This is a genomic window from Aeromonas sp. EERV15 (genome assembly GCF_900079845.1).
Lineage (GTDB): Bacteria > Pseudomonadota > Gammaproteobacteria > Enterobacterales > Aeromonadaceae > Aeromonas > Aeromonas sobria.
Window position 1 is genome coordinate 56,000 of record NZ_FKKY02000020.1, and the last position, 48,640, is coordinate 104,639.

Genomic DNA, 48,640 nt, shown 5'->3' on the forward strand with positions numbered 1-48,640 from the left:
AGTGGATCGCTGCCGCCTCCTGTTCGAAATAACGCACCGCCCTGAATGGCAGATCCCTGAAGAGGTTATCTGCCAGATAGCGTTTGAAACCACCCTCTAGCACCACCGCCAGAAACCGGCAGCCACTGCTGGCGCACCAGCCAAACTGGCGGCGAAAACGGGCTAGCACCTCGGGCCCGGCGGCTTCAAACTCGGTCGCGACCTCCACAATCCCCCAAGGCAGGCCGACCAGCTCGACCAATTCCTCGCGAAAGTCAGCCTCATAGGCCATGGCGCCCGCCAGATTAAAGGCGCCATTTGGCCGACAGATCAGCATCTGACCCCGGCGCACCATCTCGAATTGCCCATGTGGCTGCATCCTTGCTCCCTTGCGCTGCAACTGCCTGCAAATTGTTATCATAAGGTAATAATTTATAAAGAAAAGTCCAGCAAAAACCTTTCCTTATGAAGACCAGACGCCTCATCTGGCTAGCCAGAAAAACCTTCTCATACCTCACACTGTCACCATCACGCACCGGATCAGTCGCAACGAAATGTGTGATTGCAGTTAATAAAAAGTTACTGCTATTATCCGCGCCGCCACCAACATTCCACCAACCGAAAGGTTTGGCAACCCAACAAGGATGCGCAATGAAAAACAGGGACTCGAGTCATTACCAACGGATCTGGCGCTGGCACTTCTACGCCGGTCTCTTTGTCGCCCCTTTCCTGATCCTGCTGTCACTGACCGGGATCGTCTATCTGTTCAAACCCCAGCTCGACAACCTGATGTACCCCGAGCTGATGAAGGTCGCCCCCGCCAGCCAGACCCTGAGTGCCGACCAGCTGCTGGCCAAGGCGATGATGACCATGCCCGATGCCAGCCTGCGTAAATACCTGCCCCCTGCTGCTCCCGATCAGAGCGCCCAGTTCATCGTCAATCGGGGCGAACAGGAGCTGACCCTGTTTATGGATCCCGCCAGCGGCGCCCTGCTTGGCACCATGGATAACAAGTGGAATCTGCAAGCGGTGGCCCGCTCCCTGCACGCCGACCTGCTGCTCGGCACCACGGGGGATCGGCTGATCGAACTGGCGGCCGGCTGGGGTCTGGTACTGCTGTTAAGCGGCCTCTACCTCTGGTGGCCACGCAAGGGGCCCGGGGTAGGCGGCATCCTCTGGCCCAGAATCAGCCAGCGCGGACGCCTCTGGTGGCGCGATCTGCACGCCGTAGTCGGCTTCTGGGGAGCCGGTTTCCTGCTGCTGTTGCTGCTGAGCGGCATGACCTGGACCGGCTTCTGGGGCGATCAGTTTGCCGCGGTCTGGAACCGCTTCCCCGCCGCCATGTGGAACGAGGTGCCCAAATCTGCGCCGCTGGCCCGTAGCTTGAATCAGGCCCACGAGCAGACCGTTCCCTGGGCGGTGGAGAACACCCCCATGCCCAGCTCGCAGCCGGTCGATGAAGCGCACGATCACGGCGCCATGAACCACGGCGAGCATGAGGGAATGGTAATGGCGAGCCAGCGCATTGCACTGCAACAGGTGGTCGAGACCGCCAGTGAACGGGGAGTCAAACCGGGTTACAGCATCACTCCGCCGGTCGGTGACACCGGCGTCTACACCATAGCCCTGTTTGCCGACGATCCGCGCAACGACGCCACCCTGCATATCGATCAATACAGCGGCAAGGTGCTGGCCGATGTGCGCTGGCAGGATTATGGCCTGGTCGCCAAGACGGTGGAGAGCGGCGTCATGCTGCACATGGGCAAGCTCTACGGCTGGCCCCATCAGCTGGCCATGCTGATCATCTGCCTGATGGTGCTGGCCAGCGCCGTGAGCGGCCTGTGGATCTGGTGGTGCCGCCGTCCGCAGGGTCGTCTCGCCGCGCCGCCGCTGCCCGCCAAACTCCCGCCGATGCGTGGTGCTATCGCCCTGCTGATCCTGCTGGGGATCGCCTTCCCGCTGGTGGGGGCCTCCATGGTTGCCATCTGGCTGCTGGATACCCTGCTCTTCTCCCGCCGCCCCCTCAAGGTGGCGCGCGCCAGCTAGTCGATAGCATCATCCACCAACAGAGAGGGCTCCCGCTTGGGAGCCCTCTCTGTTTCATTGTGTTTCATTGCAACCGGCTTTCACTCCTGCTCGACCAGCAGGAGAATTTTCTTGGCCTTCTCGAAGTGATCGAGCTTGTGGGTCTGGATCCACCAGGTCGCTGCCTCCATCAGCAAATCGGGATCGTCATTGCGATTGGCAAAGAAGGCATAAAAGGAGAGCCCGACCATCTCCCCCTTCTGGGCGATTTTTTGCTGGCATACCTGAATGATTTTCTGTTTGAGTGATGCACGCATGGTGGTGTTCCTGTCTGGCCTATCCAGTGCCAACACGTCTCGTCGGCACACAAAAAGGGCTCCCACCTCGGGAGCCCGTTTCACATAACAACAAGCTGGTCGCTCATCAGGAGAGCGCCAACCCGATGGAGAGCAGCAGGCTGAACAGAAACGCGCTGATGGCGGTTTTCTTGAGCGCGCCAGTCAACACCTCGCCATCAAAGCTCTCGCGCAGGGTCTTGGCCGCATCGCTGAGGGGCTTCATGGCAGGCAGGAAGATCCACGGCCAGAAGCTGGCGGGCTGGGTCAGGATAAAGGCGATGGTGGTTAACAGCGCCGCCCCCAGCAGTACCCAGTGATAGGCGATGGCGCGGTTGCGGCCAAGGCGCACCGCCAGGGTGATCTTGCCGCTGGCGGCGTCGGTCTCGATATCGCGCACATTGTTGATATTGAGCACGGCGGTGGCCAGCAGGCCACAGGCGGTGGCAGGCAACAGCAGATCCCACTCCAGCGTCTTGGTGAAGAGGTAGTAGGAGCCGAGCACCCCCAGCAGACCGAAGAACAGGAACACCGAGATATCGCCGAACCCGCGATAGCCGTAAGGGGTCTTGCCCACGGTATAGGTCACCGCCGCGACGATGGCCGCGCCACCCAACACCACAAATGCCAGGATCTGCAGCCACTGGCCACCGAAGGCACAGCCCAGCAACAGCAGGCCACTGGCCACCGCCGCCAGCGCGGTGAGCGCCATCGCTACCCGCATCTGCTTTTGGGTAATAAGGCCGGAGACCACGGCGCGCTGCGGGCCGATCCGCTCGCCATTGTCGGCGCCGGAGACCGCATCGCCGTAATCGTTGGCCAGATTGGAGAGGATCTGCAGCAGAATGGCGGTCAGCAGCGAGAGCACCATGATGGTGCCATCGAAGGCATCACGGTTAGCAGCCAGTCCCGCGCCCAGCAGGATGGAAGAGCAGGCCAGTGGCAGTGTTCGCAAACGCGCCGCCAGTAACCAAACAGAGAAGGTATTTGTCATATTGTGATGGCCAAACAATCGGATATTGATCGTGTTAAGGGTTATCGAACCGGATTTGGGTATACTTGGCCCCAGAGAGTGAAACACCCTCGGGCGATTTACATGGACGAATGGACGGATAATATATAGGAAATCCTCGCCCTTTGGCATAAACCCACTGAAACCTACATAAAGATCGGTGCAACCCGGCACCCATCACTGCAGGATCAGTCGTTACTATCCGGCTCAGAAAAGAATCCATGTTGGCTCAGACCCATATCAAGCAACAACTGGACGCCCTGCGTCACAGCAACGTCAGCGGCTTCGTACGGTTGCGAGTGGCGATCGAAATCCGCTCCTTTCTGGGCTGGCTCGCGGCGCAAACCCTCTATCCCCGCATCTACTGGCAGGCCCGTGGCCAGGATCGTCCAGAATATGTCGCGCTGGGCGCCATCCATGAACTGACCGAGCCACACGCCATCAAGCGGGTGTGCGCCAACACGGCCAGCCAGCATCACGACGATAGCCCCCGCTACTATGGCGGACTGGCGTTCGATCCGGCCCAATCCGGCTGGCAAGGGTTTGGCCCCTGCCGTTTCGTGTTGCCCCGCATCGAGCTGGTGCGCCGTGGCGAGTGCGTCAGCCTCTGCCTCAATCTCTGGCTGGCTGACGACAATCTCGAGGCCGAACTGCAAGCAGCCGAAGCAGCCCTCGATGCCCTGCGCCCGGAAGCCCCGCTGCGCGCCCTGCAAAAGCAGCCCTGGCAGCGACAGGATTGCCCCGGCCCCGCCCAGTGGCAGACGCTGGTAGAGCGGGTCACCGCCCCCGATTTTCAGGCCCACACTCCCAAGGTGGTGCTGTCGCGGGAGAGCATATTGACCCGCCAGCACAGCGATGGCTCCGGAGGTGAAGATGTGTGCCCCTGGGCCATGCTCGACCAGTGGGCCCGCCACGCTCAGGACTGCTTCCACTTCGGTTTTCAATTCTCCCCCGAGCAGGCCTTTATCGCCTGCTCCCCCGAGCGGCTCTACCGCCGGGAAGGGAGCCACCTCTTTACCGAGGCGCTGGCGGGCACCATCCGCCGCTCCGGCGACGAAGAGGTGGATGCCCAACTGGCCGCCGAACTGCTGGCCGACAGCAAGAACCGGCTGGAGAACCGACTGGTACACGCCGACATCCTGAGCCGTCTGGCACCACTGACCCACGATGCCACCCTGACCGAGCCGCGTATTCTCAAACTGCGGCTGCTGCAGCATCTCAAGTGCGATATCGAAGCCGAGCTCAAGCCCGGCGTCTGCGACTGGCAGCTGCTCGATGCCCTTCATCCCACTCCGGCAGTGGGCGGCGCCCCGCGCGAAGCGGCGCTGGCCTTCATCCGCGCGTTCGAGCCCTATGATCGGGGCTGGTACGCCGGTGCCTGCGGCATGCTGAGCCGGGAGACCTCGGAGTTCTCGGTCGCCATTCGCAGCGCCCGCATTCAGCCGGGCAGCGTCACCCTGTTTGCCGGTGCCGGCATTGTCGCCGGTTCCGAACCTGTCGCCGAGTGGGCCGAGCTCGACAACAAGATCGCCAATGTGCTCTCCCTGCTGGGATAGCCATGACCCCTTTTCAACCCGCGAGAGCCCCTATGCCCACCCGTAAAGAGCCTGCCAGCGAAGCGTCTGCCTGCACCGAGTTTGCCAACCTGCACGCCACCTTCAACCACGTCTGGTCCTCCCTGTTGCTGGAGGAGCTCTTTCGCCTCGGGGTGCGCGACATCGTGCTGGCCCCCGGCTCCCGCTCCGCGCCGCTGACCATGGCGGCCGCGGCCCATCAGGGCTTTCGCCGTCACCTGCACTTTGACGAGCGCGGCCTCGGCTTTATGGCGCTGGGGCTGGCCAAGGGGAGCAACCGGCCGGTGGCGGTGATCATGACCTCCGGCACCGCAGTGGCCAACCTCTGGCCCGCGGTGGCAGAGGCCCAGCTCACCGGCGTGCCGCTGATTATTCTCTCCGCCGATCGCCCTCACGAGCTTATCGATAACGGTGCCAATCAGGCGATCGACCAGCAGGGGATCTTCGGCCGCTACCCCGTCTATCAGCAGAACCTGCCAAGCCCCACCCCGACCATTCCCGCCGCCTTCGTGCTGAGCTCGGTGGATCAGGCGCTGGCCAAACAAGCGCTCACTCCCGGGGTGGTGCACTTCAACTGCATGTACCCAGAGCCCCTCTACCCGGGCGAGCACTATCAGGATTTCTCCGACTATCTGGCCCCCCTCGGCGACTGGCTCGGCTCGCACAGGCCATGGAGCCCGTGGCTCGCGATCGAACCGACCTGCCCGCCGCAACCCGAGTGGCGCGAGTGGCAGCACAAGCGCGGGGTGATTGTGGCTGGCCGGATCACGGATCCCGAACAGGCACAGGCGGTCGCCACGCTGGCGGAGCAACTCGGCTGGCCGCTGCTGGCGGATCTGCAGAGCCAGATCCGCTTCGATAGTCGCAACCTCATCCACATGGATCTGGCGCTCAACGACCCTGAATTCGTCGCCGAGCTGGGCCGCGCCGAGGTGCTGCTGCAATTTGGCGCGCGGCTTATCTCCAAGCGGCTTGGCCAGTTCATCAAACACCATTCATGGCAGGATTACTGGCTGGTGGACCCGCAACCGGCGCGGCTCGATCCCGACTACCGGCTGCGCAACCGGCTGCTCTGCAGCGCCAGCGCCTTTGCTGCGGCCCATCCGGTCACCACCGCTCAAGCCCCCTGGCACCGGCTGGCCGAGCTGCAACACAACGCCAGCCAGCAGATCGCCGCCGCCTGCGAGGGTTTCTCGGAGCTCGGGGTCTGCCATCGACTCAACCGCCTGATCGAAGGGCAACTGTTTGTCGGCAACAGCATGCCGGCCCGACTGATGGATATGCTCGGTGAAACGGGCAAGGGGCCGAGCCGGGTGATGACCAACCGCGGCGCCTCCGGCATCGATGGCCTCATCGCCACCGCCTACGGGTTTGCCCAATCGAGCGACCAGCCAACGACCCTGCTGCTTGGGGATCTCAGCGCCCTGCACGATCTCAACAGCCTCGCCCTGCTTGGCAAGGCGACCCGACCGCTGGTGGTGATCCTGCTCAACAACGATGGCGGCAGCATCTTCCGTATGTTGCCGGTGCCCAGCGAAGGGGAGCTGCTGGAGAGTTACTACCGGCTGCCCCACGGCCTGGCCTTTGAACATGCCGCCGCCATGTTTGGCCTCAGCTATCACGCGCCGACCACCCTGACCGAGTTCGAGCACGATTACCGCACCGCCCTCAAACATGGCGTTACCTTGATCGAGATCCGGGTACCGAGCGAGCAGGTAGCCGATGATCTCAAGGCGCTGGGGGCCGCCATCCGTGAGCGGTAACAACACACCGCTGGTGCTGCTGCACGGCCTGCTGGGGGATAGCAGCGACTGGCAACCGGTGATCGACCGGCTGCCCGCCATCCACTGCATTGCCCTCGATCTGCCGGGTCACGGCCAACATAGCGATCTCAACGTCAGCGACTTTGAACAGAGCCACCAGTGGCTGGTTGCCGAACTGGCCAGCCGCAATATTAAACGCTATCTGCTGGCGGGCTACTCGCTGGGGGGGCGACTGGCCCTCTATCACGCCAGCCGCGAGCCCGCCGGGCTGCAAGGGCTGCTGCTGGAGAACTGCCACCCGGGGCTGCCTGCCATTGAGCGGGCTGCCCGCATCCAGCATGACGAAGGCTGGGCGCAACGCTTCGAGCGCGAACCGCTGGCCGCGGTGCTCGACGACTGGTACCAGCAAGGGGTGTTTGCCGATCTCGATGAGGCCGCCCACGCCCGCCAGATCGCCAGACGCCTTGGCAATGATGGCTGCGCCATCGCCGCCATGCTGCGTGCCACCTCGCTCGGCAAGCAGCCGGATCTAGCCCCCTGGCTCATGGAGTGCCAGCTGCCGGTCACCTATGTGAGTGGCAAGCGGGATCACAAATTCCATCAGCTGGCTTGCCAGCTGGCGAACCAACATCGCAAAATCAACCACTTGATACTGGATGGCGGCCACAACCTGCACGCCAGCCAGCCCGACACCTTTGCCCGACTCCTCGCGGAGTGGGTCAACCAACAAGAAGAGACGAGTCATGATTGAAGCAATGACAGAAGCGGAACTGCACGCACCCGTTCTGCATGCCGGAATTGCTCAACTCTGTGTTCAACTCGGTGCTCAACTGCACTCTCCCAGATCAGAAGGAAAAAACCATGATTGAGGCAATGACGGAAGCTGAACTGTACGCTCCTGTTGAATGGCAGGATTGCTCCGCCGGTTACGAGGACATCCTCTATCACAAGTCCGACGATGGCATTGCCAAGATCACCATCAACCGTCCACAGGTTCGCAACGCCTTCCGTCCCCGCACCGTCAAAGAGATGCTGCAGGCGCTGGCCGATGCCCGTTATGACGACCATATCGGCACCATCATCCTGACCGGTTTTGGCGAGAAAGCCTTCTGCGCCGGCGGCGACCAGAAGATCCGTGGCGACTACGGTGGATACCGTGATGACGAGGGGACTCACCACCTCAACGTGCTCGACTTCCAGCGCGACATCCGCACCTGCCCGAAACCGGTCGTTGCCATGGTGGCCGGTTACGCGGTCGGTGGTGGCCACGTGCTACACATGATGTGTGATCTGACCATCGCCGCCGACAACGCCCAGTTTGGCCAGACCGGTCCGAAAGTTGGCTCCTTCGACGGCGGTTGGGGTGCTTCCTACATGGCCCGCATCGTCGGCCAAAAGAAGGCCCGCGAAATCTGGTTCCTCTGCCGCATGTACGATGCCCAGCAAGCCCTCGACATGGGTCTGGTCAACACCGTAGTGCCGCTGGCCGAACTGGAGCGTGAAACCGTGCGCTGGTGCCGCGAAATGCTGCAAAACAGCCCGATGGCGCTGCGTTGCCTGAAAGCGGCCCTCAACGCTGACTGTGATGGTCAGGCGGGCTTGCAGGAGCTGGCGGGCAATGCCACCATGCTGTTCTACATGACCGAAGAGGGTCAGGAAGGCCGCAATGCCTTTAACGAAAAGCGTCGCCCCGACTTCTCCAAATACAAGCGGAACCCCTGATGACACTAGCCCTGTATCGCTATCAACTGCCTTTTACCCAGCCACTGACCTTTCACGGCAAGGTGGAGGTGGCGCGAGAGGGGCTATTGGTGCGCATCAACGACGGCTGGGGGGAGATTGCCCCCCTGCCCGGCTTCTCAAAAGAGAGCCTGCAACAGGCAGAGGCAGAAGCCCTTGCCACGCTGGCGGCCCTGGCCGCCGGTGAAAGCCCGAACCCCGTGCTGCCGTCGGTGCAATTTGGCCTCGACTGCGCGCGCCGGAGATGGCCCGAGCAGAGCAACCCGCTGCCGGAGCCCTATCCCCTCATTCAAGGCTCCCCCCAGGAGCTGCTGCGTAACTGGAAAGCCTGGCTGCACCGCACCCCCAACAAGGCCAAGCTGAAGGTGGCGCGCTACCCGATGCGTGACGAGCTGGCGCTGATCCGCCTGCTGTGCGATCGCCTCCCTTCCCTCAAGCTGGTGCTGGATGCCAACCAGGGCTGGACCCGCGAGGAGGCGTGGACCTTCTGCGGCCATCTCGACCCGAACCGCATCGAGTATCTGGAAGACCCCTGTGCCGATTTTGCCGACATCGCCTTTGTCGCCAACCGCACCGGCATGCCGGTGGCGCTGGACGAACTGCTTGCGCAAGGCAAGCCGTGGGAGCCGATCCCGCAACTGCGCGCACTGGTGCTCAAACCCACCCTGCTCGGCTCCCTGGCCAACTGCGAAGCGCTGATTGCCCGCGCTCACGAACTGCGGCTCAAGGTGATCATCTCCTCCTGCTTCGAATCGGATCTGGGCCTGAACCAGCTATTTCATCTGGCTGGCGAGTGGGCACCGGAACAGGCGCCGGGGCTGGATACCCGCCGCTGGATGGCTAGCAATATGCTGGGGGAAGATGGCAAACCGGATCTGAGTCGACTGGAGCAACTTTATTACCGTGATTGAACCCTCCCGCTCACCCGAACAGACACCTTGCCCGGTACGCCACCGGGCAATCACCGCCCCCAACCGCATTGCCATCCACGCCGCCGCCCCCCTCAGTTACCGCCAGCTCGATGCCCGCCTCAACAGCCTGTGCCAACAGCTGGAACAGGCCGGAGTGCGCCGTGGCGATCATCTGACGGCTGTGGTGCGCGGTGCGCTGGAAGATGTGCTGCTGGCCTGGGCCTGCGTGCGCAGCGGCGTGGTGTTCTGCCCGCTCAACCCCGCCTTCCCCCTCGAAAAGCAGCGCGAGCTGGCGCTGCAACTCGATGCCAGCGTCTTCTGGTCGGCAGGGGAGATCCCGGCAGGCAACTGGCAACCCTTGCAGATCGACTTCACATGCGAGCGGCCAGCAAGCGAGGAAACGTGGCCGCTGGCATCGACCCAGCTCAACAACATGATCCTCACCTCCGGCTCCAGCGGCACGCCAAAAGCGGTGGTGCATCGACTGAGTAACCACCTTGCCTCGGCGCGCGGCTCTGCCACCCTCATTCCCCTTGATGAGGCCTGCGGCTGGCTGCTCTCCCTGCCGCTATTCCATGTCGGCGGCTACGCCATCCTGTTTCGGGTCTTTCTGGCGGGCGCCACTCTGGTGCTGGATCAGCGTGAACGCCCCCTCAAGGAGCGGCTGGAGTGCCAGCCCATCACTCACCTCTCGTTGGTGCCGACCCAGCTTTGGCGCCTGCTGGCAGAGGGCTTTGACCCATCCCGCACCCGCCTGCGCGAGTTGCTGCTCGGTGGCGCCGCCATCCCGCAACCGCTGGTGAGTCGCCTCTGCGCCATGGGCCTCGCCCCCAAGGTGAGCTATGGCCTCTCCGAGATGGGCAGTCAGGTCTGCACCGCGGTACCCGGCGATGCTGGTGTGGTTGGCAAACCACTGCCAGGACGGGAGGTGTGCATCCGGGAGCAGGAGATCTGCGTGCGTGGCACCACCCTGTTTGCCGGTTACTACCGAGATGGCGAGCTGGATCTGCCCCTCGATGGCGAGGGCTGGTTTCATACCCGCGACAAGGGGCTCTTCACTGCGGCAGGGGAACTGCTGGTGGAGGGGCGGCTCGATAATCTCTTCATCTCGGGCGGGGAGAATATCCAACCCGAGACCATAGAGCAGCGACTGGTGGATCATCCCGCCGTCGCCCAGGCGCTGGTGGTGCCGGTGCCAAGCGACGAGTGGGGACAACGCCCCGCCGCCTTTATCGACTGGCACGGCGAGCCGGTTCCCTACCCCGAACTGGCCGCCTGGATCCGCTGCGCCCTGCCCGGCTTTATGGTGCCCGACCACTGGCACCCTTGGCCCGATCTCGGCGGCAATCTCAAGCCCTCACGACTACAGTTGGGCAAGGTTGCCCGACAGCTGACCACCTTGCCACAACAAGCTGAATGAGATCAGACTCACAATTTCCCGATCTTCTCTGAAAACAGAAAAAGAAACATGTGAGTCCTTGCTACGGCGCTAGCCCACGGTAATTCGATCAGATTAAAAAACATACCACCCTATTGATTTATCTGATTTTTAATTGGCAATTGATATCCCTTTGGAACCAGTTAAATTGCCTTGCGATCACTCGCAAGACAATACACAAACAACAACAAAGGGATAAAAATGAACCGTTCGGGTACCGGGTGGCTGCTGCTGGCAGGCCCCCTGCTTTTGGCTACATCCTCGGCGCAAGCCAACTACTCCCCCAATGACTGGCGACAGTATCAGCTGACTGGCGAATCGAGCCGGCAACTGGCCGCTCGTATCACCGAGATCACCTACGAACTCAAGGCGCGCAGCAGCAACGCACCCTATCAGCAGCTTCGGGTCTACCGTCGCTTCGACTGGCAGAGCAGCGATCTCGCCGCGCTGGCCGAGCAGCAGTGTGGCGAGCCGCAGCTCAAGGTGGATGCGGGCTGGCAGATCCGCTTCGTGCGCTGTGAAGATCGGATACCGGCGGGCAAGCTCATTCCCGCCAGCAGTTATGACTTCGGCTATGGCCTCAAACAGGGGCGCAGGGAGCAGCTGGCGGGCACGCCGACCGCCCAGCGGCAGGATCGCCTGCCGCTGCCGCAAGCCATCATCCTTGGTCAGAGTGAAAGGGAGCTGGATCGCTGCGAACTCAACGCGCAAGGCCGCTGCGCCGAGCCCGAGTGGCACTATCAGCCGCAGGATTGGCAGCAGTTGCAGGTACTTGAAGAGACCCCGAGTGAGCGGGATGGCCGACTGGAGCAGATCTTCTTCCGCCTGCAGCCGGTGGCAGGCAGCCAGGCTGCCGCTCAGGTCAGCGAGCTCCACGTCTGGCGCCGCTATCAGTGGCAGCTGGATCAACTGACCCCACAGCAGGAGTGTGATGAGCCGCAGGAGCGCAAGGAGGGGAGCAACACCATCCGCTATCGCATCTGCCGTCAGGTGATCCCCGCAGGCAGCGAGGTTCAGGTAATGCTGCAAGATAGCGGCTACCAATACCCGGTCGCAGGCGGCGAGTGGCAACCCCTGCCAGAGAGCAAAGAGTGGCAGGAGAGCCGGGTGCTCAATCGCCCCATAGTGCTGGCCAGCAAGGAGGAGCAACTGGAGTGCCGCCGCGCCAACGGTCGCCTCTGCTCCGAGCCCGAGCAGCCCGATGTGGATCTGCTCGATAGCGATGCGGCTAAACTGGTGGCTGACGTGAGCGGCCAGAACAGTCCTGCCTGGCAGGCGGATTACGGCCACGATGACGCCAAGCTGATGGCGGTGGTGCGCGGCATGCGCGCCCTGTTGGCGGCCAACCAGCCGACCCATCCGGCAATGGACAAGCTGCTCTACTATGTGCGCGCCCACAACTACCACGGCGGCGTTGGCAAAGAGAGTGATCAGGTCGCACGGGCACTGGCCGGAGTGATGATTGATCTGCTCAACCACCCCCTGCTGCTGGGAGCCGAACCGCAGGATCAGGCAGGGACAGTGCTGGAAGCCTGGAGCGTAGCGGCGCAGGGACAACTTGGGCAAGCCGCCTTCCGCCAGAGTGCCGCACCCATGCTGGCCCAGCTCAACCAGGCGCTCGGCTATGCGGTGCAACATGCGGCGCAAATCAATGGCCACAAACCCTGGGCTGATGGCCTGTTCGAGCTGCTCAATCTGGTCGATCAGAGCGCCTCTTACGGTCTGCAGGCAGACTTCAGCGCAGCTGTGCTGCAACAGGAGGCGGCATTGCGCCAGAACCTGCTGCAACTGGGCCTGAGCGAACTGGCCCTCTGGAAACAGCGCGACGGCTCACGGGATCTGTTTATCTTCAACAACATCCTCGATGCCCATAGCCGTCTCTACCAGATGATGCGCTCCCTCCATCACACCAGCCCGGATGAGGCGATCGCCTATCGCCAGCAGCTGGATCGCGATGTCATTGCCATCATGCGCCAGCAGGGGCTGGTCCCGGGCGGCCAGCATCCGGCAGCCATGCTGGAAGAGGTCTCCCTGACCCTCTCCAGCTACTACCTCACCTACACGGATCGCACCAGCGAAGCCTGCGTCAGCGGCGAGTTCGCCGGGCTCTGCACCCCGATCCGTATGGAAGATATTCTGTCGTTCGAACACACCTGCTCGCCTACCCTGCGTCTGCGCGCCCAGGATTTGACCCAGGCTCAGGCCGAAGGGATCTGCCGTGAGCTGGGTGACGAGGAGCAGCGCTTCCACCAGCAGATGGAAACTGGCGAGCAACCGGTGGCCGATGATCACAACGAGGCGCTGGAGCTGGTGATCTTCAACTCCTCTGCCGACTGGGGCCGCTACGGCAGCGCGCTGTTTGGCGTCTCCACCGACAATGGCGGCATCTATATCGAGGGGGATCCGGCTCGCCCCGGCAATCAGGCGCGCTTCTTCGCCTATGAGGCGGAGTGGAAGCGCCCTGCCTTCCAGGTGTGGAACCTGCGCCACGAGTACGTTCACTATCTGGATGGCCGCTTCAACCAGTACGGCAGCTTCGGCCACTATCCGCTCAACCGCACTACCTGGTGGTCAGAGGGGATTGCAGAGTACATCGCCCACGGCAAGTGCTTTGCCCGGGGTCTGGATAACGTGGCCAACCGCCCCGCCAACCAGCGCCCGACACTGGCGGCGATCCTCCATCTCGATTACGAGCAGGGAGGGGAGATGGTCTACTCCTGGTCCTATACCGTGCACCGCTTCCTCAACGACACCGGTCGCGGCGCCAGCTGGCTGACGCTGGCACAGGCGCTGCGCAATCCGGATCGCCAGCAGGCGATGAGCGACTTTGAAGGGGAGCTGGACCGGTTGATCGCCAACGACAGCGACGCCTATCAGGCGTGGCTGAGTCGGGATCTGCTGCCATGGTGGCAAGCCAACAAGGAGTCTGACACCTGCAAGGGCAATGATTCGGCCCACTGAACCATCATAACGACGCGAGGGGCAGCCACGGCTGCACCTCTTTTTTCCCAGCGTATTAGCCAGCTCATCTGATGCGGCAACCTCTGCCCGCAAGAGCGGTACCCACTCATCAAGCCTGACGCCAGCGGCCGAGTTGTAATAGAATGGCGATAGCCACTCCTCACCTCAGATCCTGACCGCACCGCGCATGAAGAAGTTTGCCAAAATCCTCCTCGCCTGCCTTGTTTTGCTGCTGGCACTGATTGCTTCGCTGCTGGCCTATAGCGAGTGGATCGTCTCGGATGCCCGTCACTACACCTACGATCAGGTGGAGCAGGTGCCCTACAACCGGGTTGCGGTGGTGCTGGGCACCTCCAAATATCTCTCCGGTGGCGGCCCCAACCACTACTTCAAATACCGTATCAAGGCGGCGGCCGAACTCTACAACGATGCCAAGGTGGACTTCATTATCGTATCCGGTGACAACGCCACCGTGCAGTACAACGAGCCGCGCCAGATGCGGCGAGCCCTGATCAAAGCGGGCATCCCCGCCTCCGCCATCTATATGGATTTCGCCGGATTCCGCACTCTCGACTCTGTGGTGCGAGCCAAAGAAGTATTCGGTCAGGATCGTTTTACCGTGGTATCCCAGGGCTTTCATAACGAACGCGCCATTTTTATCGCCCGTCATTTTGGTATCGATGCGGTCGGCTTCAATGCCGAGGATCCCAGCGCCTATCAGGGGATCCGCACCCGGGTACGGGAAGTCTTTGCCCGCCTGATGGGGCTGCTCGACCTCTATGTTCTGGACAAGGGACCCAAGTTTCTCGGGGAGCCGGTGCCCATCGGTCTGCCGGTGCCTTGTCAATCTCTGAGCACCATAGGCAGCCTGCAACCCTGCCTCAAACAGCCCAAACCTGCCGTGGCTGAGATCAAGCCAACGGCGGTACCCGCAGCAGCAGTCCCTGAACCGGTCACACCGGCTGTATCAGCAACGGCAGCTACTGAGACTGCATCAGCAGCGGCAACGCCTGAAGCAGCGGCAACGCCTGAACCGGTCACGCCCGTCAAACCAGTGGTTGAAGCCGCCGCCAAGCCCCCCGCTGCGACCTTGCCAACATTGCCGGTGGCGCCCTCCGCCGCCAGCGCCAGCGTGCCCGCCCAATAACAAGACAAGCGACCCGCCAGTTGGCGGGTCGTTTGGTATTGCATGCACTGCCGATTGCGGCTGCGGTCTTGTACCGCTCAATACCAGATCTCTATTGCGGCCAGATCAGCCTCGCGCCGCCTGATAGCGACGGGCCACCTCAGCCCAATCTACCACCTGATAGAAAGCCGCGATGTAATCCGGACGCTTGTTCTGGTACTTGAGGTAGTAGGCATGCTCCCACACATCCAGCCCCAGGATCGGGGTATGGCCATGCATCAGGGGGCTATCCTGATTGGCACTGCTCTCCACCTGCAATCGGCCTGCCTTGTCCACCACCAGCCAGGCCCAGCCGCTACCAAAGCGACTCAGGGCCGCCTGAGTGAAGGCCTGCTTGAAGGCATCGAATCCACCCAACTCCCGCTCGATGGCCAGCGCCAGTTCGCCACTCGGCTCACCGCCACCCTGCGGGCTCATTACCAGCCAGAACAGGGAGTGGTTGGCATGGCCGCCGCCGTGGTTACGCACCGCCCCCTGCAGCGTGGCTGGCAGGGTAGCGAGGCGGCGCAGCAGCTCATCAACCGGCAGTTCGGCCAGCTCCGGCGTGCCTTCCAGCGCGGCGTTGAGGTTGTTGACATAGGTCTGGTGGTGGCGGCTGTGGTGGATCTCCATGGTCAGGGCATCGATATGGGGTTCCAGTGCGTCATAGGCATAGTTCAGGGCTGGCAAGGTATGGCTCATGATTACCTCTGGTCGGATTAATGGAGTCGGGATGAAGATTCGCTCTGGCACAGACATTGGCCAAGCGAGCAGATGATCGCGGCATTGCTGCCGTGGCGCTGAACGAACGTCAGCAACTCGGCACGAGTGGTTCGAGTGTGGCGCAAGGCAGCCTCCCGCAAACGGGGTGAGGTCGCGGGAGAGTGACAGGTTGCCAGCAGGCAATCGTGGACATAGCAGAGCTGGTCGGCAGCGCGATCGGGCAAGGTCATGGCTACCAGCAGATCCGCCAGATTGTGATGGGCCACCACCAGTGCCGCTACCGCCTCATCGGCATCGTGCCACCGGGCCAGTTGCTGGCGTGCCAGCCAGAGCGCTTGCTGATAATGGGCCAGCGCCTGATGGTATTCGCCACAGTCAAACAGCCGGTTGCCCTCTCTGGTCTGCTGCTTCCAGTGAGTCATGCTGCTGCCACCTTCGGTCGACCCGACCCACCCTTTCACCCAGGTTGCTGTCATATCCGCCACGCCATCAAATGATAATAGTTATCATTACATGACTTATATCCGGGAAACAAGAGAGAATCACATCACGGTTCGCGGCCAAAACAGAACGGCCACTCCCTGGCAGGGAGTGGCCGTTTGATCCGCCCGATCAGTGAATGGCCAGAATGGCTGGTCAGATATTGTTGGCAGGGGAAGGAGGGGCAATCCCCAGCAGCATATGATCCATCATCCCCACCATGCGGCCAATCTCAGGCTTGGTAATGGTATCGTTGGCACCCAGTTGCAGCGCCTTCTGACGGTTATCATCGCTCATCAGGGAGGAGAACATCACGATAGGCATCTCCTTGTAGGAGGGAGTATCGCGCAGTCTTTTAAGCAGGTGCATGCCATCCATCCGCGGCATCTCCACATCGGTGATCACCGCGTTGACGAAACCAGACACAGGCATCCTCTCCTCCTGCGCCAGACGGTCGAAATCCGTCAGCATCTCCAACCCTTCCCCCCCATCCTTGGCCGTTATCACGTTGAAGCCAGCGGTACGCAGAGTGGTCTCGATCATCTTGCGGATAAAGGCCGAGTCGTCCACCACCAGAATGGTCTTGCCCTGACGCAGTGCCATCATGCGATCGTCGATGAGCACCTTGCGATCCTGGGTAACGTCGTACTTCTCCATGCTGAGCTCGGGATTGATGTCGGCGATGATCTTCTCGAAATCGAGGATCATGATGAGGTTGCCATCGCGCCTGACCACCGCCACCACGCAGTCGTTCTCCCCCGCCTCCAGAAACTGGCTGGGGGACTCCACATCCTCCCAGGAGACCCGGTGAATCCTGCTGACGCTGTCGATCAGAAAGCCGTTGGCCATCTTGTTGAAGTCGGTGACGATCACCACCTTGTGGCTGGGATCTGGGTTGGTCTTTATACCAAGCCAACCCGCCAGATCCACCAGCGGGATCAGGCGCTCCCGCAGGGAGAACACCCCCACCATATGGCGCTGGGCATTGGGGTAATCGGTGGTATCCGGCACCCGGATCACCTCGCGCACCTTGGCGACGTTGATCCCGTAATAGGCGGTCTTTTCACGCCCGTCCGGTAACTGCTTCTTGAGGTGAAACTCGATGATCTCGAGCTCGTTGGTACCGCTCTCGGTCAGGATGGATTTACGCTCTTCCCCGTCTTTGGACATCATGGTGACTCTCATTCTGGTTGCGCGGGCAGCACACCGCTGCGGTTTTCTCTCAGTATAGGAATGGATCCGCCTAGACCGGGGAGATCCGCACAACTTAGCCTTGATAGCTACTTGATCCCGCGAGCAAAAAGGAACGTAACAGCGATGGAGAGTACAAAGATGCGATGGTGAAGGTCACCACCTCAGTCGAAACAGGAGCAGAATATGGCGCAAAGCGTGGTTGTAATTGGAGCTGGGGGTGGCATAGGGCAGGCTCTGGTGACGCAATGGCTGGCCACAGCCAACAAGGTCATTGGCATCAGTCGTCAGCAAGCTCCCGTCGGCTTTGCTGATCCCCGTCTGCATTGGCTCTCTTGTGACTACAGTGACCAGCAGATTAGCCACTGCGTCACTCAAATTGTCGCCCTGGCCCCCAACTTGCGTCATCTGGTGATCTGCAACGGCATCCTGCATCAGGGGGAGATCCAGCCAGAGAAGCGGCTCGAAGCACTCAATCTCGATGCCATGACCCAGCTCTACCAGACCAACGCCTTGTTGCCACTGCGCTGGATCAGCCAGTTGTTACCGCTGTTTGGCCGTGAGCCCTGCACCCTGGCGGTACTCAGTGCTCGGGTCGGCAGCATAGGCGACAACCGCGCTGGCGGCTGGTATGGCTATCGCGCATCCAAGGCAGCCCTCAATATGCTGCTCAAGTGTGCCGCCATCGAGTTGGCCCGGCGTGCGCCCGGGGTCAAATTGCTGGCCTTCCATCCCGGTACCACTGATACCCCGCTCTCCCGCCCGTTTCACGCCAATGTACCGGTGGGAAACGTGCAGAGTCCCGAGCAGGTAGCCAACCATCTGGTTAACCTGATGAACCGGCTGCAACCGGATGGTGAGCTCAGCTTTCTCGACTGGCAGGGCAAACCTATCGAGTGGTAGGGGAACCCAACAGACGTGCCAGCAGCGCCCGCAATCCCTTGATCACGGCGGGCTTGCCCGCCAGCTGCAACCTTGCGGCCAAGACTCCCCAGTCTGCATATTGCCAGATGGTGGCGATCAGCAGTTGGCGCTCGTCAGGGGTGAGCGAAGCCAGCACAGCCAGATGACGCGCCAACCACTGCTGCAAGCTGGATTGGCACAATTCGAAGGGCTTGTGATGCAGGGCGAAGCATTCAATCTCATCGCGCTCAAACTCGCCAAGCTCCGGGGCGGTGACGGTACAACCTTGCAGGCATTGCCATACCAGCTCGGGATCCAACGCGTTCAACTCACCCGCCAGCAGGGTCGGCAGCTGGCGTGCGAATCTCTGCTGCCACTGGGCCAGCTCGGGCGCATGCTCGGATTTAAGCGCCTTTAGCAGCAAGGCAGCATGGCAGCCGCTGGCGGCATCTCGCTGCAAACCGATGCGCAGCACCGCCAGCCCGGCCTTGCGCCAGAAGGGGAGCAGATCGGCGCTGGCCGAAAAGGCAGAACCAAGATAGTCGATGCCTGCCTGGCGATAGTGTTCTTCCAGCCTGCCAAGCAGCAGCGAACCCAACCCGTGGCGATGCAGCTCGGGATGGATGGCGATGCGCATCACCCGGGCATAACTGCGCGCCCCCGCCGTTTTGAAACCGGCGTGGGCCAGCAGCGACTGGGGCAGCAGATGGCCGCGCGGACGGCGGCGCCCGGCCCAGATCGCCTCGGCAAGTTCAGGATCTATCTCCCCTTCCCGCGCCACCAGCGCCACCCCCAGCAGGCTCGCATCCTGCTCCAGCAGATGGATGTCGAGATCCGGGCTCTCCAGCAGGGATCTGAGATCGCTCGGCGTGGTCTGGTAGTGGGCTAGCACCAGCAAGCCAAACAGCTGGTTGAGCAGTGGCTCGTCGCTCGCCAGCGCCTGCTGACTGATCAGACGCCAGCTCGGGCTGGTCGGTGGCAAGGGCGCAGCCACTTCGGCATTGAGGCCGAGCAAACGGAAGATCAGCGGCTCCAGCGGATCGCGCTCACTCCAGCGAATGGGTTCGCCCAGGTGGATCTCCTGCCACTGCGGGGTCTGGCTATCGAGCACCCGCTTGAAGCGCAGGTGAAAACCGCGCCCCGTTCCCTCGTAACCGTGCTCGGTGGTGGCAAACACGATGCGGCTGTGGCGAGCCAGCATGGCTTCAAGCAGCGGGGTCGGAATGGCGGCCGCTTCATCCACCAGCAGCAGGTCAGGTTGCAATGCTTCGTGCACCAGCCGATCTGGCGAGCAGTAGCTCAGCCCCGCCAGCTGTTCCGGCATCTGTTCCGGCATCTGTTCCGGCATCTGTTCCGGCGTAGTATCGAGCCTACGGGCAGCGTGGGCAAACAGGGTTGACACCGTCGCCTGCGAGGGGGCCGTCACCACTATGTTCAGATCGGGCTGCTGACGCAGCAGCTCGGCGGCAGCCAGCCCCAACAGCGCACTCTTGCCACGGCCGCGGTCGGCGCTCAGCACCAGCGGGCGGCGGCGATGGCCGTGCAATACCTTGTGGATGGCGGGTAGCGCCCGGGCCTGATCGCAGCTCAATGCCCGCCCGGGCCCGATGGGTTGCCACGGCTGCGGACAAACCGGCGGAGCCAGGGAAAGGGCGGGATCCCCCTCCAGCAGCCGCACCAACCGGGCGATAAAACCGTGACCTGCCCTGCTCGCCTCCTCCGGCTGAGCCACCAGCCGAATCCGGTCGGGATCCGGCCATGCGGGCCAGCTCTCTCTGGGCGGAGTCAGCAATAGCAGCAAGCCACCGGCGCGCAGGGTGCCCGCCAGCGCACCAAAGGCATCGGGGTGAAAACCGCTGAATGCATTGAATACCAGCGTGTCGCACTCCTGACCGAGCCGCTGCAGCGCCTTGGCGGCGGGTTGCGGGGCATAACACTCGGGCCCTGCGCCCAGCCAGAAGACGGTCTCACCGAGCAGGGATTGGGCGCGGGCAATGCAGTCAGCCTCCTCCCCCTCCAGCCAGATCAGGCGCCGCTCACCGGCGCGGGCCAGCGCCTCGCGCAGGCAGGTGACCTCTTGTGGCGTCATGAAGCTGTGCTGTCAGCCGGTTTGCGGGGTTCGAACATGCGATCCCCCATCTGATCGATAAAGGTGTGGGCCTTCTGCACCATGAAACGCTCTGCATCGGCCGGATTGGCAAACAGATCGGAGCGGATGAAGCGGTGAGTCTGCAGCACGCCGTCCAGCTCTTTGGTGATGCGGCCCGCCAGCCGGTATTGACCCCCTTCCGCCATCGGCTCGGGATAGATGAGATAGCCGGCATAGTCGGTGGGGGTGACTTCCGGTGCCTTGGCCGGCTCGCCCCCGAACAGGGCGCTGAACAGTTTCTTGAGCATGGTGATCTCCTCTGGTTGCCAGCATTGTCCCCAAGGGGTTGCACAGTGGCAAGCAAGGGATCTTATTACCAATGGTTATTTGCATCACGAACCATTCTCATTTAGATTCCACTCAACTCCAGCATGAGGTAAATCCTATGTACGTCTGTTTGTGCCGCGGCATCACAGATACCCAAATCCGCAAGGCGGTGCAGTCAGGTAAAAGCGAATTTCGCCAGCTCAAACAGTCGCTCGAAGTGGGCGCCCAGTGTGGCAAGTGTGTGCGCATGACCATGGAGATCATCGCCACCGAGCTCGACAAGATGGAGCAGGAGCAACCCGTGCTCTACTACGAAGTGGCCTGATCCGGACCGCTCCTGTTCTGACTCGACCCGTAAACAGGGTCACCCTTCCTCTCGGGCGAGCAGGCTCGCCAGACCTATTGTTGTTACTTTTCTCGACTAAGCTCTAACGATCGAAGCCTCAGGCACGAACCAAGGAGCAGAGCCGATGAAAGGAGATCCCAAGATCATTGCCCACCTCAACAAGGTGCTGGCCAATGAGCTGATTGCCATCAACCAATACTTCCTGCACGCCCGCATCTACGATGACTGGGGCCTCAAGGCGCTCGGGCACAAGGAGTATCACGAGTCCATCGATGAGATGAAACACGCCGACGAGCTGGTCAAGCGGGTGCTGTTTCTCGAAGGGCTGCCCAACTTGCAGGATCTGGGCAAGCTGCGCATCGGCGAGACCGTTGAAGAGATGCTGCGCTGCGATCTGTTGCTGGAGATGGACGCCATCCCCGATCTGAAAGTCGCTATCGCCTACGCCGAATCGGTGCAGGACTACATCAGCCGCGACCTGTTTCAGAAGATCCTGGAGGATGAGGAGGAGCACGTGGACTGGCTGGAAACCCAGCTCGACCTTATCGATCGCATCGGGCTGGAGAACTACCAGCAGTCGCAACTGCACCACGGCTCCTGAGCCAGCAGGCCAGCAAGCAGAGAGACCCGCCAGTGCGGGTCTCTTCATTTGGGCCGCCATATTTGGGTCGCCATAGCCCGAAAACTTTTCGACAGGATCACAGTTAATGCGCCAGACACAGCATCTGTCATGGCTTTCGATTAGGATACGGCTCTCTGCCAATAACAATGCTACGGACGATTTCCATGGAACAGATTGCACGCGAGATGGCGCCCCACAAACGGCTGGCACTGGTGGCTCACGACAACATGAAGACCCCGCTGCTGAACTGGGTGATGCGCCGCAAGGAGGAGCTCAAGCTCCACCATCTCTATGCGACCGGCACCACCGGCACCATGCTCGGCAAAAAGGCGCAGCTGCCCATCACCTGCCTCTTCTCCGGCCCGATGGGGGGCGACCAGCAGCTCGGCGCCCTGATCGCCGAGGGGAAGATCGACGTGCTGATCTTCTTCTGGGATCCCCTCAATGCGGTGCCCCACGATCCGGATGTGAAGGCGCTGTTGCGGCTCGCTGCGGTGTGGAACATCCCGGTCGCCACCAATGAAGCGACCGCCGACTTCATCATGGACAGCCCCCACATGCAGCAGGCATTCAGCGTGCAGATCCCGGATTACGCCGGTTATCTCAAGGCACGCACCGAATGATCGGTTAACCCATCATGCAAAAGGGCCGCAACAAGCGGCCCTCTTTATTGGGGAAATGAATCACTCGTGGAAACCAATCGACACCGACTCATAGTGCCCGGGCGAGAATGCGTGCCACCCGATCCGGGTCGATATCCTGCTGCTCACCGAGCGCGGTACGCCCCACCCGCTTGAGGTTGGAGCAGACCGCAGGAATGCAGCTTTCGCTGAGGCCATAGTCGGCCAGTCGGGTGCCCAGCCCCATCTTCTGGAAGAACTGCTCGGTGCGGATGATCGCCTCCTCGATGCGCAGGGCCTTGTCCTCGCGAGTCGAATGCCACACCCGCTCGGCAAACTGGGCCAGCTTGTCCTGCTTCTGGCTCGCCCGCTCACGGAGCAGTGAGGGGAGCACCACCGCCAGACTCTGGCCGTGATCCAGCCCGTAGAGCGCCGTCAGTTGATGGCCGATGGCATGGGAGGCCCAATCCTGCGGCACCCCGCAACCGATAAGGCCATTGAGCGCCAGACTGGCGGCCCACATCAGATTGGCCCGCACCTGATAATTGGCAGGCTCCGCCAGCGCTCTGGGGCCATTCTCCACCAGCACCTGCAGCAAGCCTTCCGCCAACCGGTCCTGCACATCGCCCCCCACCGGAAAGGTGAGGTACTGCTCGGTGATATGGATGAAGGCATCCACCACCCCGTTGCCGGTCTGACGGGGTGGCAGGCTGTAGGTGGTCGCCGGATCGAGCACCGCAAATTGCGGCTGTACCAGCGGACTTCTGAAGGAGATCTTCACATCCCCCCGGCTCACCACCGAGGTGGGATTGTTCTCGGATCCGGTGGCGGGCAGGGTCAGCACGCAGCCCATCGGCAACGCCTGGTGCACGCTCGCCTGTTTGCCGCAGATATCCCAGGGATCGCTCCCCTCATAACAGGCCGCCGCCGCGACAAACTTGGTGCCATCCACCACCGAGCCGCCACCAACCGCCAGCAGAAAGTCGATGCGCTCGCGCTTCACCAGCGCCACCGCCTCCATCAACAGCTCGTATCTGGGGTTGGCGCCGATGCCGGAGAACTCCTGCCACGTCACCCCTGCCAGCGCCCGGGTCAACTGCTCATAAACACCGTTTTGCTTGATGCTGCCGCCACCATAGAGCACCAGCAGGCGGCTGCCGGGCGGGATAAGCGTTGGCAGGCTGCTGATCTGCCCCTCACCAAAACAGATGCGGGTCGGGTTGGCATATTGGAAGTTGTACACGGCGGGATCCTCGACTTGAACAGAGCGGGGACATTGTGCGCCTGCCGCCCCATCAGGTCAAAAACGGGAGCTGGTTATCAGAATGGAGATTGCCGGTCGTTGCAGCGGCATTTTCAGTTATGGCTCTGCTATGGTCTGTCAGGAGGGCGGGTAGCACCATGGCGATCTGGCTCCCCATCACTTTCCCATCCTGCTGCCCCCGTCAGTTTTCATCCAATCCCTCGTCATACAGGAAGGTCTGAAATATGAAACTGAAGCATGCATGGATTGCAGGTCTGTTTACCCTCTCGACCACTCTGGTACAAGCCGCCGAGGTCAACGCAGGAGTCGACGTCGCTCCTGGGCAAGCAAGTCTGGCGCAAGAACTCACGGCGAGTGCCACCGTGACCGCCATCGACCTGGAGACCCGCCAGGTCAGTCTGAAAAACGCAGAGGGTGAAACCTTCGATATCGTCGCTGGCGAGCAGGTTGCCAACCTGCCGAACGTCAAGGTCGGGGACAAAGTCATGCTCAAGTATCTGCAGATACTCGATGTAGAGCTGCTGAAAGGCACCGCAGGCATCAGAAAACGGATCGTGGAAGTGGATGGCGAACGGGCCGGGACAGATGAGAAACCGGGTGGCGGTGTCGGCATGAAGGTGACCATCTATGCCGATGTCATCGGGCTGGACAAACAACAGCAGACGGTCACCGTCAGAGGTGTGGATGAGACCCTGACCATCAAGATCAACAACCCGGAGCAGTTTAACCTGATTGCAGAGGGCGACCAGCTCAAGGCGGTTCAGACCAAAGCCATCGGGATCGGCATCGTTGCTAGCGAATAGTCCCGACCGGGCTACTCAGGCTGCCATGCAAGCGTAATGACGCCCGACTCGTAGCCACATGCGCGGCCACCATATCAAGCGGGAGACAATCTTGTCTCCCACCTTCCTTACCCAGACCGTTCACTCCCCGAGTCACCATTCAGGGCAAGATCTTGCCTCTTCGCCCCGACTGCCGGTCAATCCGGCACATCGCCGCCCCTACTTCTTGCCGGTCAGGCGATCCATCGCCTCTTTGAGCATCGCCTCTCGCTGCTCGTTGAGCGGCTTGCTCTGCTCGGTACGCTCTTCCGGCGTCAGCTTCTTGTTGTCGGCGATCGACTTGAGCTTGTCTTCTATCTCGTTGAACTTCTTGCGATCGAAGCCCAGCGCCTTGTCCATCAACTGCTGCACCACGCCCCCCTTGTCGGAGCTCATATCCAGCGCCGGCGGCAACTTGTTGTTCTTGGCCAGATGTTCGTAGGTCAGTACCTGCTGGGCCTGACCGGTCATACGTTGGGTGGAGAGGCTGACCATCTCCTCCCAGCCACCGCCCTGACCGCCACCGGCACTGTTGAGGGTGGCGAGGGCACGGTTGTTGGATGCGCTCTGGGCAAGCTGCTGGCTGTAGGGTTTGATATCCATGGGGGCTCCAATTCAGTGCTCATCTGCGGCAATGGGCACAGGCTGATCCGGTCACATGGGGCGTCAGGCCCCACCATTATCAATTAAACCAGCAAGTTACAGGCCAACTTGTCAGATGGTGCGGGATCCCGAGATATGGCGGATCTCACCACGCATCCCACGCAAGCTGGCGTCAGAATAATGACTCATCTGCTGCCAGTTCACGCTGCTTTGGCGCATTTCGCAGTCAGCTCGCCACGGCGCCAGAGAAAAGTCAGGAACAGCAGTTCGATCACAAAACAAACAACCACTCAGGAATACAATTTTGGCGCACATCACAACCAGCCAGCCGTGTCATGGATGATCTGTTCGTAAAACCAATAACAGGCAGACCAATCTGCCGCGCTCACTCCGCTGCCAGTTCGGAGTTGCAGCCCCTGACACCTCATCCCCTCGCCTGACTCTCACTCACCGCAACCCTTCGGGTACACCTATGAAAAAACACACCTTGAGTCTCCTCTCCGCCACCCTGCTCACCCTGCTTGGCACCAGTGCCGACGCCTGCACCGGCCTTATCGTCGGCAAGGGGGCCAGCGTCGATGGCAGCGTGATGATCGCCAGAAACGAGGATTTTGGCGTCAACAACTGGAACAAGTACCTGGCCTTCCGGCCCGCACAGCAGAACAAGGGCAAACTCTGGAAACTGGGCAACGGGTTGGAAGTGCCGATGCCCAAAGCGTTTTTCGCCTACTCCGCCATCCACGACTGGGATGCCACCAGCAGCGACCCGGCAGGAAAATTTTTTGAGCAGCGCGGCATCAACGAGTTCAACGTCGCCATCTCGGCCACCACCAGCGCCGAGGTCAACGACAAGGCCCAGAAGGCCGATCCGCTGATCGAGAAGGGGGTGATTGAAGCCATTATCCCCACCCTGATCCTGCCACAGGCCAAGAGCGCCAAAGAGGGGGTCGCGCTGCTCGGCCGCTATGTGGAGCAATATGGCGCCGGTGAGGGGAACAGCCTCTATCTGGCCGATGTGAACGAGGCCTGGCTGATGGAGATCGGCTCCGGCCACCACTGGATCGCGGTGCGGGTGCCGGACGACAGCTACGCCATGGTGGCCAACGGCCTGCGCATCCACGGCGTCAATCTCGACAGCGCCGATGTGCTGCACTCGCCCAAGCTGCTGGAGTTCGTGCAGCAGCACAAACTGCTGGATAACGCCGATCCGAAAGATTTCAACTTCGCCAAGGCGTTCGGGGTGATTGCCGACCCCTATAACGTGGATCGGGAGTGGCTCGGCCAGAAAATGCTGACCGCCTCCCACCCGCAAGCCACCCGGCAGGCGCAATATCCGCTGTTTATGAAGCCGGATGCCCCCATCGCCGTGCCGGACGTGGCCAACGTGCTGAGCGCCACCTATGACGGCACGCCGCTGGCGGGCAAGGCGGAGCGGCCGATCCGCATCGATCGCCAGCTCGAATCCCACGTCATCCAGCTGCGCAAAGAGATGCCCAAAGAGCTGCAGGGATTGATCTGGCAGAGCTACGGCGTGCTGGCCGAATCTGTGATGGTGCCGCTCTACAACACGCTGGAGTCCTATCCCCAGCCCTATCGCACCGGCAGCGACAGCTACTCCGATGATTCCGCCTACTGGCAGTTCCGCAGCCTGACCGCGCTGGCCAACACCAACTCGGATAAATACCTGCCGCTGCTGCGAAACGTCTGGAGCAAGGAGAGCGCCAAGCTCTACAAGGAGGTCGCCGTCCTTGATAACACCCTCAAGCAGACCTACGCCAACGACAAGGCTACCGCCATCGGGCTGGCCGCCGATTACTCCTATGGCCAGCTGGAGCAGACCTATCAGATGGCCAAAGAGCTGCGCTACAAGCTGATGACTGACCTCACCAAGCGCAGCGAGCAGAAGTATTCGGAGGAGGAGTTCCAGAAGATCATGAGCCTCTGACCGGCCCGCCGGATATAGCAGAATGAGAAGAGGCACCCCGGGGTGCCTCTTCTCATTTCATCAAACGGCTCACTCAGCGGCGGCTGATAGTGAGCGGGCCGAAGGTCTGGGCCACCGGCATGATCTCGATGCTGTTGATGTTGACGTGAGCGGGCTGCTGACTGATCCAGAGCACGGTGTTGGCGATATCGTCCGGCTGGATCGCCTCAACCCCCTGATAAACAGTGGCCGCTTTGGCATCGTCGCCGTGGAAGCGCACGTTGGAGAACTCGGTGCCGCCGCACAGGCCCGGCTCCACGTTGGTGACGCGGATGGCGGTACCCGCCAGATCGGCACGCAGGTTGAGGCTGAACTGCTTCACAAACGCCTTGGTGGCACCGTAGACGTTACCGCCCGGATAGGGGTAGGTGCCGGCGATGGAGCCGATATTGATGACGTGACCGCGATTGCGCGCCACCATGCCCGGCAGCAGCAATCGGGTGAGCAGGGCCAGGCCGCTGATGTTGGTGGCAATCATCTGCTCCCAATCCTCGAGATCCGCCTTGTGGGCAGGCTCCAGCCCCAGCGCCAGACCGGCGTTGTTGACCAGCAGATCCACCTCGATCCAGGCGGCTGGCAGACCGGCGATGGCAGCGCGGGTGGCCACCTTGTCCTGCACATCGAACACCAGCGGCAGGAACTGCTCGCCCAGCTCGTCAGCCAGCGCGGCCAGCCGCTCGGCGCGGCGGCCGGTACCGATCACCTTGTAGCCCGCCTGCACCAGCTGGCGGCTGATGGCTTCACCAAAACCGGACGAGGCGCCCGTTACCATTGCAATCATCTGAACCTCCATATCTACACCGATATTGTTATTTATCTGTTTGAATCTATTCAGATTCATTCATCGCTCAATTCACGTCCGGTCGCCTTGCGCCAGACAAATACCACCAGATGGAGCAGCAACAGGCCCGAGCCACCCAGCGCGAACAGCAGGCCGGTGAGGGCGTTGACCGAAGTGTCGGCACCACACCACCACCAGACCAGCCAGCCAATCAGGCCGATGACGAAAGTCTGGCCGGCGCAGACCAGGCAGCGCCCCAGCTTGGCCCTGATGGCGGTGGCAAGGCAGTTGTCGCAGCTCATCCTGCACCTCGATTCTGCTCGTTCAACATAACTAGCGGGCCTGCGAGAGCCGCTTGCGAGCCTGCCGCCGCAGCAGGATCTCCTCATCACTCACCAGCGGCAGCACCAGCCGGTGGGCATGCTGGTCACGGCCATAGTAATTCGCCAGCCGCTGCTGGGGACGAAATCCCAACCCCTGATAGAGGGCCAGCGCCTCTTCATTGGCATCCCCCACTTCGAGGCGAACCGCCCCCCAACCGGCAGCCTTGCCCTCACGGATCACCTGCTCCAGCAGGCGGCGGGCCCAACCCAGACGGCGCACCGTCCAGCGGATCGCCAGCGCCTGAATGACCAGTCGATCCCAGCCTCTGTGTTCCAGCAGGCAGAGGTAACCCATCAACAGATTTTTTTCATCCAGCAGCAGCAGGGTGCGTCCCTTGGCGTGGGTCAGCAGATAGTGCCAGCGGCTGCGGCCAAAGGCGACTTCAGGGGGAAAGCAGTAGCGTTCCAGATTAACGATGGCGCCCAGATCATCGGTTCGGGCCGCTCGTACGGTCAACACAGGGAGTCCTTGTTCGGTTATTTATCTTCAGCACCACAAATGCGACTTGTATCACAAGTGACCAAAGCAGAATATGAGGCACTGTAACCTCTTGTTTCCCCTCGCGCCATTGTCGTGCTTGTCGGTGCATCGAAGCCCACTGGGGATCCTGCCTGTTCAGGCAGTCTGATCTGTGGAGCCGAAAATATGAGTACCTATGTCATCGTCGAAGAGCTGGGCGACTGGCCTTGCCATGCCGATTATCTGCTGACCGCCCGCACTTACCTGCAACATGGGGTACCGACCACCGGCGGCCGCCCCCGCATTATCAACCTCTGCCGCAATCTGGAACACCTGAGCGCGGGCTACTACTGCTCGCTATTGGCCCAGGCCCGGGGCCACCACTGCCTGCCGGGTCTGCAAGCCATCAGCCGACTGCAACCCCAGCAGCCACCGGCCAAGCTATGGCGCAAGGCGCAAGGGTGGCTGGCCCAGCAGAGCGAGGATCGGATCAGGGTGCGCGCCATCTTCGGCCAGTGTGAACAGAGCGAGCTGGCGGGGCTGGCCCGCTACTACTACGGCCTGAGCCAGCTGCCGTTGCAGGAGCTGACCCTGAAACGCGGCCGCCACGGCTGGTCGGTACGCCAGCAGCAGAGCCTGTCGCCGCTGGAGCTGAGCCAAAGCGAACAGGCCCTGATGCTGCACCACGCTCAGGCACTGGTGGGCACAGGTGACGAGGAGCAGGCGGCGCCGCTCTACCAGCTTGCCATTCTGGTAGACCCCGATGACGGTCGCGCCAGCAGCGATGGCTTGGCGCTGGAGCGGTTTATCCGGGCCGCTGCCGCCCAGGGGATCCGGGCCGAGATCCTGCCCCCCTCCGCCATCGAGCGGCTGCCGGAGTTCGACACCCTCTGGCTGCGTGCCGAAACTGCGGTCGGCCACTACACCTTCGAGTTTGCCCGCCGCGCCGAGCAGCTGAAGATGCCGGTGATCGACAGCTCCCGCGCCATCCTCGCCTGCAGCAACAAGCTCTATCTCTACGAGCTGATGGTACGCAGCGGCGTGCCCATGCCGCCGACCATGGTGGTGACCCGTCGCGGCCGCCACCATGTCGATGAACTGGTGCAGCGACTCGGCCTGCCGCTGATGGTGAAAGTGCCCGATGGCGCGCAGGGGCGCGATCTCGCCCTGGCCAGTGACGAGCAGCAGCTGGCCCGGCTGCTGGACGAGGGGCTGGGCCGCTCCGCCCTGCTGCTGGTGCAGAGCCGGATCCCCGCCGAGTTTGACTGGCGCATCGGCTTTCTCGACGGCTCGCCACTGTTTGCCTGTCGCCGCTACCGGCCCGAGCCCGGCAACCGCATTCGCCGCCGCAAGCACCCCCTCGACATGAGCCGCATCGAAGCGTTGCCGCTCAACGAGGTGCCGGAGCGAGTGCTGCAGACCGCCCGCCGCGCCGTCCATCAGCTCGGCAATGGCCTCTACGGGCTCGACTTGCGCCAACAGGGCCGCGACTGCGTGCTGCTGGAGATCGTCGACAACCCCTGGATCCGCGGTGATATCGAAGACAAGGAGGCGCAGGATCTCTACGAACGGCTGGCCCGCGCCTTCCGCCAGCGGCTGGAAAACCGGGGCCAGACCACCGCATAACCTGCCACGACCTTGTCGTCCACAATGACAGAGAGGGCCCCGCGATGGGGCCCTCTCTCATATCACAGCGTGTTGCCGCTGACCTATTGCAGGTGCAGGAAACGCCCGCTCAAAGGAGGGATCGCCACCGTCACGCTGCTGCCGCCGATGGCCAGACTCTCGCCGCTTTGCAGATCCACCAGTGCGCTGCCGCTGCGCAACTTGCCCGCTGGCAGGTTGTAGCTGAGCGCCGTGGTGGAGAGGTTGAGCAGGTAGACGACTTGCTCCCCCGCCGTCTGCTTGATGTCGCCATAGAGGTTGCCATCGGCCACCAGCTTGACTCGTTCCCCCTGATAGAGAGCAGGGTGAGCAGCGCGCATTGCCAGCAGCTGGGCGAGCCATTCTTTCAGCTCGGCCTGTTCGCTGCCCGGCACAAAGCCGGTGACAGCGGGCACCTTGCCGTCACTGCGAGCCGCGTGGTCATCGCACAAGCCCTGCGCCACGCAGTCACCGCTGACCTTGGCGGCAAAGCCCGGTACCTCGTCGCCAAACTCCTCGCCGTAATAGAGGGTGATGGGGCCGGAGCGGGCCGCAAGGAAGCTGAAGGCCGCCTTGTGGCGCTGCCAGTACTCGGCCGGATTGAAGTGGCCGCGCTCCAGCAGATCGCCAAACCGCACCAGATCGTGGTTGCCCAGCATTAGGTTGGGCATGGCGTGATTCGGGTAGTTCTCCACCTTGTTCCAGCTGGCGTCGAGCACACTGGCCCCCTGCCCGCCCTTGCCGGACTCTTCTACCGCCAGCGCCTGCACGATGCCGTAGCGCAGCGGGAAGTCGAACGCCGAGGCGAGCGCCGGATTGTCGCTGCTGCCGTAAGCCTCGGCACGGATCTCGTCAGCCCCCTTCCACACTTCCCCCACCATATAGCCGAGGGTGCCCCACTGCTGACCGGCGACCTGGCGCGTTGCACTGGCTCGTTCCACTTCGCTGCGAATACCACGCCACTCGTCCAGATTGAGCTGATAGGCCTGATCGAGGCGCCAGCCATCGATGCCGTACTGCTCGACCCAGTAACGGGCCACCTCCTTGAAGTAGGCGAGACTCTCCGGCTTGCTGTAATCCACCAGCTGACCGGGATAACCGGCACCGCCGCCGGTGAGGGCAGGCAGACGCCCCTCTGGCGAGGGCTTGCTCACCCCCACCTTGTTGACGTGGCCAAACACCCCGTCGAGCAAGACATAGAGGCCACGCTGGTGCGCCGCATCCACCAGCTGTTTGAGCTTGGCATTGCTGCCAAAGTTGGGGTCCACGGTAAAGAAGTCGCAGGCGAAGTAGCCAGTGGCATCGAGCTTGTTGTCACCGCCCTGACCGGCGCAGGAGTCGAATACCGGGGTTAGCCAGATGGCGTTGACGTTGAGACTCTTGATGTGGTCGAGGCTGTCGATGATCCCCTGCAGATCGCCGTTGTGGCGGGAGGGGCCATAGCCGACGCCGTAGTTGGCGCTGCCGTCACCATCGACAAAGGACTCCACCATTACCTGATAGATGCGCAGGTTGCAGGCGGGTTGATCGTCGCCGTAGCAGGCACGGTTGCTGACCAGATCGGTACGGTTGGGAGCCGGTGGGATGACTTCACCACCGGAAGAACTGCTGCTGCCACCGCAGGCAGCCAGTAACAGGGCGGCCCCGAGCAGGCCGCCATAGCGCAACGTTCCCTGTTTCATTGTTATGTTCCCGCTGTGAGCACAAGTGTCTGAATGCACCTGCTTTTCGCCATGATAGCGAGCGCTCGCAGAGGGGTCTGTGACTGAAAACGTTACCCGCTCATCTTGCTCAGAGCACGCCGTCGGAAGCGAAGCGGTAGTTGACCGAGAGCCAGTATGAGCGACCCGGCTCGGGGATACGGCCACTCTGCTCATAGCCAAGGCCCGCCTGACTGCTGTGTACCGACTTGGAGAGGTGCTCGTAGTAGAAGGTGTCGAACAGGTTGTCCACCCCGGCCGAGAGCTGCCACCCCTTGGCAAACTGCCAGGCACCGCTCAGGTTCAGGGTGAAGAAGCCCGGGGTCTCCCCCTGATCCTGACCGGCCACCGTGCCGGAACCCACATCCACCCGCTCCTGCGCCGCCACGGCGCGCCCCAGCAGGGTGAAGCTCAGCGCCTCGTCCGGCTGCCAGCCCAACGCCAGCTTGCCATCAAGGGGCGGCATCTGGGCCAGCGGCTTGTTGTCGCTCCGGTTTTCCCCATAGACCACCGCCAGACCGCCATCGAGGCGCCACTGCTCGGCAAACTGCCAGCGCCCCTCCAGCTCGCCGCCCCGGGTCTGGGCATCGATGTTGCGCACCTTGTTCGACTTGCTGTTGTAGAGCAGGTAGTCCTTGATGTCGGCACTAAAGAGGGAGAGGGTCAGATCCAGCTCTCGGCTGCGCAAAGCCAGCCCGGCATCCCACTGGCGGCTGCGCTCCGGGTTGAGGGTGAACGGGGTGCTGTCCTTGCTGCGCTCCCAATAGTCCGGCGCACGCTCTGCCTGCCCCCAGGCCAGATAGCTGGACCAGCGGGGCGACCACTGATACTCGTAGCGGCCAAATCCGCTGTTCAGGGTCAGGGTATCGCTGTAGAGGGTCTGATCACCCGCCCCATAACGGGTGGTCTCGATCCGATCCTGTCGATAACCCCCCTTGTAGCTATGGGCCCCCTGCTGACGGCCCAGCTCGGCGAAGCCACCCTGCTGCTCGAAACGCAGGGTACGCTGGCGATCTTGCGTCGCATAATCAACGCCACCTCGGCTGCGGTGCTGATCCCGGTTGCTGTCGAACCCGGCGGTCAGCAACCAGTCGACTGGCAGGGCGATGTCGTTGGCCCAGCGACCGCCGGTGTTGCGGCGATCCGGGTTGGAGAGCATCTTCATGCCACTGTTTGGCCGCAGACTGAAGTTGTCCATGATGTGGTCGATGTAGTTGTCCCACAGGGTCAGCTCGCTACGCTGCCAGTGAGTGGTGAGCTCCTCCTGCTTGAGCTTCAGCCCGAAGGACTCCCGATCAAACATGGGGCCATCCATGGTGCGGTCCGCATAGGCGGCGCGGGCATTGCTGCGCTCGGCGGTGAGTTCCAGCCAGGAGTGCTCCCCCGGCGTCCAGCCAAGCTGGGCGGTGCCGTTCTCGCGGCGATAAAAAGAGCGCACCTTGTTACCGTGACCATCGCGGTAATCATCGCTGTCGGAGTGGGTGAACTGACCGCGCAGATAGCCATCGGTCGAACCTGCCGTCATATCCACCATCTGGTCATCCCGGCCAAAACTGCCGTAGAGGGCTGAGGCATCGGCCTTGAGACCCGGCGCGGTGAACTCGGGTCTGTCCCGCTCGAACAGCACGGTGCCCGCCAGGGTGGCCCCCTGCTCGAGGGATTGCGGCCCCTTCAGCACCCGGATCCGGTCAAAGGATTGGGGGAAAACATAGGCCGTGGGCGGGTCCATGCGGCCACCACAGCCACCGGCCAGCATGCCGCCATCCATCTGCACGTTGAGGCGGGACATCCCCATCCCCCGCAGCACGGGATCACCACCCAGTCCCCCTTTGCGCACCATGCTCATGCCAGTGACATTCTTCAGATAACCGGCACCATCGGCCGCCGGCATGGGTGAGCCGGGCTTCTTGGGATCCAGTGTCACCTCCAGGGTGCTGGCGGGGCGAGTTGCCACCACCACCATGGGATCCAGCTGTTGCACCGACTCCTGACCGGCAGCGCCGTGACAGGCGAGCCCACCAACCAGCAGGGCAAGGGGTGTGCGCATATGACAAGCCATACATTTTCCTTATGTATTTGTTTGTTTTGTTATTTTCATTCAACCGACCAAACCTTTCAGCAAGGGAAAGGTTTGCCATCAGGCCGCAAAAAAGGCCTGCGGCGCGAAAGCGGCAAGCCTCTGTCAGGTAAATTGAAGGCAAGTTGGCAAAATGTTGCGCAGGTTTTACCCAAGTTGGCTCAGAAAGGCAAACGGGCAAACATTCCAGCAACAGGAATCTGGCGTTGGCTCACAAAAAATGGGGATTAGCTAAAGGCTTCCCGTTCATCGATGGGGGAGATCAGGTGATAAATCTCGTGGGCTGACAAGGTACAGCCGACGGGCCACTCCAATTGGTGGTGACGGTTGATGAAGACCCGGGCGCACTGGCGCTCACTCTCCAGTTTTGCAAACAGCGCCTGACCACGCCAGGGGTTCAGATCCAGCACCCCTGTGATACCGTCCGATAACACCACAAACAGACGCCATCCCTGCACATACTCCACATCGATAAAGACCGGCATCCTCTCGGCTCCGATTGGGATAATTCGCGGTAATTATAAACACCCGCGGCCCCATCCATACACGCCGCAGCTCACATTTCACTCAGCAGATTATTCTGTAATCATTAGCTGCGCGCCATCACACCTTTGATAAGCGATATGTTAATTGCCCCTTTTGGCAAGCTAGAGTGCAACCTTCTCCCCATCTGCCTGTCATAAGGTCACAACAAATAAAAAAACGTCTGTGGACAGACGTTTACAGGCTCTATCAGGAATATTCATGACAAACCTAAAACAGCGACTGGGCCCATTTTGGCCTTTCGCTATCTTCTGTGTGCTCGCCCTGCTCTCTCTCACCTTCAGTCGAATTGCCCTCGGCCTCTGGCAACTGGAACGGGTGGATGCCGTTGCCGGTTGGCAGGAGATGCTGCTGCAAGGGATCCGGGTCGATTTTGCCACCCTCTGCTGGGTCTGGGGTGTCCCCGCCATGTTCACCCTGCTGCTGGCAGGCCCCCACGCCATCGGCCGGGGCTGGCTGCAACTGATGCGAGTGTGGCTGACCGTCGGACTCTGGCTGATGCTGTTCCTCGAGATATCCACCCCCTCGTTTGTCACCGAATATGGCGTGCGTCCCAATCGCCTCTATGTGGAGTACCTCATCTATCCGAAGGAGGTGCTCTCTATGTTGTGGGCGGGCCGCAAGGGCGAGCTGTTGCTGGCGGCGCTCTTCAGTGGCGCCGTACTGGCCGGTGGCTGGTGGCTGAGTGGCCGTCTGGTGCGCGGCCTTAGCTTCCCCAGCTGGTATCTGCGTCCAGCGTTTGCCCTACTTATTCTGGCCATCGGTTTTCTCGGCGCTCGCTCCAGTCTCGGCCATCGTGCCCTGAACCCGGCCATGGTCGCCTTTGCCGATGATCCGCTGATCAACTCACTCACTGTCAACTCCGCCTACTCCCTCTTCTTTGCCATCAAACAGATGGGTGCCGAAGAGGACGCCAGCCAGTTTTACGGCAAGATGTCCGAGGAAAAAGTGCTCGAGATCATGCGCCAGGAGAGTGGCCGTCCGGCCAGTGATTTCAACTCGGATCTGCTGCCCAGCCAGACCTTCAACCAGGCGAGCTTTCAGGGCAAACCAAAGAATCTGGTGATCTTGCTGCAAGAGAGCCTGGGTGCCCAATTTGTCGGTTCCCTCGGCGGCCTGCCGCTCACCCCCAACATCGATGCCCTGTCCCAGCAGGGTTGGGCCTTCGAGCAGCTCTACGCCACCGGCACCCGCTCGGTGCGCGGTATCGAGGCGGTGCTGACCGGCTTCACGCCAACCCCGGCGCAGGCGGTGGTCAAACTCGGCAAGAGCCAGACCAACTTCTTCACCATCGCCGATCTGCTCAAACAGCGAGGTTATGACACCAGTTTTATCTACGGCGGCGAGAGCCACTTCGACAACATGCGCAGCTTCTTCCTCGGCAACGGCTTCACCACCATCGTCGAGCAGAAGGATTTCGACAATCCGGTATTCAAGGGCTCATGGGGCGCCTCTGACGAGGATCTGATGGCCAAAGCCGACGAGACCTTCAAGGCGCTGCATAAGGAGGGCAAACCCTTCTTCAGTCTGGTGTTCAGCTCCAGCAACCACGATCCTTTCGAATTCCCGGACAATCGCATCGAGCTCTTCGAGCAGCCCAAGCAGACCCGCAACAACGCGGCCAAGTATGCGGATTACGCCATCGGCGAGTTCTTCAAGAAGGCGAAACAGTCCGAATACTGGAAGGACACCCTGTTCCTGGTGATCGCCGATCACGACAGCCGGGTCGGCGGCTCCAGTCTGGTGCCCATCCCCCGCTTCCATATTCCGGGGGTCATCGTGGGTGACGGCATAGCGCCGAAGAAGGATCCGCGCATCGTCAGCCAGATCGACATGGCACCGACCCTGCTCTCCCTGATGGGGATCAGTGCCGACCACCCCATGCTGGGCAAGGATCTGACCCGCATGCCCGCCGACTGGCCGGGACGCGCCCTCATGCAGTACGACAAAAACTTCGCCCTGATGCGCGGTAAGGATGTGGTGATCCTGCAACCAGAGCGACCAGCGGAAGGATTTGTCTATAACCAGACCAGTGAAAAATTGACCTCTGCCGCACAACCTGACGCGATGAAAGACGATGCGCTTGGTCTGGTGCTCTGGGGCAGCATGGCCTATCAGCAGGGGCTCTATCAGACCGCGAAGGATCAACGGGTCGCCGCCCAATAAGCGTCCCCTTTCGGATAGCAATGAGGCCAAAAAGGTAACATGTTGAATAGAAAAAACCGCCAGCTGGCGGTTTTTTCTATCTGCTCAACCGAGCGACTCGCTCGCCGTTATGGCTGGGTAAAACAGGGTAGCGAACGGCTGAATCTGTGCTCGAATACCAGTGAGGTTTCGAGGTGTACCACCTCCTCGCGAGAGGTGAAGTGGTCGAACACGAAGTTACGCAGATGCTCGGTATCGGAGACACACAGGTGCACCAGAAAATCATCCTTACCCCCCATGTGGAACAGGCTGATCACTTCGGGCAGCGCCAGAATGGCATCGCGGAAGGCATCGATGATCTGGCGACTATGGCGGGCCAGCTGCAGGGAGACCATGGCCTGAATGTGGCCGCCGAGGGCCTGATAGTCCACTTCGCAGTGCGCCCCCTTGAGCACCCCGTCCTGCTGCAGTTTGCGTACCCGCTCCAGACAGGTGGAGGGAGCAACCCCCACCAGCGCGGCCAGATCCTTGTTGGTCATGCCCGCATCGCGAAACAGATGGGCCAGGATATCCAGGTCCAGTTGATCCAGATTTCTCATCTTAACTCCTTGAACCACACAATTTTTTTAAACTCTGCCCGTAAACCGGACCGAACACAACGCAGATTGACATCGCGACCACGCGCCCTATCCTTTGTCACACTCAGCATCCGGGCCTGGCCCGTTTCGTCTTGCCCCTACCTGCCTCATAAGGACTTTTATGTACTCGTCTCATCCCTTCTGGAGCCAGGAAGTCCCCCGTGTCGATGGCCAACTGCTGCTGACCCCCTGCCCCGGCACCCAGCAGGTGCCGTTGACCCTGGCGCTCGATCAACTGAGGTTTGCCGGTGCCCACGGCGTGGTGACCTTGATGACGACTGCCGAGTTGGCCCGACTCGAACTGGAACAACTCGGTCAGCAGGTCGAGCGCGAAGGGATGCGCTGGTTCCATCTGCCCATCGAGGATGACCAGGCCCCCGATAGCGCCTTTGATCTGACCTGGCAGCAAGCACTGCCTGCAATGCGCGAGCTGCTTGGGGATGGCAAGCATCTGGTCATCCACTGCAAAGGGGGCAGTGGCCGCACCGGCCTGGTCGCCGCCGCGCTGCTGATGACCCTCGGCCAGCCACAAGCAGAAGCCATGGCCGCCATCAAGGCCCACAGACCCAAAGCATTCAACCTGGCCGTGCACCGCCAGTGGCTCGACCAGCTGGCCAAGCGGCTGGAGCAGGGCGGCTGACTACTTGCCGCCCTGACCGTAGGTGAAGACCTTGCCGATATCCTCCACCCGATAACTGGTGAGCTGATAGACGTAGTAGTTGAGCCAGTTGGCAAACAGCAGGTGACCATGGCTGCGCCAGCTGGCGCGCGGGGTGTTGCCCGGATCGTTATTCGGGTAGTAGTTGACCGGAATGGCCGGGTCGAGCCCTGCCGCCAGATCCCGCTGATACTCCCCATCCAGGGTCAGGGTGTCGTATTCAGGATGACCGGTGACGAACACCTGACGACAATCCTTGGTCGCCGCCAGATAGACCCCCGCCTCTGCTGACTCGGCAAAAATCTGCAGGTCAGTATGGGCGCGGATCAGATCGCCATCGAACGCCGCATAGCGGGAGTGGGGGGCGACAAACTCGTCATCGAAACCGCGCAGCAGCGGCTCGTGCTCATCGAGGCGATGATGGCGGTAAACCCCGGAGAGCTTCTCGCCGTGGGTCTGCTTCTCCATGCCATAGAGCGCCTTGAGTGCCGCCTGCACCGCCCAGCAGAGGAACAAGGTGGAGGTGACATGCTGATGGGACCACTCGATGATCTCGACGATGCGCGGCCAGTAGACCACCTCCTCGAACTCCACCAGCCCGAGCGGCGCCCCTGTGATGATCATGCCGTCGTAGTTATTGCCACGCACCTGCTCGAAGTCGTGATAGAAGTTCTCCAGATGGGCCTGCGGCGTATTCTTCGACTCCCGATCGTCGATGCGCAGCAGATCCACATCCACCTGCAACGGCGAGTTGGAGAGCATCCGCATCAGCTGGATCTCGGTCTCAATCTTCTTTGGCATCAGGTTGAGGATCAACACCCGCAGCGGGCGGATGTTCTGGGTGACGGCCCGGGATTCCGTCATCACGAAGATGTTCTCCTGCCCCAGCACTTCGGCGGCGGGTAACTGATCCGGGATTTTGATCGGCATGCTTACTCCCTGTACTGCATCGGTAAAAGTGTCTGGACATCCAGAAGCCTATAATAAAGCCCCCAGCCTGTCATCAGATACCTTTTGTATTCATCTCCGCCTTTGACTAGCATACGGCTCAGTGTGCCTCCTGCTTCCAAGATAATGACTGGTATCAAGATTTCCGTAGATCGACTGCAAGTCGGCAACTTTGTATCCCTGCCACTGGGGTGGCGCGAACACCCGTTCCTGTTTTCCAGCTTCAAGATCAAAAGTGAAGAAGAGATCGAACTGATCCGCCGTCTCGGCCTGAAACTGGTCACCATCATTCCCGACAAGAGCGATGCGCCCCCCAAGCCTCTCAGCCAGGTGCAACCGCAACCGGCCGAAACGTCAGATACTGCGCAACGCCAGGCGCAGATGCAGCAGGAGAAAGATCGCCGCATCGAGCAACTGCAGCAATATCGTCGCGACTTGCAGCAGTGCGAGAAACAGTTCCAGCAGTCGCTGGCACAGGTGCGCAACGTGATGAGCAAGCTCCAGTCCCGCCCCCTCAACGCCATTGGCGAGGCGCAGGAGCTGATCAACGCCATGACCGAGCAACTGCTCGCCGTGGATGAGATGGTGCTTCATCTGGTCTCCGACAGCGATGATAACAACAACCTCTACTTCCACTCCCTCAATGTCAGCGTGCTCTGCATGCTGCTGGCCAAGGAGTGCGGCATGTCGGCCGACCAGATCCGCCAGATTGGCATGGGGGCGCTGTTCCACGACATCGGCAAGCTGAAGATCCCGAGCCAGATCCTGCGCAAAACCGAGCCCCTCACCAAGCCGGAACAGAACCTGATGGCCCAGCACCCGCGCTACGGTCTGGATCTGCTCAATCTGGCCAAGGATTTCCCGGCCGAGGCGAAGGGGATTGTGCTGCATCACCACGAATACCTGGATGGCAGCGGCCCGGAAGGGCTCAAGGGGGGGCAACTCGATCCGCTGACCCAGATGGTGTCGCTGATCAACGAGTACGATAACCTCTGCCACATGCAGGCCAAGGTGCCCTACTCGGCCCTGAGCGGCCTCTACAAGCAGCGCAAGGCCCAGTTCAATCCGGAGTACCTCAGCATGCTGATCCGGCTGATGGGGATCTACCCCCCCGGCAGCGTGGTGCAGTTATCCAACGGCCAGGTGGGGCTGGTGATGTCGGTCAACGCCTCCCGCCTGCTCTACCCTTCGGTGCTGGTCTACGATCCGCGTATCCCCCGTCAGGAGGCCGCCATCATTGACCTGCAACAGGTCGAACTGTCGATCGCCAAGGTGATCCACCCCAAACGGCTGCCACCTGCCGTGTTCGAGTACCTCAATCCACGCACCCGGATCAGCTACTACTTCGAGCAAGCCAAATCCTGATTGCCCTGGCCCGAGGCCAACCGTTGTCACCCGTTTAACCCAAGGAGCCCGCCATGCGTATCGAGATCATCAGTACCGGAGACGAAATAGTGACGGGGCTGGTGGTGGATACCAACGCGGCCTGGCTCAGCGCCCTGCTGCTGGAACAGGGGTGGCAGGTGCGCCGCCGTCTGACGGTGGGGGACAACCTCGCCGACCTGAAAGCCGTGCTGCAAGAGAGTGCCAGCCGCGCCGAGGTGGTGCTGGTGTGCGGCGGGCTCGGCCCCACCGCCGACGACCTCACCGCTCAGGCCGCAGCCGAAGCCTTCGAGCAACCGCTCACCCTCTTCCCCGACTGGCTCGCCACCATCACAGCCCGCTACGCCAGCCGTGGCCGCCCCATGGCACAAAGCAACGCCAAACAGGCCTGGTTGCCGCAGGGGTGCGAGATCCTCGACAACCCGGTCGGCACCGCCTGCGGCTTTGTGGTGCAAAGTGGCCAGAGCCAGCTCTTCTTCACCCCGGGCGTACCGTTCGAATTCAAGCAGATGGTGCGCGAGCAGATCTTGCCGCGCCTTAAACAGCTAGCCGGGGCACAAATCGACACCGAGTTGCGCCGCTTTTACACCTTCGGTGTCTCGGAATCAGCGCTCTCCGACATGCTGGATGCCGCCCCCTGGCCCACTGGCATTGAGCTAGGTTACCGCTCCGCCATGCCCCTTATCGAGCTGAAGCTGATCGGCCACGGCGCCAGCGCCGTTGACATGGAGAGCGCCGAAAGCCGGCTGCTGAACACGATCCGCCCCTGGCTAGTCGGCAGCGGGGATACCGAACCGGCGCAGCAGATCCTCGCGCTGCTGCAAGGCAGGCCGCTAGCTCTACTGGAGGGGGAGAGTGGCGGCGCGCTGCTGGCGCTTTGTCACGGCTATCCCCGGCTGGAGGCCCGCTTCAGCGCGCACCTGGCCGATGAGCTGGCGCAGCTGCCGACTGCCGATACGGGCCTGCTGCTGACCATAGGACGGGAGGGATCAGAGGGTGTGCCACTGCTGCTCTGCGCCGATGGCAAACAGATAGGCCAGACGGTCAAGGTCAGCCATCCCGACCCGGAGAGCCGCCGCAAGATCCTCGCCTTTGCCGCGCTCGACATGTTGCGCCGCCATCTGCTGGGGGAGCCGGTACTCGGCGATTACCTGACCCTGACCAGAACGGCCCAGCGCGACTGATCACCACAGGCTCTGCCAGCGATACCCGTGTCGCTGGCAGAGATCCCCTGCCGCGATCCGGCGCACCATTTCCCACCATTTCCGAACAGCTCCCACATTTATCCGGCCGTCATCACCGATTTGACCTCAATCCATTGACCATTCAGCAGAAATATCTGAATACTGCCCACTCTCAAAGTCTGCGATTCGCTTTATCCATCATTGAGAGATTAAATGACAGTAGAGGGACGAAACCATCGCCCCTCCCTTCACCCGGCAAGGAGATACGGTGTTAAGCAAAGAGTGGCTGCTGCTATCAAGCGATATGGACCTGGTTTGCCTGCGGATTGCAGCTGGTCTCTCCAAGCCGGTCACGGAACAGGATATTCAGGCTCTGCTGCTCGCCTCCAACTGTCGCCGCTATCAGCCACTGCCAGAGGGGATCAAGCAGGCCATCAGCCTGCTCAATACCCTGCTCAGCAACCCCGCCGCCCCCGTACCCGCCAACCCGGTTCCCATCGCCAAACGGCAAGATGCCAGAGTCACCATCGTGGTGGAAAAAGATCGAATGAGCGCCAGCGCCCAGATCACCGCTGACTGGGGTGGCAAGTATCTATCTATCGAACAGTTGAAGGAGGCTATCTCCCTCAGTGAAATCAAGCAGGGAGTGAGCGAGCCTCTGCTCACCACCGCCATCCAGTCGGCCAAGGAGGCCACCCCCGGCAGTCAGCTCAAACTGGTCATCGCCCGCGGCCAGCCTGCCGTCAATGGTCAGGACACCCGCTATGAACGGCTGGTGGAGACCCCTGCCGAGCGGATCCTCAAACCCAGGGAGCTGGATCATGACCGGGTCGATCTGCGGGATCTCGGCTCCATCGTCACCGTCAAGGCGGGCGCCCGGCTGATGCGCCGTCACCCAGCCACGGTCGGGGTGCCCGGCTTTACCGTGACTGGTCAGGATCTGCCAGCCAAGAACGGCAAAGACAGTCCGATGAGTGCAGGGGATGGCACTTGCTTCTCCCCTGACGATCCCGATCTGCTGGTTGCCAGCCGCGCCGGGCTGCCCTGTCAGGAGAAGTCCGGCATGAAGGTAGACGAGGTGCTCAGCGTCAAACGGGTTGATGCACGCCATGGCCATATCACCTTTGAAGGGGGCTTGATCGTCAATGACGATGTCAATCCGGGCATGAAGATCTCGGTCAGCGGCGACATCGTCATCGGCGGCTTTATCGAAGGGGGCTGGATCGAGGCGGGGGGCACCATCACGGTGCGCCACGGCATCATAGGCAGGCGCAACGAGCAGGGGGAGTACCTCTGCCAGCTCAATGCCCAAGGAGAGATCCACGCCAGCTACGCCCAGTATGCCCAGCTGGAGGCAGGAGGCGATATCCAGATCCAGAGCCAGCTCAGCCACTGTTACAGCCGCAGTGGACAGGATATCAAGGTGGGTGACGGCGGGATGCGTAAAGGCAACCTGCTGGGGGGCACCAGCATTGCCAATCGTCTAATCATCTCGCCGGTGCTGGGGGCCTCTGCCGGTAATCAGACCAAGCTGCAGATCCTCGGCGGTTACTTCACCCACAAGGAGCAGGAACATCAACTCAAGCAGCAGCAACAGGCGTGTCTGGATCAGCTGGAAAAGATCAAGGAGCTGGTGATGCGACTGGTGCAACTGCCCAGCGACAAACGCAATCCGGATACCTTGCGCAAACTGAAGCCCATCCGTGAACGCCATCAACTCGAGCTGCGCCAGCTGGAGGAACAACTGGCCGCCAACCATGAAGAGCTGCAGAAACTGATGGCCGAGATGGACATCATCGCAACCCAGCACCTCTTTCCCGGGATCGAGGTGGAGATGGCTCACCACCACAACCGGGTCGATATCGAACACGGCCCGATCCACTTCTGCATCCGCGAAGATCAGCTGCTGATGAACCCTTATGAGGGGCACAAATAGGTCAACCGGCGCAGATCCACCGCTGAACCAGTCGTGATCCCGCCGCCGATTTTCGCTACACTCGCCACTTCCTTGGCCCCACCGGGCGGGCCACCCAGACTCAGGTAGTGAGAGATGTACAAGCTGATCGCATTGGATATGGATGGCACCCTGCTCAACCCGCAGGGCCAGATTACTCCCCGCACCCACGCCGCCATCAGCGCCGCGCGCGCCAAAGGGGTAACCGTGGTGCTGGCCTCCGGCCGCCCGCTGGAAGGGATGAGCCGCTATCTCGAAGAGCTCGGCCTCACCACCGAGCATGACTACGTCATCTGCTACAACGGCGCCCTGGTGCAACAGGTGGCCGATCAGCGCATCATCCGCAGCCAGCTGCTGAGCGGCAGTGACGCCAGCGCCATCGCCAAACTGGCCGCCGAGCTGGAAGTGAACATTCACGGTTTCTCGGTTACCCGTGGCCTGATCAGTCCCCGTGTCAGCACCTACACAGAACATGAATCGCGCCTTATCGGCATGCCGATCAATCTGATCGACTTCGCCACCCTGGCTGCCGACGAGCAGATCATGAAGGTGATGATGATCGACGAACCGCCCCAGCTCTCCCGCGCTATCGAGCGACTGCCAGCAGAGCTCTATGAGCGCTATACCGTGGTACAGAGCGCCCCCTTCTTCCTCGAGTTCATGAACAAGCAGAGCAACAAGGGAACCGGCGTTGCGGCACTGGCCGAGCACCTTGGCCTGACCCCTGAGCAGGTGATCACCGTTGGGGATGCTGGCAACGACCGCCACATGATCGAGTACGCTGGTCTCGGGGTTGCGATGGGCAATGCCACTGACGAGATCAAAGGAGTGGCCCAGCACATCACTGCCCGCAATGATGAAGATGGTGTGGCTCAGGTAATCGAGCAGTTCGTACTGAACGTCTGATCGCATCGGGCGCCGCCGCTGCGCCCGATGAGGAAAAGAAAACGGGGAGGCTGTCAGCCTCCCCGTTTGTTATCTGCCTGGTTGTGTTATCTGCAATCCGTTCGTATCACTGATTCGCCAGACACTGGGTATGGGAGCCAGGTTGCAGGTAGGGCATCAGCAAGGGGGCCATCCCCTTGAGCACCTGCACCGGCAGCGCCGAGGTGAAGCGGAACTTGTCAGACTGGCTGCCCGGCACATAGGCGGTCAGGGTGCCGAAGTGATCTTCACCGATGAAAAAGACAAAGGTCGCGGTACGGTTGCGCGCCAGTGAACTGGTCACATTGCCATAACGGCCTACCGTCTCGATCCGGTTATCACCGGTCCCTGTCTTGCCACCCATCTGCAGCACAGTGCCGTCAGGCAATGCAAAAGCACCGGCGATACGTCTTGCCGTTCCCCCTTCCACCACTTTGGAGAGGGCACTGCGCAGCGCGGCAGCAACCTCTGCAGGCATCACCCGGGTTCCCTCGGCATGCAAGGGTTCAAACGCAGTCTCGAACGGTGTCCCCTTGGCGAACGAGAGGTGCTCGATACGCAGGGTCGGCGTACGGATACCGCCATTCTGGATAATCCCCATCAACTCGGCCAACGCAGCTGGGCGATCACCTGAGCTGCCCAAGGCGGTCGCCAGTGACGGCACCAGATGGTCAAACGGATAACCCAGCTTGGCCCAACGCTGGTGAATATCGAGGAAGGCCTCGACCTCCAGCATGGTGCGGATCCGGCTGTCGCGGGCGCTGCGATGACGGGTCTTGAACAGCCAGCTGTAGACCTCTTGCCGCTCGTCACGGCTGGCCGCAACCGCGTCGGCAAAGGTCGCCTTGTCGAACTCCTTGAGATAGGCCAGCAGCCACAGTTCCAGCGGGTGCACCCGGGCAATGTAGCCCTGATCCGGCAGTGAATACTTGCCCGGGCCATAGCTGACATAAAGCTGATTGATCCGCTTCGCGCTCAGCTTATCCCGCGGCAACCGTTCAGCCAGGAAGGCAGCAAAAGCCGCTTCGTCAGCTTCCGGCATCAGGTAGCGGTGAACCGCTGCCAGACGCACCGCGCTCGGCTTGAGACCATCGAGGAAGGTATCAAGCTGCTCCTCGGGGGTCTTACCTTGATACTTACGCCAGAAGCGCAGCAGATAGGTTTGCCCCTCTTTATCGGCAAATTTGGCCAGATACTCCTGACGACGGGGATCCTTGTCATCCTTGAGCAACTGGGCGCGATTGCCCTCTTTATAGAGGCTGTAGCGCACGATATCGCGCATCAACCGGACAAATGGCAGGTTGATGGACTCGCGCAGCGCATCGCGGATGGCGGGAATACGCCCGTTATCCTCGCGGCGGAAGTTATTGAAGGTATGCATGCCACCGCCGGTAAAGAAGCCTTCATTAGGGCTGGCGGAGTATGTGCGATCCAGCGCCGCCTCCAGCATCACCGGCAAGCTCTTGTCTTTGGCGCTCATCAGATAGGAGATAGCCCAGCGACTGAGATTATCCTGAGAGACCGACGCCAGTTTGCGCAAGCTCTCCGCTGGCATCTTGGCATAGTGATCGTGCAGTTCAGCCACAATCTCCAGATAGGTGGTCAGCACCCGTAACTTGGCGGTGGAGCCCAGTTCCAGCTTGGATCCTTCGTTGATATCGAACGGCTGGTCGGTGTTATCGGTCTGTACCCGCACCTTGAACCCTTCCGGTGACTTCTCGAACAGCGTGAAGCTATAGCGCACATCACCGGTCTTCTCGGGGGAGAGCAAGCGCTCACCAAACAACCCGACTTGCGCTGCAACAGCAGGGTCGGCCAGTTGTTGCAGATAACGAGAGACTTCGTTCTGCAACGGCATGTTGAGGCTGGTATCTGCAGTCAGATCCATCCGATCGAGATCATAGAGCTGCACCCCGAGCTGGCGGCTCAGGCGAGTACGGGCAACCTGCAACCCCTTGTTATTATTCACCCGGGTGATAGCGGGGGACTTCAAGAAATCACGGAAGCTAATCTTGGCTTTGAGGGCGGCCTCCATCAACGGCGGCGTGATCATCCCCTCCTGTACAAACAGGCGCAGGTAGCTGTCAGTCAGATCTGCGAGGGACGCGCGACCCTGAGCCAGATAGTAGGAGGGACGACGATGGGCAATCATCAGGGAGACCACCTGACGCAGGGCAAGCCCCTGCTCGGCCAGTGGCGCGTTCTGGTTACGGGCGGGATCAAGCAGACGGTTCACATCATCGACATTGGCGCCAAACCATACCCAGAGACCATCTCCCAGACCATGTACCTCGCCATATCCCGGCGCAGCCGAGAGCGGCACCGAGTTGAGGTAGGCCCAGGCAACCAGCTTGCGCGCCTCCAGCGTTTCAGGCCCGAGACGATAGGCCCGCACACTGGCAGAGGCCATCTGACGGATCTTCTCGGTTGGCGACAGAGTCAGACCATCGGGCGAGTGGCGATACTTCTCCACCTGGGTTGCCAAAGTACTGCCACCGGCAGATTGATCCTGCATATCCAGCGCCTTGCCGACCTGCGAGAGTGCTGCTTTGGCGAACCGGGGCCAGTCGACAGCCGGGTTGGCCAGTGGCTCCTCGTTGCTCAGCAATTCCCGGTTCTCGATAAACAGCAACGACTGGATCACCAGCGGCGGAATAGAGGCAAAGTCAGGATAATGATGGGTCGGGTATTTGAACTGGTAGAAAGGTTCCGCGCGGCAATCGTGGAGCGTCAGTCCGGCCTGAACCTTTTCGGTATAAGGTACAAAGAAACCGCGAGTAGCGTAGTCATAGAGGGCATCAGAGAAATGTACCTGCCTGCTAACCTCATAACCCCGCTGCAGCAAACGCTCCTGCATCATTGGCAGTTGCACATAGCCGAGCCGCTTGTCGAACGGGCCATCACCGGGAAAAGCGATCTGCTTGCTCTGACCTGGCTCGACCTGATAGGTCAGTTTGGCGGCATAGCGGGATATCTCTTGAGACTGTAGCGTTGAGGTTTTCATCTCATAGCCCACCAGGAAGATCACCACCCCCAGGCACGCTAAAAAGAGAAAACAAAACAACCAACGCCACCAAGAACGACGCTTAAGTTTAGGGTTCCCGTCCTTGGTCTGGACAGATGAATCTTGAGATGCCACTTGTGTCAAATCCGTCTGTTCTGATGCGCCCATATCAGCCCCACCATGGTTGCGCAATTTATTGTGTTTAAAGCTTAGTCTTTTCAAGTCAATGGCTTGAAACTATTGACCGCTTTGTAGTGATGGTAACAGGGCGACTCTAAAAAGGGGAGCCGATTGTTGCAGCAGTGGCAGAGATCCGAGCTGATAACAAAACACCGGCCAGTGGCCGGTGTTTCTTAAGCGAAAGCTGAACGCTTATTTGTGAGAGCTCATGCCCTTCAGCTTGGTGCTCAGCTCTTTGCGCTCTTTGGAGAGCTCGGCATTCTTGATGATGTGATCATCAACCCGCTCTTCATAGTCGGTACGCATGTTGGCGATGATAGCCTGAACATCATCAATGCTCATGCCTGGCTTGATGTAATCGCTCAGGTTGTCGAGCAGCAGCACACGCTTCTGGTTGTCACGGATCTTCTTCTCATTGTCCGTAATTTCACGCTTGAGTTTGTTCTGACGACGGGACATTCGCACATATTCCAGTACATCACTGAAAGTAGATTTGTTTACTTGTTCCATATCGATACCACTGGCTTAAGGTTGATAAAAACGGGCCAAGTTACACCTTTATCCCAGCGAACACCGAGCAGGGAAGGCAAACTCAAGATGCCCTTACTCTACCGAGTTATAAGCGAGATACAACCCTAATCACGCCCCCTCCGCGACGTTTGGCCAAAAGTACACCACCAGAATCGTTCATTAAGCAACCAACAATCCGCTGGTATAGCTATAAAAAGAACGAACTGCAAACGTTACAATGAAAATAGCAAGATTGACGGTACGAAAATCAATCACACCAGCGGCTAGAAACAACAAAGCCCAATCGCAAGAGTGAGCTTTTGTGTGCAAACATGGGCTTCAATGGACAAAAACTGCCCATAGCAAAAAGGCCTTCCCATTCGGGAAGGCCTTTTAAATTAGTGGCGGAGCGGACGGGACTCGAACCCGCGACCCCCGGCGTGACAGGCCGGTATTCTAACCAACTGAACTACCGCTCCGCTATTTGGTTAGCTTTTCGCTAAATCTTTTGCCGCTTATCAGAGGTGTCATCCTCGCAGCCGGTTATATGATTTCTCACATCACCGTTTAATTGGGTGCCTGGCAGTGTCCTACTCTCGCATGGCGAATGCCACACTACCATCGGCGCTACCGCGTTTCACTTCTGAG

The 48,640-nt window shown here is 60.9% G+C and carries 43 protein-coding genes and 1 tRNA gene (1 of these 44 only partly in view); 23 read left to right on the top strand and 21 right to left on the bottom strand.

The genetic code is table 11. The features are described from left to right. Positions 1-358: the 5' portion of a hypothetical protein gene (locus BN4575_RS16715; RefSeq protein ID WP_068979047.1), read on the bottom strand. Its footprint begins 65 nt before the window's first position; only the first 358 of its 423 coding nucleotides appear in the window; the start codon lies at positions 356-358; the stop codon falls past the left edge of the window. Between the two features lie 272 nt (positions 359-630). Here BN4575_RS16715 and BN4575_RS16720 point away from each other — a divergent pair, with 272 nt between their 5' ends. Then, positions 631-2,025, top strand: a complete 1,395-nt coding sequence (locus BN4575_RS16720; protein ID WP_068979048.1) for a PepSY-associated TM helix domain-containing protein — start codon at positions 631-633, stop codon at positions 2,023-2,025. An 80-nt stretch (positions 2,026-2,105) separates the two neighbouring features. Here the strand turns inward: BN4575_RS16720 and BN4575_RS16725 are convergent, their stop codons facing one another. Continuing rightward, entirely contained in the window at positions 2,106-2,321 is a 216-nt protein-coding gene (locus BN4575_RS16725; RefSeq protein ID WP_042023077.1) for a DUF6500 family protein, read from the bottom strand. Between the two features lie 106 nt (positions 2,322-2,427). Next, positions 2,428-3,333: a 1,4-dihydroxy-2-naphthoate polyprenyltransferase gene (locus BN4575_RS16730; RefSeq protein ID WP_068979077.1), complete on the bottom strand. Its 906-nt coding sequence runs from the start codon at positions 3,331-3,333 to the stop codon at positions 2,428-2,430. A 239-nt stretch (positions 3,334-3,572) separates the two neighbouring features. On the opposite strand from BN4575_RS16730, the gene BN4575_RS16735 reads away from it, so the two are divergent. From BN4575_RS16735 to BN4575_RS16770, 8 genes are all read left to right on the top strand, one after another. Beyond that, positions 3,573-4,907 (top strand): isochorismate synthase, encoded by a 1,335-nt coding sequence (locus BN4575_RS16735; RefSeq protein ID WP_068979049.1) that lies wholly within the window; start codon positions 3,573-3,575, stop codon positions 4,905-4,907. Between the two features lie 32 nt (positions 4,908-4,939). After that, a complete protein-coding gene (gene menD / locus BN4575_RS16740; RefSeq protein ID WP_068979050.1) occupies positions 4,940-6,688 on the top strand; it encodes a 2-succinyl-5-enolpyruvyl-6-hydroxy-3-cyclohexene-1-carboxylic-acid synthase in 1,749 nt (582 codons plus the stop codon). Then, positions 6,648-7,439, top strand: coding sequence for a 2-succinyl-6-hydroxy-2,4-cyclohexadiene-1-carboxylate synthase (menH, locus tag BN4575_RS16745; RefSeq protein ID WP_068979051.1), 792 nt, complete (start codon positions 6,648-6,650; stop codon positions 7,437-7,439). The genes menD and menH overlap by 41 nt, the downstream gene beginning before the upstream one ends. A gap of 122 nt (positions 7,440-7,561) precedes the next feature. Then, positions 7,562-8,410 carry a 1,4-dihydroxy-2-naphthoyl-CoA synthase gene (gene menB / locus BN4575_RS16750; RefSeq protein WP_206668267.1) on the top strand — a complete coding sequence of 283 codons (849 nt, stop codon included), beginning with the start codon at positions 7,562-7,564 and terminating at the stop codon, positions 8,408-8,410. Next, complete coding sequence (gene menC, locus BN4575_RS16755; RefSeq protein WP_068979052.1) at positions 8,410-9,339, top strand: o-succinylbenzoate synthase; 930 nt, start codon at positions 8,410-8,412, stop codon at positions 9,337-9,339. Before menB ends, menC begins: the two co-directional genes overlap by 1 nt. Further along, a complete protein-coding gene (locus tag BN4575_RS16760; RefSeq protein ID WP_068979053.1) occupies positions 9,332-10,759 on the top strand; it encodes an AMP-binding protein in 1,428 nt (475 codons plus the stop codon). The genes menC and BN4575_RS16760 overlap by 8 nt, the downstream gene beginning before the upstream one ends. Positions 10,760-10,978: 219 nt before the next feature. Further along, positions 10,979-13,738, top strand: coding sequence for a collagenase (locus BN4575_RS16765; RefSeq protein ID WP_068979054.1), 2,760 nt, complete (start codon positions 10,979-10,981; stop codon positions 13,736-13,738). A gap of 187 nt (positions 13,739-13,925) precedes the next feature. Further along, the gene (locus tag BN4575_RS16770; RefSeq protein ID WP_068979055.1) at positions 13,926-14,885 is read left to right on the top strand and encodes a SanA/YdcF family protein; all 960 of its coding nucleotides are present in this window, start codon (positions 13,926-13,928) and stop codon (positions 14,883-14,885) included. Positions 14,886-14,990: 105 nt separating this feature from the next. Here the strand turns inward: BN4575_RS16770 and BN4575_RS16775 are convergent, their stop codons facing one another. The 3 genes from BN4575_RS16775 to BN4575_RS16785 form a co-directional block, all read right to left on the bottom strand. Further along, positions 14,991-15,605, bottom strand: a complete 615-nt coding sequence (locus tag BN4575_RS16775; protein WP_068979056.1) for a superoxide dismutase — start codon at positions 15,603-15,605, stop codon at positions 14,991-14,993. A 17-nt stretch (positions 15,606-15,622) separates the two neighbouring features. Continuing rightward, positions 15,623-16,102, bottom strand: coding sequence for a hypothetical protein (locus tag BN4575_RS16780; protein WP_083221069.1), 480 nt, complete (start codon positions 16,100-16,102; stop codon positions 15,623-15,625). Positions 16,103-16,262: 160 nt separating this feature from the next. Beyond that, positions 16,263-17,279 (bottom strand): chemotaxis protein CheV, encoded by a 1,017-nt coding sequence (locus BN4575_RS16785; protein WP_042023100.1) that lies wholly within the window; start codon positions 17,277-17,279, stop codon positions 16,263-16,265. Positions 17,280-17,483: 204 nt separating this feature from the next. On the opposite strand from BN4575_RS16785, the gene BN4575_RS16790 reads away from it, so the two are divergent. Beyond that, a complete protein-coding gene (locus tag BN4575_RS16790) occupies positions 17,484-18,200 on the top strand; it encodes an SDR family NAD(P)-dependent oxidoreductase (protein WP_068979057.1) in 717 nt (238 codons plus the stop codon). Here BN4575_RS16790 and BN4575_RS16795 read toward each other — a convergent pair. Then, positions 18,187-20,289, bottom strand: a complete 2,103-nt coding sequence (locus tag BN4575_RS16795) for a tRNA(Met) cytidine acetyltransferase TmcA (RefSeq protein WP_068979058.1) — start codon at positions 20,287-20,289, stop codon at positions 18,187-18,189. The genes BN4575_RS16790 and BN4575_RS16795 overlap by 14 nt on opposite strands. Beyond that, positions 20,286-20,597 (bottom strand): HlyU family transcriptional regulator, encoded by a 312-nt coding sequence (locus tag BN4575_RS16800; protein WP_068979059.1) that lies wholly within the window; start codon positions 20,595-20,597, stop codon positions 20,286-20,288. The genes BN4575_RS16795 and BN4575_RS16800 overlap by 4 nt, the downstream gene beginning before the upstream one ends. Before the next feature lie 137 nt (positions 20,598-20,734). On the opposite strand from BN4575_RS16800, the gene BN4575_RS16805 reads away from it, so the two are divergent. The 3 genes from BN4575_RS16805 (at position 20,735) to BN4575_RS16815 (ending at position 22,207) form a co-directional block, all read left to right on the top strand. Next, the gene (locus BN4575_RS16805) at positions 20,735-20,941 is read left to right on the top strand and encodes a bacterioferritin-associated ferredoxin (RefSeq protein WP_043826011.1); all 207 of its coding nucleotides are present in this window, start codon (positions 20,735-20,737) and stop codon (positions 20,939-20,941) included. A gap of 145 nt (positions 20,942-21,086) precedes the next feature. Further along, a complete protein-coding gene (gene bfr / locus BN4575_RS16810; protein WP_068979060.1) occupies positions 21,087-21,563 on the top strand; it encodes a bacterioferritin in 477 nt (158 codons plus the stop codon). Between the two features lie 185 nt (positions 21,564-21,748). Continuing rightward, positions 21,749-22,207 carry a methylglyoxal synthase gene (locus tag BN4575_RS16815; RefSeq protein WP_068979061.1) on the top strand — a complete coding sequence of 153 codons (459 nt, stop codon included), beginning with the start codon at positions 21,749-21,751 and terminating at the stop codon, positions 22,205-22,207. Between the two features lie 88 nt (positions 22,208-22,295). Here BN4575_RS16815 and BN4575_RS16820 read toward each other — a convergent pair whose 3' ends face one another. Beyond that, positions 22,296-23,447: an iron-containing alcohol dehydrogenase gene (locus BN4575_RS16820; RefSeq protein WP_068979062.1), complete on the bottom strand. Its 1,152-nt coding sequence runs from the start codon at positions 23,445-23,447 to the stop codon at positions 22,296-22,298. A 245-nt stretch (positions 23,448-23,692) separates the two neighbouring features. Here BN4575_RS16820 and BN4575_RS16825 point away from each other — a divergent pair, with 245 nt between their 5' ends. After that, the gene (locus BN4575_RS16825) at positions 23,693-24,271 is read left to right on the top strand and encodes a hypothetical protein (RefSeq protein WP_068979063.1); all 579 of its coding nucleotides are present in this window, start codon (positions 23,693-23,695) and stop codon (positions 24,269-24,271) included. 198 nt (positions 24,272-24,469) lie between these two features. Here BN4575_RS16825 and BN4575_RS16830 read toward each other — a convergent pair whose 3' ends face one another. Then, positions 24,470-24,892 (bottom strand): hypothetical protein, encoded by a 423-nt coding sequence (locus BN4575_RS16830; RefSeq protein WP_068979064.1) that lies wholly within the window; start codon positions 24,890-24,892, stop codon positions 24,470-24,472. A gap of 472 nt (positions 24,893-25,364) precedes the next feature. Here BN4575_RS16830 and BN4575_RS16835 point away from each other — a divergent pair, with 472 nt between their 5' ends. After that, complete coding sequence (locus BN4575_RS16835) at positions 25,365-26,837, top strand: C69 family dipeptidase (protein WP_068979065.1); 1,473 nt, start codon at positions 25,365-25,367, stop codon at positions 26,835-26,837. A gap of 73 nt (positions 26,838-26,910) precedes the next feature. Here the strand turns inward: BN4575_RS16835 and BN4575_RS16840 are convergent, their stop codons facing one another. From BN4575_RS16840 to BN4575_RS16850, 3 genes are read right to left on the bottom strand one after another with little or no spacing between them, the layout of a single operon-like run. Further along, the gene (locus tag BN4575_RS16840) at positions 26,911-27,657 is read right to left on the bottom strand and encodes an SDR family oxidoreductase (RefSeq protein ID WP_068979078.1); all 747 of its coding nucleotides are present in this window, start codon (positions 27,655-27,657) and stop codon (positions 26,911-26,913) included. 56 nt (positions 27,658-27,713) lie between these two features. Further along, entirely contained in the window at positions 27,714-27,959 is a 246-nt protein-coding gene (locus BN4575_RS16845; RefSeq protein WP_068979066.1) for a DUF3624 domain-containing protein, read from the bottom strand. Between the two features lie 31 nt (positions 27,960-27,990). Next, positions 27,991-28,500, bottom strand: a complete 510-nt coding sequence (locus BN4575_RS16850; protein WP_042023121.1) for a GNAT family N-acetyltransferase — start codon at positions 28,498-28,500, stop codon at positions 27,991-27,993. Between the two features lie 186 nt (positions 28,501-28,686). Here BN4575_RS16850 and BN4575_RS16855 point away from each other — a divergent pair, with 186 nt between their 5' ends. Beyond that, entirely contained in the window at positions 28,687-30,126 is a 1,440-nt protein-coding gene (locus BN4575_RS16855) for a RimK family protein (protein ID WP_068979067.1), read from the top strand. An 83-nt stretch (positions 30,127-30,209) separates the two neighbouring features. On the opposite strand, the gene BN4575_RS16860 is transcribed toward BN4575_RS16855, so the two are convergent. Both BN4575_RS16860 and BN4575_RS16865 read right to left on the bottom strand, forming a co-directional pair. Further along, complete coding sequence (locus BN4575_RS16860) at positions 30,210-31,826, bottom strand: alpha-amylase family protein (protein WP_068979068.1); 1,617 nt, start codon at positions 31,824-31,826, stop codon at positions 30,210-30,212. 109 nt (positions 31,827-31,935) lie between these two features. Then, positions 31,936-33,903 carry a TonB-dependent copper receptor gene (locus BN4575_RS16865; protein WP_068979069.1) on the bottom strand — a complete coding sequence of 656 codons (1,968 nt, stop codon included), beginning with the start codon at positions 33,901-33,903 and terminating at the stop codon, positions 31,936-31,938. Between BN4575_RS16865 and BN4575_RS21870 the strand changes: the two genes are divergently transcribed. Further along, on the top strand, positions 33,892-34,152 hold the full coding sequence (locus BN4575_RS21870; RefSeq protein WP_141689845.1) for a hypothetical protein: 261 nt from the start codon (positions 33,892-33,894) through the stop codon (positions 34,150-34,152). The genes BN4575_RS16865 and BN4575_RS21870 overlap by 12 nt on opposite strands. Here the strand turns inward: BN4575_RS21870 and BN4575_RS16870 are convergent. Beyond that, positions 34,149-34,406, bottom strand: coding sequence for a DUF2442 domain-containing protein (locus BN4575_RS16870; RefSeq protein ID WP_042023128.1), 258 nt, complete (start codon positions 34,404-34,406; stop codon positions 34,149-34,151). The genes BN4575_RS21870 and BN4575_RS16870 overlap by 4 nt on opposite strands. A gap of 259 nt (positions 34,407-34,665) precedes the next feature. On the opposite strand from BN4575_RS16870, the gene BN4575_RS16875 reads away from it, so the two are divergent. Then, on the top strand, positions 34,666-36,630 hold the full coding sequence (locus BN4575_RS16875; RefSeq protein WP_068979070.1) for an LTA synthase family protein: 1,965 nt from the start codon (positions 34,666-34,668) through the stop codon (positions 36,628-36,630). 107 nt (positions 36,631-36,737) lie between these two features. On the opposite strand, the gene BN4575_RS16880 is transcribed toward BN4575_RS16875, so the two are convergent. Then, the gene (locus BN4575_RS16880) at positions 36,738-37,208 is read right to left on the bottom strand and encodes an Lrp/AsnC family transcriptional regulator (RefSeq protein ID WP_042023133.1); all 471 of its coding nucleotides are present in this window, start codon (positions 37,206-37,208) and stop codon (positions 36,738-36,740) included. Positions 37,209-37,368: 160 nt separating this feature from the next. On the opposite strand from BN4575_RS16880, the gene BN4575_RS16885 reads away from it, so the two are divergent. Beyond that, the gene (locus BN4575_RS16885; protein WP_068979071.1) at positions 37,369-37,887 is read left to right on the top strand and encodes a cyclin-dependent kinase inhibitor 3 family protein; all 519 of its coding nucleotides are present in this window, start codon (positions 37,369-37,371) and stop codon (positions 37,885-37,887) included. On the opposite strand, the gene metA is transcribed toward BN4575_RS16885, so the two are convergent. Continuing rightward, positions 37,888-38,835 carry a homoserine O-acetyltransferase MetA gene (gene metA, locus BN4575_RS16890; protein ID WP_042023141.1) on the bottom strand — a complete coding sequence of 316 codons (948 nt, stop codon included), beginning with the start codon at positions 38,833-38,835 and terminating at the stop codon, positions 37,888-37,890. Between the two features lie 144 nt (positions 38,836-38,979). On the opposite strand from metA, the gene BN4575_RS16895 reads away from it, so the two are divergent. From BN4575_RS16895 to yidA, 4 genes are all read left to right on the top strand, one after another. Then, positions 38,980-40,218 (top strand): HD-GYP domain-containing protein, encoded by a 1,239-nt coding sequence (locus BN4575_RS16895; protein WP_068979072.1) that lies wholly within the window; start codon positions 38,980-38,982, stop codon positions 40,216-40,218. Positions 40,219-40,271: 53 nt separating this feature from the next. Beyond that, positions 40,272-41,420, top strand: coding sequence for a CinA family nicotinamide mononucleotide deamidase-related protein (locus BN4575_RS16900; protein WP_068979073.1), 1,149 nt, complete (start codon positions 40,272-40,274; stop codon positions 41,418-41,420). Between the two features lie 268 nt (positions 41,421-41,688). Continuing rightward, the gene (locus BN4575_RS16905; protein WP_083221070.1) at positions 41,689-43,356 is read left to right on the top strand and encodes a DUF342 domain-containing protein; all 1,668 of its coding nucleotides are present in this window, start codon (positions 41,689-41,691) and stop codon (positions 43,354-43,356) included. Between the two features lie 114 nt (positions 43,357-43,470). Beyond that, positions 43,471-44,280 carry a sugar-phosphatase gene (gene yidA / locus BN4575_RS16910; RefSeq protein ID WP_068979074.1) on the top strand — a complete coding sequence of 270 codons (810 nt, stop codon included), beginning with the start codon at positions 43,471-43,473 and terminating at the stop codon, positions 44,278-44,280. Positions 44,281-44,386: 106 nt separating this feature from the next. Here yidA and BN4575_RS16915 read toward each other — a convergent pair whose 3' ends face one another. The 3 genes from BN4575_RS16915 to BN4575_RS16925 all read right to left on the bottom strand — a co-directional run bounded on the left by BN4575_RS16915 (position 44,387) and on the right by BN4575_RS16925 (position 48,471). Then, entirely contained in the window at positions 44,387-47,470 is a 3,084-nt protein-coding gene (locus tag BN4575_RS16915) for a transglycosylase domain-containing protein (RefSeq protein WP_068979075.1), read from the bottom strand. Between the two features lie 204 nt (positions 47,471-47,674). Next, the gene (gene tmaR / locus BN4575_RS16920) at positions 47,675-47,992 is read right to left on the bottom strand and encodes a PTS system regulator TmaR (RefSeq protein ID WP_042023151.1); all 318 of its coding nucleotides are present in this window, start codon (positions 47,990-47,992) and stop codon (positions 47,675-47,677) included. A gap of 402 nt (positions 47,993-48,394) precedes the next feature. Next, a tRNA-Asp gene (locus BN4575_RS16925) sits at positions 48,395-48,471 on the bottom strand. Positions 48,472-48,640 lie beyond the last annotated feature (169 nt).

Excerpts from the sequence above, each read along its gene's own strand:
- BN4575_RS16865 (WP_068979069.1), bottom strand. The coding sequence starts at position 33,903 with ATGGCTTGTCATATGCGCACACCCCTTGCCCTGCTGGTTGGTGGGCTC.
- BN4575_RS16885 (WP_068979071.1), top strand. The coding sequence starts at position 37,369 with ATGTACTCGTCTCATCCCTTCTGGAGCCAGGAAGTCCCCCGTGTCGAT.
- BN4575_RS16815 (WP_068979061.1), top strand. The coding sequence starts at position 21,749 with ATGGAACAGATTGCACGCGAGATGGCGCCCCACAAACGGCTGGCACTG.
- yidA (WP_068979074.1), top strand. The coding sequence starts at position 43,471 with ATGTACAAGCTGATCGCATTGGATATGGATGGCACCCTGCTCAACCCG.
- BN4575_RS16780 (WP_083221069.1), bottom strand. The coding sequence starts at position 16,102 with ATGACAGCAACCTGGGTGAAAGGGTGGGTCGGGTCGACCGAAGGTGGC.
- BN4575_RS16720 (WP_068979048.1), top strand. The coding sequence starts at position 631 with ATGAAAAACAGGGACTCGAGTCATTACCAACGGATCTGGCGCTGGCAC.
- BN4575_RS16800 (WP_068979059.1), bottom strand. The coding sequence starts at position 20,597 with ATGCTCAAGAAACTGTTCAGCGCCCTGTTCGGGGGCGAGCCGGCCAAG.
- BN4575_RS16830 (WP_068979064.1), bottom strand. The coding sequence starts at position 24,892 with ATGGATATCAAACCCTACAGCCAGCAGCTTGCCCAGAGCGCATCCAAC.
- BN4575_RS16825 (WP_068979063.1), top strand. The coding sequence starts at position 23,693 with ATGAAACTGAAGCATGCATGGATTGCAGGTCTGTTTACCCTCTCGACC.
- metA (WP_042023141.1), bottom strand. The coding sequence starts at position 38,835 with ATGCCGATCAAAATCCCGGATCAGTTACCCGCCGCCGAAGTGCTGGGG.
- BN4575_RS16790 (WP_068979057.1), top strand. The coding sequence starts at position 17,484 with ATGGCGCAAAGCGTGGTTGTAATTGGAGCTGGGGGTGGCATAGGGCAG.
- BN4575_RS16840 (WP_068979078.1), bottom strand. The coding sequence starts at position 27,657 with ATGATTGCAATGGTAACGGGCGCCTCGTCCGGTTTTGGTGAAGCCATC.
- BN4575_RS16770 (WP_068979055.1), top strand. The coding sequence starts at position 13,926 with ATGAAGAAGTTTGCCAAAATCCTCCTCGCCTGCCTTGTTTTGCTGCTG.
- menD (WP_068979050.1), top strand. The coding sequence starts at position 4,940 with ATGCCCACCCGTAAAGAGCCTGCCAGCGAAGCGTCTGCCTGCACCGAG.
- BN4575_RS16845 (WP_068979066.1), bottom strand. The coding sequence starts at position 27,959 with ATGAGCTGCGACAACTGCCTTGCCACCGCCATCAGGGCCAAGCTGGGG.
- BN4575_RS16730 (WP_068979077.1), bottom strand. The coding sequence starts at position 3,333 with ATGACAAATACCTTCTCTGTTTGGTTACTGGCGGCGCGTTTGCGAACA.
- BN4575_RS16795 (WP_068979058.1), bottom strand. The coding sequence starts at position 20,289 with ATGACGCCACAAGAGGTCACCTGCCTGCGCGAGGCGCTGGCCCGCGCC.
- BN4575_RS16895 (WP_068979072.1), top strand. The coding sequence starts at position 38,980 with ATGACTGGTATCAAGATTTCCGTAGATCGACTGCAAGTCGGCAACTTT.
- BN4575_RS16725 (WP_042023077.1), bottom strand. The coding sequence starts at position 2,321 with ATGCGTGCATCACTCAAACAGAAAATCATTCAGGTATGCCAGCAAAAA.
- BN4575_RS16855 (WP_068979067.1), top strand. The coding sequence starts at position 28,687 with ATGAGTACCTATGTCATCGTCGAAGAGCTGGGCGACTGGCCTTGCCAT.
- BN4575_RS16880 (WP_042023133.1), bottom strand. The coding sequence starts at position 37,208 with ATGAGAAATCTGGATCAACTGGACCTGGATATCCTGGCCCATCTGTTT.
- BN4575_RS16915 (WP_068979075.1), bottom strand. The coding sequence starts at position 47,470 with ATGGGCGCATCAGAACAGACGGATTTGACACAAGTGGCATCTCAAGAT.
- bfr (WP_068979060.1), top strand. The coding sequence starts at position 21,087 with ATGAAAGGAGATCCCAAGATCATTGCCCACCTCAACAAGGTGCTGGCC.
- menB (WP_206668267.1), top strand. The coding sequence starts at position 7,562 with ATGACGGAAGCTGAACTGTACGCTCCTGTTGAATGGCAGGATTGCTCC.
- BN4575_RS21870 (WP_141689845.1), top strand. The coding sequence starts at position 33,892 with ATGACAAGCCATACATTTTCCTTATGTATTTGTTTGTTTTGTTATTTT.
- BN4575_RS16765 (WP_068979054.1), top strand. The coding sequence starts at position 10,979 with ATGAACCGTTCGGGTACCGGGTGGCTGCTGCTGGCAGGCCCCCTGCTT.
- menC (WP_068979052.1), top strand. The coding sequence starts at position 8,410 with ATGACACTAGCCCTGTATCGCTATCAACTGCCTTTTACCCAGCCACTG.
- menH (WP_068979051.1), top strand. The coding sequence starts at position 6,648 with ATGATCTCAAGGCGCTGGGGGCCGCCATCCGTGAGCGGTAACAACACA.
- BN4575_RS16870 (WP_042023128.1), bottom strand. The coding sequence starts at position 34,406 with ATGCCGGTCTTTATCGATGTGGAGTATGTGCAGGGATGGCGTCTGTTT.
- BN4575_RS16805 (WP_043826011.1), top strand. The coding sequence starts at position 20,735 with ATGTACGTCTGTTTGTGCCGCGGCATCACAGATACCCAAATCCGCAAG.
- BN4575_RS16900 (WP_068979073.1), top strand. The coding sequence starts at position 40,272 with ATGCGTATCGAGATCATCAGTACCGGAGACGAAATAGTGACGGGGCTG.
- BN4575_RS16835 (WP_068979065.1), top strand. The coding sequence starts at position 25,365 with ATGAAAAAACACACCTTGAGTCTCCTCTCCGCCACCCTGCTCACCCTG.
- BN4575_RS16775 (WP_068979056.1), bottom strand. The coding sequence starts at position 15,605 with ATGAGCCATACCTTGCCAGCCCTGAACTATGCCTATGACGCACTGGAA.
- BN4575_RS16735 (WP_068979049.1), top strand. The coding sequence starts at position 3,573 with ATGTTGGCTCAGACCCATATCAAGCAACAACTGGACGCCCTGCGTCAC.
- tmaR (WP_042023151.1), bottom strand. The coding sequence starts at position 47,992 with ATGGAACAAGTAAACAAATCTACTTTCAGTGATGTACTGGAATATGTG.
- BN4575_RS16875 (WP_068979070.1), top strand. The coding sequence starts at position 34,666 with ATGACAAACCTAAAACAGCGACTGGGCCCATTTTGGCCTTTCGCTATC.
- BN4575_RS16860 (WP_068979068.1), bottom strand. The coding sequence starts at position 31,826 with ATGAAACAGGGAACGTTGCGCTATGGCGGCCTGCTCGGGGCCGCCCTG.
- BN4575_RS16785 (WP_042023100.1), bottom strand. The coding sequence starts at position 17,279 with ATGATGTCCAAAGACGGGGAAGAGCGTAAATCCATCCTGACCGAGAGC.